We start from the raw sequence: 57,671 nt of genomic DNA on the forward strand, positions 1-57,671 counted from the left end.
ACGCTGCCCGATAAAAATTATACTGATACAGCCAAAGCAACATCCGGCGAACGTAAGGTTTTGTACCTGATTGTTGACGGGGCACGGGGCTCATCAGTAAATAGCGCCAATGTGCCTAATATTAAAGCATTACTGCCCAGTTCAATTTACAGTTGGGTTGCATTGAGCGATCCGGACTCGACCCGCGATGTAAGCAACTGGGCCAATATGCTAACCGGCGTAAAAAAAGAAAAGCACAAGATCTTGTCGGATGATTTTGCCGGCAACAACCTGGCAACTTATCCTGTGTTTTTTGAAAGGATAAAAGAAGAAAGACCAAATGCCAAAATCGTTTCTTTTTCCTCCTCGGCTATTTTTAAAAATAAGTTAACACAGGGTGCTGCCGTAAGCGAGTTGTATAGTACTGATGAGCAAATTAAAACAGCTGTAGTTAATGACCTGAATACCGACACGGCACAATTGATAGTTGGCCATTTTAACGATATTAAAGAAGCAGGTGCCAAATATGGATTCGACAATTCATCGTCGCAATACAAAGCTTCTATCGAAAAATTTGACGGTTACGTAGGTGAGATTATTAATGCCCTGAAAAAAAGGAAAAATTATGCCAATGAAGATTGGCTGGTAGTGATTGCGTCGAGCGGTGGTGGTAAATTCAATATCCCGGTTACCGAGAACGATAATACAGTTTTCAGTAACACCGCCGCCAATACATTTACTATCTATTACAATCCAAAATATAAACAAAGAATAATAGGTAAACCATTTACTGGCAACAGGTATTTGGGGCGCACAGTACGTTTGAAAGATACGGGAGTGAGAGCCGAGATAGATACAGCTGATATCTTTAACATCGATGATACTACCAAGTTCACCATCGAGCTAAAAGTTAAGAAGAATGAGGATAAATTCTTTTGGCCAAGTATTCTCGGAAAAAGAGCGCAATGGTCGGCAGGTCATCCGGGTGTTGGCTGGGTGATTTATCTGGAAGATGCTTACTGGTATTTTGAATACCGGGGGACTAAGGATAACGATTATCATCAATGCCGTGGCGGCGATTTACAAAAGGGCAGATGGCAAAACCTGTCGGTTAAATGTGAAATACGCGCGGGCAGACGATATATCAGAACGTATACCGACGGGGTTTTTAATAATGAGCTGGATGTAACCTCATCAGGAAGTTTTAGTAACAGTAGCCCTTTAAAGTTAGGCTATTTAAATGGTACCGGGCATGGTACACCTGATGTGTATGTAACCGACATCAGATTTTTCAAGGTCGACGTACCCGATGCCGTGATTGGAAATTATGCCTGCGAAACATCCATTAGCGAAGGTCATCCTTATTATACCTTTTTGGCAGCATACTGGCCGGGCACAGATGGCCAGGGCGACAAGATCAGGGATATTGGCCCGCAGGCCCGCGACTTTCAATTAAAAGGCCCTTATCAATGGGAAGATTTTAATGATCTGATTTGCCCGCCGCCGGCAGGGGCACTGGCCATATTTGTTCCGCAAACGGCAGATATTCCAGCACAAATAATAAACTGGTTCAGAATACCTAACAGGCAGGCCTGGGGGCTTGACGGCCGCGTTTGGCTTGATCAGTAAATTTAACCATTACAAACTAAAATATTTGATGATGAAAAAATACAGATATATCTTGTTTATCGGGTTAATTGCCCTGATAGCAGGAGCCTGCAAGCAAAATGATCTTGATGAGCTGAAGCCAATTCAAAATACCGACAGAAACGTTTCCGGCGCAGGAGCCAATACTGGTGATGCAACTGCCGGCAACGAAATAGTTAAAGTTCCATTTAAAATATCCTTATCAGGACCGGCAACCAAAGCATTCCAGGTAGGTATAACATTTAATAATGATACGGTAACTAAACTGATAGCAAACGGTACACTTAAAAATACGGTAGTATTACCTGCGGGTGCAATTGATTATCCCGGCGTAATCAACGTAGCATTTGGGTCTGATACCGCAACTGCCGTTGCCAGCGTCAGGTTATCGGCCATAGAAGCTAACTATGGCAAAAACATAGCTTTTGCATTTAAGCTTACGAATCCGGGTAAAGGCAACCAAATTAAAGGATCGCAATCAAATATCCTGGTGGTGCTTGATACCAAAAAGCTTATTAAAGAGAGTGATATTCATTATGTGTCGCTTTTGAATGGCGGTGGCATTATGGATGTTGACTATCAAAAAAACTACACTACGTCGCCTGCAGGTATCACTATTCCGTTAACTGTAAACCTGGCAGGTGTACCGGCCGGTGCGTTTAATGTTCATGTGAAATTAAACATGGATACCATTACAACTTTGGTAAGTAAAAAAGTGCTGCCTGATAACACTATCGCACTTAACCCCGATCAATTTTCTATTGATACCCTGATTAGGGTAAATTCCAACGCCAGTACAGCGGTGGTGCGCTTATCAATAGGATGGCCTATTTTTGATGCCAATATAGTTGCCAATAAACGTTTTGGTTTTGTGGTGAGTTTGGTTAATCCGTCAAAACATATATTGCATCCAATAAAAAGCAAGTTGATCGTTTTGGTGGAGCCAGAGGTTAACCTTGATAATAACTCTTACATCACCGGCAATGGAACAGGTTTAAAAGCAGAGTACTTTTCAAATAACCAACTGCTTGATTTTGACGGCAGAAAGCCCGATCTGGTACAAATAGAACCCACTATTGATTGGCCTAATGACGGGGTTTGGCAAGCCGCTATACCAAGTATAAGTCATGATAATTTCTCTACCAGGTGGACTGGCGAGTTCCTTGCACCTGTTCGGGGTGAATACGTGTTCTGGCAGAACGAATGGGACGACGGATCAAGATTATATATAGACGGCAAGGCCATTATTAATGATTTCACTACCGAGTGGGATAAGGATAGCCGTACCGCCAAAATATTTCTGGAACGCGGTAAACGCTATAAAATAGAAGCCGATCATCGCGAAAACGTGGGTGGCCAGCGTGCACGTTTAACTTTTGAAGTTCCGTCGGCCGGCATCAACGGTAGAAGAATAGTACCACAAAGCCAATTATTCCCCGCCCCTTAAGCCAGCTACGCTAATTGACCAATGAAAATTAAGGACATGAAAAAAACATTGCATATTATCTCGGTATTTTCAACAGTAGCCCTGTTGTTTGCCGGGTGTAAAAAAGATAAGCCAGCGCCCCAACCCGAACCAGATGAGCCCAAACCCATCGCAGGTTTCACAGTGGCACGAACAGATAGTGTTGATTTTTTAAGCTACCAGTTCACCAGTACATCCATCAATTATAAAGATATCCTGTGGCAATTTGGCGACGATAGCACATCGGCAGAAAAAGCACCGAAGCACAGATATGCCTTTGATGGCTTATATCACGTGACATTAACGGCCAGAAATTCACAGGGATACTCAGCTGCCCGGGAAATAATATTGAACGTTGCCGACCCTAATTTTGACCGCACCAAGGTTGGTGAAAGTTACTTTGCTACCATAGGCGGTACATTGACTGTATCACGCGACAATGGCGGCGGCCCAAATGCAAATGAGGGGTCACTAAAAGTGGTTGACGGCGATCCGAATACCAAGTTTTTCCAATCAGGGTTCTCCGGCGACCTGGTAATGAAATATGAGCTTAAAACTCCCGTTGTTGCAGGAGCATATACCATGACATCGGCAAATGACTCACCTGATCGTGACCCAAAAGGATGGATCCTCCAGGGTTCTGAGGACGGTATACGCTGGATAAACCTGCACAGCAAGAACAACGAAGTTTTTGCCAACCGCTTTCAGCGCATCCTATATCACTTTAATAACAATGTAGCTTATAAATTTTATAGGATAAGCATTAAGACCAATAATGGCAGTCGTGACTTCCAGATGGCTGAGTGGACGGTTAATAAAAAGCAGCCGTAAAATTGGTTGTTTGTAAGAATGATCCATGGAATGTTCGATCTGATGTTACGTAAGTTCATTCGCCCGGTCAACAGTTTTTAAGGAATAAGGCCCGGGAGTGTAGTATCCGGGCTTATTCCTTAGGTATTCGGTCATATAAAGTGTAATAGCATAACTTAATCCGACAATTATCAGCACTTATGCTAAGTTGCTTTCACTAAATTATATCACCAGCCGGTAAATCAATTTAGAAAAAAATCCAGGTGTCGTTCATTGCCAGGAATGTAGCATTTGCCGAAAAAAAGAACTACCTGGTCGATATTTTTTCCTTATAGGTGACTTTTCATGCTATTTGCCTAAAAAAAACATGAAAACCATCATTTGTAATCTCCCGGCATGGCTAAAAGTATTTCTTTATTTTGTTTTGCTTACCGCCGCCAGGTTCGTCGCAGGCACTGTTCCTGCGTTAAATGATCTGTCCTTTTATATGGCCGTTTCATTGCTAATAAGCTGGCTGTTGCTATGGGCAGAAGGGAAAACACTAAAGACGCTAAATTTTATTCCGGTGTGTAGCAGCAATTGGGTTCAGTTACTATGCGGAACCGTGGGCGGCATTTTAATGTTAATCGTCACGGCGATGATAACCGTTTACCTCACCGGCGACAAATGGTATTTCAACTCGTCGCCTGACATCATGTTCCTGCTGATGTGCTTTTTGGCAAACCTGTGGTCGGTGTTTGTGCAGGAATTTGCTTTTCGCGGATATCCTTTCCAGACGCTGAACGGTCACTATGGAGCATGGAAAGCACAGCTCATCATTGCGATACCTTTTGGTTTGATGCACGTAAACAGTACAATGGACATGCAAACTATTTTGATGGCTATGTTGACGACAGGTCTGGGATCGGTTTTGTTTGGGATGGCTTATCTATATACCCGCAACTTAGCTTTGCCAATAGGTTTGCACGTAGGATGGAACTATGCTCAGGTGTTGATCCCCCGAACAGCAGGCGCTGCAGGGAGGACGATTATCACGGTGGATGGTGATCCTAAACATTATAGTTCGCTATACATAATCGGCCCATATTTAGGTGTTGTCTTATGTACAATGGCAGTTTTGTGGTTACTTAAACAAAGAATGAGGATAAGCACGGTACCCTTAACTTCATCTCCTCAATCCATTTAACACCATGAAGGTTATCTTGCAAACTTTACTGTTCTACGTTTTAACAGTATGCGTATTTATCTTATCCGATCTTTGGGCCAAAGGTTTGGGAGAGAAATATGCCTCACATATCGCAATGGCAACCGCCGCGCTTTTTACCTTTTTATTGGTGATCATATTTTGCCGGCTGCGGGCCATACCGCTAACCGAAGCAGGTACTGTTCCTGACAACGGAAGCCCGGGCCGTATAATTACCGGATTTCTCGCCGGGCTGCTGATGTCGTGCCTGCAACCGGGCGTACTGATGATGATAGGTTATGTGAAGCTTCAATTTAACGCCTTTGATCCGCATGTTATCGGTCTGCATATGCTGCTTTTTGCGCTGATCTCCTGCCGCGAAGAACTTGTGTTCCGGTCTTATGCTTTACGTAGTCTTGCTGACCGCTTCGGAGCAGGCTCAGCGCAATTGTTTATTGCCGCCTTGTTTGTTTTTGAGCACATCTAGGGAGGAATGAACTTGTGGATGGCGTTGATCGGTTCAGGAACCGGGGCCTTGCTATTTGGCTATGCGGCTCTTAAAAGTAAAGGAATTGGACTTCCGCTTGGCCTGCATACAGCGTGGAATATGGGACAGTGGTGCTGGGGAGGCAAAGGTGATGCTGCTGGCATCTTTACCCAAAGGATCACGGCGGGCAGGGAAGCGTTATCTGAAGTTATAGGCTTGTCCGTTTTTGTCGGTGCCGCGTTATTTGCCGGTTTGGCCATCGCTTATTATTACAAACGATCGGTTCAATCATGATAGCATAATTGATCTTTTGTTGCCCCACAACCCTGCTCGTTGACTAAAAACACCCCTCTGCCGATTTATGTTGTGTAATTGACAAAGATAAGCCAACTTTAAATAACAATGTTTCAAAGCTTTGCTCTATACACCTCCCGGCCCGGGTACCGCAAAATGGTGCACCTTTTGTTCTGGCTTGTGCTGCTTATAGTTAGGCTATACCTCACGCTGATTACCTTCAACGTTTACAGCGGTTTGTCTTTTAGTATTGTTTTCCTGCTGAACCTAAACAGCACTTTGCTTATCGCGGCTGTATTTTATCTGATGGCAGGTCCGCTATGGAAGCTATTGCAGCGGAGGCAATATTTTCACTTTACTTTCTCCTTTTTTGGTTTGTTATGCGGCTACACATTGATCGAGGCGGTAGCGGAGCAGGCTTTGCTCAGGACCTGTTCCGGCTGCTTGCTCAGTTTGCAGAAAGGTCAGCCGCAATATTTTGCCCTGGTACAATCCGGTCTCATTAACATTGTACTGAAGCGCCTGCTTAGCCTGGGCACCCCATTTGGCCTTTTGCTGACGCTGAGTATTCCGTTATGCCTGAAGCTGGCGGTTAACGCCTGGCGATCGCAACTAAAAGCTTTACAACTTGCAAAAGACAACCTGGAACTGGAATTTAACTTTCTGAAAGCGCAGCTCAATCCCCACTTCTTATTCAATTCGATGAATAACATTTACGGCTTGATACTGCAAGGTAACCAGGAACGGTCTGCCGGATTGGTCGCTCGCTTGTCTGAGATGCTGCGCTATATGCTTTATGAATCCAATGAAGCATTTATGCCTTTGCAAAGCGAGATCAAGCTGATACAAAATTACATAGAGCTGGAAAAAGTGCGCCTGAATGATACCGGGGTCATAGTAGATATCGCTGTGGATTCCATGACATATGAAATACCGCCCCTTTTACTCATGCCGCTGGTTGAAAACGCGTTCAAATTTTCTCCTGATGAACCGGGAGCCCGTATTCATTTCTTTCTGGATGTCACTGACGGCCGTTTGCGTTTTACATCTGACAATGTAGTGGACCGCCGGGAACAGATGCAGCAAAACGGAGGTATAGGGCTGGGCAACCTTAAAAAGCGTTTAGAAATGTATTACCCCGGCAAGTATTGGTACGAAGATAATTTTGCTGACGGTGTTTATAACGCCATCTTATCTATTGAGCTGACATGAAAAAATTGAGTTGCCTCATCGTTGAAGACGAACCCATTGCAAGAAGTATATTGGAAACGTATATCGAACGCCTGCCGGAAATTGCTTTGATAAAAAGCTGCCGCAATGCGAATGAGGCTTACGAGGCGCTTTATGAATATGCTGTCGATCTGATTTTCCTGGACATCAAAATGCCCGTAATTACCGGAATAGAGTTTTTTCGTTCATTACCTAATCCGCCGCTGGTTATTTTTACCACTGCTTATTCCAGTTATGCTGTCGAGGGTTTTGAACTGAATTCTGTGGACTATCTGATGAAGCCGATCACTTTTGAACGGTTTAACCAGGCCGTGCGGCGGGCGCAGGAGCGGTTGGTCTCGCATCAATCTGAATTGGATGCGCCGCCTTATATCTTTCTCAGGCAGGATACCCGCCTGGTAAAAGTGAATTTTGATGAGATCAGTTATGTGCAGGCGGAACGTGACTTTTGCTCAGTTTATCTGTGTAACGGTAAACGGCTACTTGCAGGTATGCATCTGAAAATCCTGGAAGAAAGATTGCCGGCTAAACGATTTATGCGGGTACATCGTTCCTATATCATTAATCTGGACAAGATCACCAGTATTAAAGGTAATGTAATAGAATTCGGCACTACGGAAGTTCCGATAGGGAACAGTTATAGGGAGCTGGTATTTAAAGTATTGCGGTTATCATAAAGCATTTTGGTTATATAAACTTATTCTATAATTAATTGATCATCTGATAGGGGGGGAAATTACAGGATATTTGGAAAGAAAGGTGACCGCTATAATCGTCAAATTGAAGCCTGCCTGTATAAGAACGTTCCTGAAAATGTTTATAAGGAACTGAGATCCTCACGGGTGAAAGGCCGCTATCTGCGCTTTTTCGTAAAGAATAAATATGAGTTTGAGCAAATATCAACGGGCTAAATCACCAAACGAAAGGTGAGGTTTACCCTCGCCTTCATTAACTTGTTAGACTTGGCAATCCGGTGTTCCCAATACTCCTGCAATCCTGATTTCATCATCAGGAATGAACCATGCCCGAGCCTGACGGAGTAATGTTCTTTGTGATTAACTTTATTGCGGATGTCAAAACTGCGCACCTGCCCCAGGCTTACCGAAACAATAATTGGCTGACTGCCCATAATGCTTTCTTTGTCACTATGCCAAGTTACGGAATCATTTCCATCACGATAATAGTTCAGTAATACGCTGTTGAAGGTAATACCCGCTAAAGGTTCTACCATGCCCCGGATAGTTTGCAGTTCCGGTGTCCAGGGGAGTGTTCCTGCGATCCGGTCGGTGTTTCCATACCAGCAGGTAAGCCTTGGTGTCAGGTATTCCTTATCCCAAAGTTTTTGTGTTGTTTGTTTCCAGGGTGTTTCCCTGATCAGTTTTTCTAACAGCCAGTCACCCGTTGCCGGATCAATTAAACCGGGCTGGTATTCCAGCAAATCCTTAGGCAATCCTTTACTTTGCCCGGTTTCGGCAAATAATGTCAATTGTTCCATCACTAAATCCTTTCCACATAAGTCGTTATAAAATGGGCCAATTGTTCCTGTTCTTCTGGTTGCAGTACATCGCCGTCGTAGATCCAGTAACCCTTTGCGTCAAATAAAATACGGCCCATGTAAACGGGCGGCTGATCATAAGCCGTATAGATCTCATAGCATTGTACAGCGTGCTTTTGAGCTGTATCCGGTACAATTTTCACCACTTCCCGTGAACCATCGCGGTATTTAAGCCAGGCTTTAACCTCGCTTTTTAAATACGTTTTGACCAACAATTCCTGCATTTGAAATTTTTTCTCAAAGATATATAAAATACTAATATTTTTAGCATTAAATTTGTACTCCCTATTTGGTACAAACACGATGGAAACGGCAAATGACCGAAAAACACTGATTAACAGCCTGCAAAAGAATATTTTGCAATGGGAGGGCTATAGGCCGCCGCCTGCAGGTACGCAGGGGCTGGTAGGCCTGGGGGCAGTGGAAATGGCTTTCCCCAACGGCGTTTTTCCTTTAGGTACAGTGCATGAACTGGTTTGCAGTACCACCGAACAGGCTACTGCTTCCAGCGGATTGATTAGCGGCCTGCTCTCGGTGTTTATGCAAAATGGCGGGGCTTGTTTATGGATCAGCCTCACCGGAAACATCTTCCCACCGGCGTTAAGCGGCTTTGGTATAGAACCCAGCCGCTTAATCTTTATCCGGGTAACCAAAGACCAGGAAGCCTTATGGGTGATGGAAGAAGCGCTGAAATGCGCAGGGCTTGCCGCGGTTGTGGCAGAAGCGCGGGAACTGGATTTTAAACAATCGCGCAGGCTTCAGCTGGCTGTTGAGCAAAGTCACGTTACCGGGTTTGTGCTGCGTAATGCCGTTAAAAAGATCGGTTCAACGGCTTGCGCTGCCCGGTGGCAGGTGAAATCTTTGCCGAGCGAGCCGGTTGACGATTTGCCTGGTCTTGGTTTTCCGCGCTGGGAGGTAGAACTATTACGTGTCCGTAATGGGCATCCGGGTACCTGGATCATAGAATGGGCAGAAGGTAAATTCAAACAGGTGGAAAAAGAGCAAACAGCTAAACCATTTAAACGGAAAGCGGGGTGAGTTATGCAGCACAGGTATATGGCTATTTGGTTTCGTCACCTGGTGACAGACTGGCTGACACTCCGGCAGCCGGAATTAAAAGATCAGCCCTTTGTGCTGGTTGTGCTCGAACATAACCGTATGATCGTCAGGGCGGCTAATCCCGAAGCCGAAGCACAAGGTGTTCGTGCAGGTATGCCGGCAGCAGATGCCAAAGCGATTACCACTAATTTACAGGTTATTGATTTTCCGTTGGGCCAGGAAAGTAAGCTGCTCCGGCATTTGGGTTTATGGTGCATCCGCTATACGCCGGTTGTGGCTATTGACCTGCCCGATGGTTTGACCCTTGATATTTCCGGCTGTGCACATCTATGGGGTGGTGAAAAAGGATATTTAAAAACCGTTGTACTTAAATTAAGGGGTATGGGCTACGATGCACGGGCCGCTATTGCCGATACTGTTGGCGCAGCCTGGGCTATTGCCCGGTATGGTAAAATCAGGCCCATCATTGAAAGCGGTGGGCAAGCGGAAGCCATTGCCGGCCTTTCTCCGGCTGCCCTCCGGTTGGAACCGGAAATATTGGACAAACTGTATAAACTCGGCTTCCGGTATGTTAAAAGTTTTATGACCATGCCGCGTACCGTGCTGCGCAGGCGTTTTGGTGAAGGCTTTTTGTTAAGGCTTGCCCAGGCTTTGGGTACTACTGATGAATACCTGGCCCCGATTATCCCGCCCTTGCCTTATGTTGAGCGGCTACCCTGCCTGGAGCCGGTACGAACGGATAAAGCCATAGAAATTGGCATTGAAAAACTATTGCAAGGCCTATGTAGCCGCTTGCAAGCTGAAGGAAAAGGTGTGCGTAAGGCCGTGCTGAAATGTTTCCGGATTGATGGCAAAATGGTACAAGCGGGGATAACGACCACGCGCGGCTCACATAGTGTTTCCCATTTATTCAAGCTCTTTGGTTTACAGATCAGCAAGATTGAACCTGCTTTGGGTATTGAGCTGTTTCTGCTGGAAGCACAAAAAGTAGAAGATATCGACCCCTTGCAGGAAAAGCTATGGCTGGGGGATCCGGGCTTGCAGGATACCGCACTGGCCGAGCTGCTTGACCGGATTGCCGGAAAGATCGGCCCCGAAAGAATTATGCGCTACCTGCCTGCCGAGCATTACTGGCCCGAACGTTCCATCCGGCCCGCTCTTTCACTCAAAGATATCTCGCTGGCCGGCTGGCGGGCTGACAAGCCAAGACCAATACGCTTGCTCAGCAAACCGGAAGCCATTGAAGTTATGGCTTTATTGCCGGATTATCCGCCAAAAATATTTATCTATAAGGGTAAGCGCCATGTTGTGGACAAAGCAGACGGCCCGGAACGTATTGAACGGGAATGGTGGCTGGACAAAGGTGAGCACCGCGACTATTATATGGTGGAGGATGAGCATGGGGGCCGTTATTGGCTGTTCCGTTCGGGGCATTATGATAGCGGAGGTGCCCAATGGTATTTACACGGATTTTTTGCCTGATGATGAAATACGCGGAATTATATTGTACCTCCAATTTCAGCTTCCTGCGCGGTGGATCTCACCCGGAGGAACTGGTTGAGCAGGCTGTGGTTCATGGTTATACGGCCATAGCGGTTACCGACCGGAATAGCCTGGCCGGTATTGTCCGGGCGCATATTGCCGCAAAAAAACTACCTGTACAATTTATTCCCGCTTGTCGCCTGGACTTGCTGGATGGGCCGGGCCTGCTGGCTTATCCTACTGACATTGCTGCTTACGGCCGACTTTCGGCCTTGCTCACCAGGGGTAATCTGCGTGCTGAAAAAGGTGAATGCCATTTATATAAAGCAGATGTGTATGAACACCGGGAAGGCATCCTGTTTATCATCATTCCGCCCGATGAGCTCAACGCGCGGTTTGATTTTGCAGATGAGTTTAAAACAGCAGTAGCAGAATATAAACAAGCTTTCGGGAATGCCTTATACATGGCTGCCTTACGCTCTTACAGCGGCGATGATGCCAAGCGGCTGCACAGGTTAGCCGGCATGGGTATAGCTTTGGTTGCTGCCGGTGATGTGCATTATCATGAACCGAACAGGAGGGAACTACAGGATGTATTGACCTGTATCCGGGAGAAATGCACTATCAACAACGCAGGGTACCGGCTGCATCAGAATGCGGAACGCTACCTGAAACCTATTGAAGAAATACACCGGATCTTCAGGCAATATCCGGAAGCAATTGAAAATGCGCTTGCTATTGCCGAAGCCTGTACTTTTTCGCTGGACGAATTAAAATACATCGAGCCTGAAGAAAAGATCTTTGACGGATTAACGCCACAGGAAAGGTTAAAAAAATACACGTGGGAAGGTGCACATGAACGTTATGGTGAGCATATACCGCCTAAGATAGGTAAGCAGATAGATTTTGAACTGGCCTTTATTGAAAAGCGCAGGCTGGCGCCTTATTTTCTCCGCGTATATAAATACACCCGGAAAGCAGAAGAACTCGAAATCTTGCACCAGGGCAGGGGTTCTGCGGCCAACTCAACGGTATGTTATTGTTTGCGCATTACGGCGGTCGACCCGATGAAGTCACGTTTGCTTTTTTCCCGTTTCATGTCAGATGCACGTGAGGAATGGCCTGACATCGATGTGGATTTCGAGCATGAACGCCGCGAGGAAATCATCCAGTATATTTATGAGGATTATGGCCGGGAACACGCGGCTATTGTAGCTACCGTTACGCAGGAGCGGCATAAAGGAGCAATTCGTGATGTGGGCAAAGCGATGGGCTTATCTGAAGATACAATTAAACGTATCGGTGGTACGATATGGGATTTCAGTGAAGAAGGTTTTGATGAAAAGCGTTTGCAGGAACAGGGGCTTAACCCGGGCGATCCGTTGATATACAAAGTACTGGAATTGACGACACTGCTGATGGGTTTCCCGCGGCAATTGGGTCAGCATACCGGCGGCTTTGTTATTACCGATAACAAACTATCCGACCTGTGCCCTGTGCTCAATGCCCGCATGGAGAACCGTACCCAACTGGAATGGAACAAAGATGACCTGGAAGCGTTGGGCATTTTGAAAGTGGATGTTTTAGGATTGGGTATGCTGACCATGATCCGCAAAGCATTTGACCTGATAAAACAACATTATGGCCGAAAGCTTACCTTAGCCAATATCCCGCAGGACGACCCCAAAGTTTATGAAATGATAGGTCGTGCGGATACACTTGGGGTATTCCAGATTGAGAGCCGGGCGCAAATGTCTATGCTGCCAAGACTGAGGCCCCAATGTTTTTATGACCTCGTGATCGAGGTGGCTATCGTGCGGCCCGGTCCAATACAGGGTGATATGGTGCATCCTTACCTGCGCAGGCGTAATGGCGAAGAACAGGTAGTGTATCCATCCACGGAACTGGAAGATATTTTAGGCCGGACTTTAGGTGTTCCGCTTTTTCAGGAACAAGCGATGGAGATCGCTATTGTTGCCGCAGGCTTTACACCGGCCGAGGCTGATGAGCTGCGCCGGAGCATGGCGACTTTTAAAGCGAATGGCAAGTTATACCTGTACGAAAAGAAACTGGTGGAGGGTATGGTGGCGCGTGGTTATGAGGAAGATTTTTCGAGGCGGGTGTTTAAGCAGTTACAAGGTTTTGAGGGGTATGGTTTCCCCGAGAGCCATGCCGCTTCTTTTGCGCTGCTGGTTTATATATCTTCCTGGCTGAAGTATTATTATCCGGATGCTTTTGCTGCTGCTTTGCTCAATAGCCAGCCGATGGGCTTTTATCAGCCCGCTGAGATCGTGGACGATGCGCGCGGGCATGGCGTTTTTGTTCGTGGCGTGGATATTAACTACTCGGCCTGGGATCATTCGCTGGAAGAACAGGCCGGAAAATATAAGATATTACGCTTAGGTTTCCGGTTGGTGAAAGGGCTAAAAGAAGAAGAAATGAATATCCTGGTTGAGAATGCACCTTATCAACATATTATCGATTTGTCAAATGTCGGGATTTCGCAGGCAGCTTTGGAGAAACTGGCTGATGCGGATGCATTCCGCTCTATCGGCCTCGACCGGAGGCAGGCGCTTTGGGAAGTAGCCGCTTTAGGTGACCGCCCCGTAGCATTGCTGGAAAGCTTGCCTTCGGCCAGCGCAGGTGAGCAAATTGAATTACCGCTAATGACCGCGGGGGAGCACGTGGTACAGGATTTCGCTTCCACCGGTTTATCCATTAAAGCGCACCCGGTAAGTTTTGTGCGGGAAGATTTGAACCGGCTGCAGGTTATGCCACTCAACCGGATCCAATCGTTGAAGAATGGCGAAAAAATTCGTGTTGCCGGGATGATCACCGTGCGGCAGCGGCCGGGGACGGCCAAAGGCGTGGTATTCGTAACCATCAAAGATGAAACCGGCTTTGCCAATCTTGTGGTTTGGGGTAAGTTTTTTGACAAATACCGCAAAGAGATCGTTCAGTCGCAACTGCTCCTGGTAGATGGGCATTTACAGGTTGAGGGCGAAGTGATCCATGTGGTGGTACGCCGCTGTTATAATCTCAATTCTTTATTGGGTAAACTAACGGCTGTACCTGATGAACAGCCTTCTTTGCTGAGCTTGTCCAGGGGGGATGAAACCTCAATGCCTTCACCTGATCCGCGAAATATCCCCAATAAGAGTGCTTTTCATAAGGGCAGGAATTTTCATTGATGAAGAGCGTATCATTAATAAGGCTTTTAATAAACTCGAAAGGTAGTTTATAATTGTCTTACTATGCCTGTAAAAGGGATATGGTAAGGTTTATCCGATCAAAGGAATTGCAATACCAATTGCTCCCATTCCTCTTCCAAAGAAAGGTTGGGGCGTACTTGCCGCGCTTTGCTATACCAGTAATCAGCATTTCCAATATCACCTTCTTTACGGTGCAAATAGGCATGTACCCAAGCCGATGCCTGATCTGTCAGATGATCAACCTGTGCATGTGCCTGATGCCAGTCACCTTTACCATCAAACCAAAGGCTTTTTAGCTGTGCAGAGAGCCCGTTAACAGGCTGTTTTAAATTTAATGATGCTTTAAATTCTGTTAAAGTTGTCATTGGTATTAGTTTTTTACAATAAACGTAATTGGTACATCGGACTTTTATCAATACATAGTTCGATCCGTTACCGGCATTAATTATTGCGTAGTAGTAAAGATCCTAAATTAATCGGAAAATTAATGGGGATGTATTATTTATCAAAGATAGGCCGGTTTACAATTTCTGATGTAAAAGTATAAACAATGTATTACGGTGTTGTGAAATACCGCAATACATTGTTTTAGCAGAAAAAAGAAAAACAGTGCAACTAAAACCTTAATGCCGGCGTCTTATGATTATTAAAGCCTGATCATATGTTAAAAAACTACTTAAAGATTACCTGGCGCAACCTCTTACGTCAAAAAACATTCTCCCTGATCAATATCCTTGGATTGACCATAGGCATGGCCAGCGCAGCGCTGATTTTGTTGTGGATCCAGAATGAGGTTAGCTATGATCAGTTCCATGAAAAACGGGAACGTCTTTACTCTGTATATAACCGCTCTAAATTTGACGGTAAATTATGGAGCTGGGAAACCACGCCTAAAATCATGGGTAAGGTGATGAAAGCGGAGTTGCCTCAACTGGAAAAAGTAGCCAGGGTAACTGATGCCAGTTTTTTGTTTAGCATTGGCGATAAACGTTTGACTGCAACAGGCGATTTTACTGATCCGGATTTCCTTTCCATGTTTAGTTTTCCATTAATCAATGGAGACCCCAAAACCGCTTTGAACGATCTTCATAGCATTGTTATCACTGAAAAGTTTTCAAAGAAACTTTTCGGAGAGGAAAATGCGCTCGGCAAAACAGTTAAAATAGATAGTAACGCTTATTTTAAGGTTACGGGTGTGATGAAAGACCTCCCGAATAATACCCGGTTTGATTTTGAATACCTTATTCCCTGGTCATATCTAAAAAAGATAGGGCAGGATGATGAATACTGGGGCAATAACTCCATCCAAACGTTTGTTCTTTTAAAACCCGGCGTAACGGAAGCTCATGCTGATGCCGCTGTATTGAACTTTACCAGGAACCATTCCGATACCAAGGATATTCAGCAGTTTTTGCACCCCGCAACCAAATGGCACCTGTATTCGCAGTTTAAGGATGGGGTGATAGTTGGTGGGAGAATTGAACGTGTCAGGGTATTTTCACTGATCGCTGTACTGATCCTCGTTATTGCTTGTATAAATTTCATGAATTTAAGTACAGCCAGGAGCGAGACGCGTGCAAGGGAGGTAGGCATCCGTAAAACTGTAGGCGCATTAAGGGGCTCGTTAATCTGGCAGTTTTTAGGCGAATCTGTTTTGATTGCACTTATTGCCGGGATTTTTGCCATCGTCATTGTACAAATCAGTATGTCGGGTTTCAACCAGCTTACCCAAAAGCAATTGTATGTACCATATAGTAATCCCTATTTTTGGCTCACCGCAATTGGATTTATACTGGTTACCGGTGTTATTTCGGGAAGTTATCCCGCATTGTACCTGTCGTCATTCAAGCCTGTAGCTGTACTGAAAGGTACTTTTAAGGCGGCAAATGCTTTGGTTACACCGCGTAAATTGCTGGTGGTCATTCAGTTTACTTTTGCGGTGGTATTGATCATTTGTACCATCATTATCCGCCAGCAATTACAATACGCCCAGGACAGGGATACGGGGTATAAGAAAGATAACCTTGTTTACACATTTATGTCCGGCGAGATCTCGAAGCACTATCAATCCATCAGAAATGAATTGCTTTCCAGTGGTGCTGCAACTTCTGTGTCCAGAACAAATTCGCCCATAACCCAGCGATACAGTGATAGCTGGGGTTTTAACTGGCCAGGTTCACAGCCCAAGAACAAGGTTGATTTTATTATTTACACTTCGGACGGAAACCTTATTAAAACCATGGGCCTTAAGCTTGTTGCAGGCAGGGATATCGACCCGGTAAACTACCCGACAGATTCAACCGCCATGCTGGTGAATGAGGCTTCGGTGAAGATCATGAACCTGAAAGACCCGGTTGGTAAATTAGTTACCCAGGGCGAGGGTAAAGACATCAAAACATGGCATATTGTTGGAGTTATCAAAGACTTTATTATAAGCTCGCCTTATGAACCTGTACAACATATGTTGATTGAAGGCCCCAGTTCCTGGTTCAATATCATTCACTACAAGCTTAATAACGCTAATTCGACAAAAGAAAACCTGCGCCGAGCTGAAGCTATATTTAAGAAATACAATCCGGATTACCCGTTTGAATATAGTTTTGTTGACCAGGAGTACGCCAAGAAGTTTGGCGATGAGCAGCGTATCGGGACTTTGGCCAGCCTGTTTGCCGGATTGACAATCGTTATATCCTGTCTCGGACTTTTTGGCCTGGCGGCTTACATGGCGCAAAACCGTATCAAAGAAATCGGCATCAGAAAAGTGCTTGGCGCATCTGTTGCCAGCGTGACCACATTGCTTTCCAGGGATTTTCTGAAGCTCGTCATAATCTCATTTTGCATCGCTGCGCCAATAGCGTGGTATTTAATGTTCCAATGGTTGAAAGGATACAGTTACCGGATTTCCATTAATATCTGGGTATTTGTAATCGCCGCCGCGCTGACATTGCTGATCTCTGTTTTGACAGTAAGCTACCAGGCAATCAAGGCTGCATTAACAAATCCGGTGAAAAGTTTGAAAGGGGAATAACACCTTCATGACGGGTGCTGCATTCTCATTACCATAAAAGACAATAGTAACTGCCCGGTGAAGGGCCTGTTTTAAATTTACTGCCCCCAAAAAGTTAGGTGCTATTTGGGGGCGTTTTTATGCATAAAACAGAAGTGATCGCTTCTGCTAAGTCCAAAATGTTAGTTGGATTCTGAACTTCATCAGCAATCCCAATCAAGAACGAGATCTACACAGCCAAGCCAGTACGATGGGTAGTTACAAGGTCGGTTTACGGGTTTGGTTAACCAAGCCTGGCGAATGCCAGCCTTAATTACCGCTTCGGCAAGCTGAAAGAAGCGGTTAAGAAAAACAAACGGGGTATCAGTAATGACGATGTTCAGGGAGCGCCTTCGGGGAACTAAGAGCATTTAACGAATAACAAACAGGCGGAGGGGACCGCCTGTTTGTTATTAACCTTTTTCGATATTCCAGGCGCGGTTAGTTATCTAATAACCTGCGCAGATCGCCCGCACTGATCTTCTGTACCGGCTGGAATATATTTCCGGCCGCATAATGTAACAAGCTGTATCGGAGCTGCCTTGCCGCTGCCCGTTCCGTTAATTGACTATGAAGATCCATTGTACAAAGAATTAAGCTCCCCGAACCAACCTTGAATTCAACCAGCGTTGCCAGGTTACGGTTCCTGAAAAAGTTATCGATCACCCGGACTATCGGCGTTGCAGGAGCTCCCAATTTATCAAGTATCAGCGACCGGGAACGGGTCACCAGGTCCCACCATTGCCAATCCGTATAAAAGTCTGTAGGGAAATCAGCCAGGGCGTTACTTTTCTTGTCGATGAGCAGGCCCATACTGCCTGGTTGATCGGGGAAGTGGACCGGGCTCCAGAAAACAGGAGCGAAACGGCCGTCGATACCTTTAACGTTGGCGGTATCCGGATTAAGCAATACTTTTCGCCCCGCTTGCAGATAACTAAGAGCACTGTCGATGGATGTAGTAAAGATAACGTTACTAAAAGATTCCGGCTTTTTATCTGGGTAAACCCAAATTTTCCAGTAATTAGTATAACCGGTATTGGCTATGCTCACAGTGATCTGTAATTCACAAGCCCGGTCGATTTTGCTGAGATCTATCGAGAAACTTCCCGCAGAAGCGTTGCCAATGGCAATAGACTGCCGGCCAAGCGAACCACGGAGATTAAGGTGCTTATCTGATGAAATTGCTGACCAGAGAACTTCGCCATTTATTTGCCGGTCGCTATAGTTGGCGATTTCGGCAGCGGCATTAAAATGCTCGTTATTGCTGTAAGCCGCCTTTTCAAAACGGATCAATGGCACCACCGGCCCACAGAATTTGCTAAAATCAGCCGGCGAAACCAATCCTTTACTATCCCAGAAAGCATTTAAAATCCCAACGAGTGCTGTTCCCTGTCCCGGAAAATCATGAAGGTCAAGCAATTGAAACCCGCCAACACCCTTGGTTTTCAACGCGCGTTCAATTTCTTCTTTGTAAAGCTGAACAGCCAGTGTTCCGCTGGCTTTAAGATAATCGGGGGCTAATCCAAGCATTCCTTTTTTGCGGAGGTTGTTCCGTACCGCCTCAAAGTTAGATGGCCGCAGAACCCCTGTATACTTTTTTATTTCTTCAAGATCCGGATAAACAGAATACTGGCCCACTTCGTGAATAATAAGAGGAACTGTTGTCCCTTTCAGCGCTTTACTGTAATCTGTCTTAAAATCGGGCGGGTTGGTGTTAAAAATACCCTGTCCCCGTACCCATCCTTTTTCCGTGTACTGGGTAATAAAATAATCATCGGCAGGATCCGGATTTTTGCCATGCCCTTTTTGAAAACTGAAGGTGGTTGTGGTGTATAAATGCCGGTTGTCTTCCTGCTTTAACTTACGCACCAGTTTCTCCAGCCATCCAAAATCCCCCTCCAGTTCATTACCCATGCTCCAAAAACAAAATGACGGGTGGTTGCCATAATTCCGGATAATATTTTCGGCTTCCTGTTCCAGGTAAGTCAATGTTTTCGGGTCTTTGCCCACAGTTAGTGCCCATAGCGGCAGCTCAACATGCAGGTAAAAACCCAGCGAGTCGGCCACCTGAAATGCTGCTTCGGGCGGGCACCATGAATGAAAGCGAAGATGGTTCAGCCCGTAAGCTTTAGCGGTCTTAAACACTTTCAGCCAGCCGGCTGCATTCATTGGTGGATGGCCTTCCAGCGGAAAAATATTGCATTCAAGCGTACCGCGCAGAAAAAGCGGACGACCATTGATACGAAGCTCGTTCCCGGTAGCGTTAATATCCCTGAAGCCAAAACTTTGAGTCCTGGCATCCAAAACTCGTCCCTTGCTGTCAATTACTTCCGTGCGAAGGCTGTATAGCTGCGGATGGAATTCGTCCCATAATTGCGCCTCCGGAACCTGGAGGTTAATTTCCTCCTGATTATGTTGAATAACAGTTGGGCTGGTTTGTTTAACGATCTTTTTTCCGGAAAGGAGGGAAGCCCGCAGATAAGTATCGCCACTATGGGAACCGCCCAGGCTGATAGCCGCCTTTACGCTGTGATTGGCCAGCGAGGAGTATACCTGTACCTGGTTAATAACTTGTTTGCCTATGTCGATCAGCTGCATCTTTCCGATAACGCCGTTCCAAATGATCTGTGTACCGTCGGTGTAGGCATGGGCAAAGTCATTTACGCTGATGTCATGCTGCTTGCGATTGTCTACGCGAATGGTGATCACATGTTTGCCTGCTGCCAGAGGGCCTAATTTGAAAACTTGTGGTGCAATCAGGCTTTCCTGTGTCCCGGCTGGTTTGCCATCTATCCAACAATCGGTTTTCCAGATCACCCTTTCAAGCGACAGCAGGGCGTTGGCCATCCGGCTGGTTAGATTTATGCTGCGCTGATACCAAACGGCACCGGTGTACCTGTGTTTTCTGGACAGATGCAGCATGATGTCCTTGCTCAGCACAGTTGTATCCACCTTTACAGGCGCTCCGATACCGGCGTCATCTAAGGTGCCAGGCAGCCATATGCTATTAGTAAATTGCTGTTGCTGCCATTTCTGATCCAAACCTTTGTCAAGCGAATCGAGTCTGTACAGCCATTTGCCGGCAACCGGTATTGGTTTAACCTGCGCCGAAATGGTAGAACTTGCTACCAGTGCCGCGAGCAAGAAAAATGTTTTTTTTAAAGAATACTGCATCATTGATAGTGAGCGGTTAAAGTAGTAACAGAACGGGACTCAAGTGTTATTGTCCCGACGGGAGTTGTTGATTTTTTAAGATTTTTGAGAGCTGTTGTGGTGTACATATCAAATGTATTTCCGGCCAATTGTGAACCACCCGGATCAACCGTGTATTGTTTGCTTTCGGTACTCATATTTATCAGCACAATAACCAATTGTTTTGAAGCGGGATCTTTGTATGCGGAAACCATTTGTGTTCCTGTTGCCAGCACGGGATCGTTAACATCACTTAATGCTGCATTTACGCGGATCATCCCCGGCCTGATAAACCGTGAATAATTTCCCAAACACCACAATTGTTTTGAATCACTAACCAGGCCATTGGTTTTCATGCTGTTCAGGTCATATCCACCAGATGGGTCGTTAATGTATACAAGCCCGTCACTATAATTATAAGTATCAACGGCAAGCCACCACTGCCATGAAGTTACATTGGCCACCGTAAGGTCATGATGAATAACTTTGGCCACATACAAGCCGTAATCAATACCGGTATTTTTCGGGTAACCATTTAACTGACCACAAATATCGCCTAATATACCAAACTCTGACTGCCAAAGATGAAGACTTGGGTCAACAGCCTTTTGCTTATCTGCTGCGTGTTGCCGGTAACTGATCAAATCGGCGCCCGGACAGGTAGTAAAATAACTGTGTGCTGATAGTAAGTGCTCCATCGAGGGGACATCGCCTATATAATTAGCGGAGCTTTTGTTAAAGAACTGGTTGAGCTGATCGCCGCGACCATCGCTGTTGTTAGCATCCAGCGAATTCCATTGATTGGCTTCACCAAGACATATCGTAGTTGCTAAGCCGGCAGCTTTCATCTTCGGGCCCAACAGGTTTATAAAGTCTGCAATTTCAGCATTGGTAGCACCAGTGCCTTCCTGCGATGGATTTTCTCCCCAATTCCACTGAGGTTCATTAAAGGGGCTGAGATAATTAAAAGGGGTACTGCTTGATTCAAAATGCTTTAAAACGCTAACCAGAAAATCTGCAAAAGCATTTTTCTTGCTTTCTGTCAGGTTCAGATGACTGTTAGCCAAACCATAAGCTTTATTATTTTGCGTGAACTGTACCGGTGGCGAAACAGAAAATGCCAGGAAGTTTTTTACACCACGTGCTTTCGCCGCCGACAGGAACCATTGCTGGCCTGCTTGTTTGTTCCAGTTATAATTATTATTTGCATCCAGAAAGCATTCTTCCCGGCGAAACTCATCCGGTATTCCGCTATCCGCACCTTGTTCATAGCTCCCGGCGCCGATGTTGAAGCGCCAAAGTGTAAGGCCAATACCTTTGGGATTGCCCTGTTGATCGGCTTCCATGCTGAACAGGTAATCAGCAATCTGATTCTTTTTGGTAACATCATTCCACTTTCCGATGAATTTGGTTGTCCAGCAATCAGAGGCACCAAAGCTTTGCATCGTTTGCTGCTCATTTCCCAAATTGATAGTGATGCGGGCCGGGCCGGTATTGCATATATTAACGCCATTAACGATGCAACCGTCGTCTCCTTTTTTAATTCCTGTTTTTTTAGCGCAGCTGAATGAGTTTGATACCCCCAGCATTACCATGAACAGCAGTGCTGATCGCAAATTTATTTTCATAATAGTTATTTAAAGCCGCCGGCATGCCGGCGGCTATCTGCTAATATCCCGGGTTTTGTGTGATCTTTCCGTTCGAGGCAATAATTTCCTTTGATGGGATAGGCCATAGATTATGTGTTCCTGCAATAAAATTAGCACCCTTATTTTGAGGCTCGTTCAGGTTCTTAGTTTCATATGGGTCTTTGCTTTGTTGTGTATTGTATTTAACAAAACTTCCGTTCGGTCCTAAAATGCTGTTGATCACTGGTTGTCCGCTTTGATCTTTCCATCGCCTGATGTCATACAAACGATCTCCTTCCAGGGCCATTTCGAGCCTGCGCTCCAATCGCACAGCGTTGATGAGGTTCCAGCCGGTAAGTGTCATATCGGTAGTGAGGCCGACGCGGTTCCTAACCGCACGCATTGACTGTAAAGCCTGGGCCGACTGCTGCTGCATAGCGGCAGCTTCAGCATTCATCAGGTAAACGTCTGCCAGCCTCAGGTAAATATGATCTTTTGAAAAGCGGCCGTTCGGTGTTCTTTCACCGCGAGGTACATACACTTTTCGGTTGTACCTGGCAGATTTACATTGTGCAGGATTGGCATTGAATGAGGTATTGGCCGGATCGCCGGCAACCGGGAAGCCCTGGCGCATGATCGTCCAGTTTAACCTTACACTGTCTGCCTGAGATTTAAAGGCATTTTCAAGATCGCTGGTTGGCGTAAAATATCCCCATCCGCCTTCGGTCCCAGGCATGGAGGTTGTAGGAAAAATGTTGCCCAGGTTTGGATATTGGGTAGAATACTGGTACTGTATTTCAAAAATAGACTCAGGTCCGTTATGATTAGTTGTTTGCCATATATTACCAAAAAACGTTTCCAGGTTGTATTCACCAGAGCTGATGATCTGGCTGGTCAGATTTTGAGCTCCTGCCCAATCTTCGGTATACAAGTCGATTTTGGCCAGCAGTGCTTGCGCTGCTCCCTTTGATACGCGGAACTTATCTGTGGCGCTATACTGTGATTTATTCGGTAAAATGCCAATAGCACTATTAAGATCTTGTTTAATGAAATTGTACACATCGGCGGCGCTGGTCCTGCTGTAGGTATTTTCCTGAGGGCCCAGTGTCTTAGTGATCAGCGGAACCCCGCCCCAGTTTCTTACCAGCTCAAAATATTGGAAAGCCCGCAGAAACTTGATCTCAGCGATAAGCTTCAGTTTGGTAGCGTCATCAATCTGCGATTTCTGAATGCCTTCAATCGTAGCATTGAAAATATAAATGCTTTTGTAGATCTCGATCCAGTGTGCCTCAATACGATCATTTTCGGCATTTAATGTGTAATGCGCAGCCTGTACTGCCGTGCCTTGCCCACCGTTGATACCGATCCACTCATTGTCGGAGGCGGCCTCGCCGCCTACTTGCTTCCACCATTGCGTCTGCCACCAGTCGTCAAAGTCAATGTATTTGTAGCATGCAATCGTTGCGCCACTGGCTTCATCAACTGTATTATAAAAAGTATTGGCCTGTATAGCGTTACCATAAGGTTCCTGATCCAGGAAAGTTTTTTTGCAAGCGCTCATGCCGGCAATAACCAGTACGAGCAATATATATTTCAAGTGTTTCATTGTTGTTTACTGCTAAGTCTTAAAAATTCGCGTTAAATCCGATATTGAAGAATTTGGGGATCGGGTTCTGTCCGTTGTCAATGCCATACCTCAGTACACCCGCAAATGGTACTTCAGGGTTTAATCCGTCATATTTCGTAATGGTGAAGAGGTTTTGAGCAGATACGTAAATCCGGACCTTGGCCCGGCCGCCCAAGGCTTTTTCAGGCACGGTGTAACCCAGTTGCAATAACTTATTGCGTACATAGGTGCCATTTTTGATAAAGAAACTGGAGTTTTTAGAGAAATTGCCGTTTGGATCACTCAAACTCAGCACAGGATAACTGTTTGTGCTGCCCGGACCGGTCCAAAATTTATTTTCTTTACCGCTGATGAAGTTATACCCGTAGATGGGGTTCATCCTTACCAGGTAATCATCAGCTACCTTATTGCCAAAGGACCCATAAAATTCCATACGGAAATCAAAACCATGGTAAGAAGCCTGAAGGTTTAAGCCCGATGATAATTTAGGATATGGATTTCCGATCGACGTCCGGTCATTTAAGTCAATGGTATTATCGCCGTTAACGTTCGCGTACATAAAATCGCCGGGCCTTGCATTAGGTTGCAATACAGCGCCGTTAGGGCTTTTATAATTCTGTACGTCCTGGGCTGTTTGGAAAACACCGAGTACCTTATAACCGTAATAGCCGCCTAAAATATCACCGGCAGCGGTTTTGGTTCTCCGGGTAGACTGAAATACGTCGTTTGATATTTCGTCATACAGGATCTGTCCCTTCAAGTCAACCGCTTTGGAAATGAAATGCTGTACTGTAAGACCAACACCGAAAGAAACACCACCGATTTTGTCTTTATAATTAATGGCTGCTTCCCAACCGCTGGTACGCATGGTACCCACGTTAGTGTAAACTGTTGGGATATATCCCTGCGGATAGCCCAGCGAGGGTTGTACCGGGAGGTAAAGCAACATATCTTTAGGCGAGCGCCAGTATTTATCAGCAGTTATGGATAATTTATTATTGAAGAAGTCCGCATCAAAGCCGATGGTCACGTCCTGTGTTGTTTCCCATTTGATATTTGGGTCTGGTACATTAGAGGGAACATAGCCATAAACCCGGCTGTTTGCGCCATTGATATAATCTGATAAGCCCAGAGTACTTTCGTATGCGCCTGGCGAGCCTGGTAAATTGCCTCCCACACGGCCAAATGATCCGCGCAATTTGAGGTAGTTCAGCCATTTGATGTTCTTCATAAATGACTCGTTTGAAATTACATAAGCACCCGAAACGGTTGGGAAATAACCCCAGCGATTGGCGGGTGATAACATTGATGAACCATCTGCCCGGAAAGAGCCGGCAATAAAATAGGTTTCATTAAAATCATAAGATACGCGGGCAAAGTAAGAGCTCATTTTACCGAAGGGGCCCGCGCCGGGTTGATGAGAGCCGGATCCGTCGGCAAGCGTTGCGCCGGCAGAAATATAGTGATAAGGCTCCGCATCATAAGGAATATCCTGGCGGTACACGTAAGTGTTATTATATGTGTAATTGTCGGCAGACTGGCCTATCAAAACATTGTAATGATGCTTGTTGATACTACCAATGTAATTGATCGTATTATCCAATTGCCAGCGGTAGTTGATCACCGAGTTTTGGGATGCGCCTGATATATCACTGCGGTCTTGCGGATCGATGTAGTATTTAGGTTGGTAATTAGTCTGGTTTATCGAGTTATAAAAGCCGGAAATACTGCTTCTTAACGTCAGGCCTTTAATTGGTTTGATTTCAAGATAGGAGGAACCCTGTGTGCCGAATAATCGTGATTGGTTAAAATCACGGGCCATGGCAGCCAGGGGATTATTGATATTATTAAAATTGGAACGCGTAAACTGGCTGTAAACCGGGTTATAGGCAGTGAAGCTCCAGCTGGGATTGGTTGCTGCATAAGCGTTAACAGCCGTTTGCGTCTCGGCAGCAGATCTGGTTGCCGCTACGTTGGGTGCAATAGACATGATGTTGAACAGGCTTGTGCCGCCACCGTCACCATATCGCTCCATACGCGGTGCAAGGCTAACACCAAATTTGAATACTTTTGAAATTTCGTAATCGATGTTAAACCTGGTAGTGATTTTTTGATAGTCAGCAGTAACACGCTGTGCGGCAAAGTTGCTGGTTTGATCAAAATACCCCGCGCTTCCATAAAAGGTGAGCCCGTTTTTTGATCCGGATGCGCTGACATTATAGTTATGTGTGTAAGCTTTTTTGGTTGCCTCATTCCACCAATCAGTATTAACACCTGTCACCGCTCCATTAGTCGGAAGGGTCTGGTTGTTATTGGCATAGATCTGGCGGTAATGGCTTACAAACTCGTCTGTTTGTGCAAGTTTCGGGTTCACCCAATAGTTCATGCCCGAAGTTCCGTTAAAATTGATCTGCGTTTTCTCTTTCCCTCTTTTTGTGGTAACCAACAAAACACCGGCTCCGCCACGGGAACCATAAATAGCAGTAGCTGCCGCATCTTTCAGCACGTCGATCTTATTAATATCTGACGGGTTGATGTCATTAAGGCCGCCGAATGAGGTGATCACGCCGTCAACAACAATGAGCGGATCGCTGGACCCTGTGATTGTGGAGAAGCCCCTGATCAGCAGCTTCGGTTGCGCGCCGGGATTGCCGCCCCCCTGAAATACCTGCAGGCCGGGTACTTTACCTTGAATAGCATCTGCAACATTACTGGTGGTGGTAGGGGCAATGTCTTTAGTCCCGACAGAGGACACCGCTGTAGTTACGCTTTTGCGGGTAATGGTTTGGTATCCAATTACCACAGCCTCATTAAGCTGATTGTCGGCAGGGTTAAGTGTTACCTCATAAGTTTCTCTGTCATCCACCGGAACCTCTTTGGCCTGGAAACCAAGGTAAGAGAATACCAGTATATCACCTTTGCTTGCTCTGATCTGGAACTGACCGGCTGCGTCGGTTACAGAACCGGTTTTTGTGCCCTTAAGCAAAATGCTTACGCCAATAAGCGTTTGATGCGTGTTATCTGTTACACGTCCTTTTACGGCTTTGGTTTGGGCGAAAACCAGACTGCAAAGTGGTAACAATAACACTAATGTTAGTGTAAATTTTGTTCTCATAATTGGGTTATTTTGGGTTATTAAGGATGACAAATCTAATGGCAATCGGATCGTTGAGTATAGACGATATGATGTAATATATGGACAATATTCTGATTGTTATTGTATTTAGCTGTTTTGCTGCTTATTGGATAATAAAAACCTATGCCTTTTTTATGCCATTTGGAGCCATATGGTGTTATTTTATTCTTTTAGTTAAAAAACGAAAGGCGGGCATTCATGAGTTTGGTTGTTCTATATGGATAATTTTACTATTTAATTATAGGGTATGTCGGGGCCTTTCGAATGTGACATTACTGATTAAAATGAATGCGTAGTGGCGCATTAAATTATAGGAAGGAGAAAATTGAAGGGAATGAAACAAATGTTAAATGATTTTCGGTTCGTCCTGTTTGATAATAAGCACAAAAGTTTGCCATAAATAGCCTAATCAGAGGTACTCATCAGGCTTGTTTCTTATAAAAGCCTGACCTTATTTTCGCAATGAACGTAAAGTGTTTTAGCGTTCCGGCGATAGTTATATAGTCCATGTTTTTAATTTTTTCATCTATATAGAATGCCCTGTTATTAAATATTTTTGTGAATATCAATGTTGACCGACTAACAATTACAGATTGAAATCAATGAATATCAAACCCTGTCCATATCCTAAAAAATGGGGTAGGGCAGTATTTTAAAAGATAATAATTTAATGGATTTATGAAATTCAGCCGTTCAGAAATTTTACTTTTAATGTCAGTATCCGGCATTGATAACGGCTGTGGCAAACAGTATCTATTCGCCTTTTAACACAGCATGTCTGCATTCGCAAACATGCGTAACCCGCGATAGGATTTAAATAAATCAAATGAATACATATTCAGCAAGTTACAAAAAAGATGGTTTTGAAGGTCAGCGAGCGATCGTGATACCCAAAACTATATTACAGCGGTTTTGTGAGGGAAATGCGGCTATACAAGGAGCATTTATAACGGATATTGGATACTATCCCAAGGCAAAATTCCATCGCAGGGAGCGATATACAGGTGCGGGGCAAAATATCCTGATTTATTGCGTTGACGGAAAAGGGATGGTTAAGATAGGCACTCATACTTATGAGATCAAGCCCGGCGACTTTTTTGTTATTCCTCATGGTGTTAAGCATTTTTATGAAACAAATGAAACCAGCCCCTGGACAATTTACTGGTGCCACTTCAAAGGCCCGCAAGCGGATGCTATAACAGAGCAAATTTATGTAAGGGATCAGAGTTTCCGGTACAGCATCGAATTTGACGGTGATCGGATCGCCCTTTTTGACAAGCTTTACGCATTTTTAGAACAGGGGTACAGTACAGAAAATCTTACTTACGTCAATTTACTGTTGCTGCAGTATTTAAGTTCTTTTTTGTTTAGGGACAAATATTATAAAACGAACTTAAACACACACTCCCAGCCGCAGGACAGATCTATTTTATTCATGCAGAAGAATCTGGGTAAGACCTTAAGTTTAGCTGAGCTCGCGGCCTCGGTAAACCTATCGGTGAGTCATTATTCTGCATTATTTAAGAAAACCACAGGATTTTCTCCTATAGATTATTTTAATCATCTTAAAATACAAAAAGCCTGTCAGTACTTGCAGTTCACGGAATTGAGGATACGTGAAATAGCTTTTCGCATTGGCATTGATGACCCTCTTTATTTTTCAAGATTGTTTAACAGAACTATGGGATACGGTCCCAAAGAATACCGTAAAAGCCGATCTCCTTCCATTAAATAAGTACGTTTACCCGCTTTGAGCTAAATGTTTAAAAAATTATGCTTTCTTAACAAACTCTGATTTTAATGCCATAGCGCCAAACCCATCAATTTTACAATCGATGTTATGATCGCTGTCAACCAAACGGATGTTTTTAACCTTGGTCCCGGCTTTTATACTTTGAGAGGAACCACGTACCGGCAGGTTCTTTATGGTAACAACAGTATCTCCGTTCTGGAGAATATTTCCATTGCTATCCTTCACCACAAACAGATCTGAACTTACAGGATTATCTTGCGGGTTCCATTCGTGGCCGCATTCCGGACATATGAGCAGGTTATCCATTTCATAAGCATAGGGAGATTTACATATTGGGCAGGGGGCAAGTTCACTCATCTTTTGTAGTATTTGATTTTCATCGGCAAAGATAAAATTTTAAAAGATTTGCATTCGGCCATGTCGTATACATTTTTTCAGGCAAAACAATTGAAATAAGGAATGTACCATTACACTTTATTACTACCTGTTTTTTGGAGATTAAACCTAATTCATTTTTAATGCTCCATAAAAGCTTTCTGAATTGAAAAGGTATATCCTGAAACAGAAACAACCACATAAACGGAGCAATGCTTTTTATGTGGTTGTTAAATCGGTTGAGCTAATGGGATGTAAATAGCCCGTGCTGATGAAAATTAGAAATACCGTGGAGGCAAAGTGCAGTTTTTAATTACGGACCATTGCCGATTCTTTAACAACCTGATATATACGCCTTCAGAAATCGAGCTTCGCCAACTTACGCGGCTTAAAAAAATGATTCAGAGGCCCGGATCCCTCGCCGGTTTTTACATTCTGCCCTTCTTTGATGGCTATGTTAACGTAAACCCCGGCCGAAGCAATGGCTTCGGTTATGGATTGCCCTCGTGCTATATAAGCTGCGATAGCTGAAGCCAGTGTGCAACCTGTTCCGTGTGTGTTTAAGGAGTTTATAAAAGGGTAAGCGAAAGTTTTTCTTACACCTTGCCGATCAGCATATACGTTGTAGAGTTCAAGCCCATCTAAGTGGCCGCCTTTTACAAGAACGGCCTGGCTACCTAAATCTAACAATGCTTCTGCCGCGTTTATCATATCATCAACATTGCCGGCATGTTTGCCCGTTAGTTGAGTTGTTTCATTCAGGTTTGGCGTGAGCAGGGTTACCATTGGAAAAAGTAGCTCCTTCATGGCAAGCAATGCTTCGTTATCTGCCAGTTGTTTTCCGCTGCTTGAGCTGATAACTGGGTCGAGGATGATGGGTAGCGGTTCGTGTTTTTTTAAAACATCGGTTACCGCCTGCACAGTTTCCGCATTTGGCAGCATCCCGATTTTCACTGCCAAAGGCCGGATATCGCTCATTACTGCGCTGATCTGATTTTGCACCATTGCCGGTGGAATAATGTGAATATCAGTTACCCCCAGGGTATTTTGCGCGGTAATGGCAGTAATGGCTGAAGTGCCGTAACAACCCAGGGCGGCAAAGGTCTTCAGGTCTGCCTGAATGCCCGCACCTCCGCCGCTATCGGAGCCGGCGATGGTTAATACCGAACAATATTGATAATACTGCATCATTTCGTTTTAAAAATTAAAGGCGTTAATGCCCCCTTTTAAACTGAAGGCTGCTATCCCCGAAAAAGACCTGGTTTGCTGAGCCGCTATTTTACTGCGTTGCCCGGTTTGGCAGATAAATACCAGCTTTTTACCGCTTGGAAAAATATTAGCGTGTTCTTCCAATTCATAAAGCGGGATATTTATTCCTCCTATATTTTCATCGTCAAATTCATATGTTTCACGCACATCAACCAGGTAAATTCCATCGGGTGTTTCCGCGTGCCATTTTTTGAAGGTGTCGGCGTCGATTTCATTTATAACTTTATCACTTTCAATCGGCTGAGAAATGTTAACCGGGAGTGAAGGCGTTGCGGCAAAAATTTTGAAAACATTGATGCTGTTGTCAAGCGCATTTAGGGTTAACAGTTTGCCTGATAATAGCTCCCCAATGCCGCAAATCAATTTAATGGCTTCGTTGGCCATATAAGTACCTATTATACCGGGTAACACGCCAATAACACCAATTTCGGCACAGTTGGGCACTTCATTTTCGAGTGGCGCTTCAGGAAATAGGTCACGATAGCCGGGACCGCCCTGATGATTAAACACCGATACCTGCCCCTCAAATTTAAATATCGATCCAAATACCAGCGGTTTTTTGAGCGCTGCACAAGTATCATTCACCAGGTAGCGAGTGGTAAAGTTATCAGAGCCATCTATCACCACGTCAAAATTGCTTATCAGTTGGTGCGCATTGACAGCAATAATCCTTTCGGTATAAGCTATCAGCTCCACAAAGGGGTTAAGCTGGTTTAGTTTTTGTTTGGCTATCAAAGCCTTTGGCTGGTCAATATCAGCGGGAGCATATAATATTTGCCGGTGCAGGTTGCTGATATCAACCACGTCATCATCCACAATACCAATGGTGCCCACGCCGGCTGCAACCAGGTATTGCAAAACCGGGCAACCTAAGCCGCCGGCACCTATCATCAACACCCGGGCGGCTTTTAGTTTTTCTTGTCCGTGCAGGCCCAGCTCGGGCAATATCATTTGCCGGTTATACCGTTTCAGTTCTTCGCGTTCCAGCATATCCTTAGGTTAAACAGTTATCCCAATCTTTCCAAACCGCCTCGTAACCCTGTTGGGCAATGATCTCTGCAATTTCGGCAGGACTGCGCTCGTCTGAAATTTCGAACTGCTCCAGCGACTCAGGCTCTACCGCGTACCCGCCCGGATTGGTTTTTGAACCGGCGCTTATAGAGGTAATACCCAACTTGATGATATTATTACGAAAGTTAGCCGATTCGCGCGTAGATATCGAAAGTTCAACCTCTTCGTTAAACAAACGATAAGCGCAGATCAGTTGTACCAGTTCGCGGTCATTCATCTCAACTTTAGGTTCAAGCCCGCCGCTAAAAGGCCTTAACCTTGGGAACGAAAGGCTGTATTTAGTTTGCCAGTATTTTTTCTCAAGGTAATTAAGGTGCATCGCGGTGAAAAAACAATCAGTGCGCCAGTCTTCCAAACCAATTAAAACACCCAGCCCCATTTTATGGATCCCGGCCTGGCCCAACCTGTCGGGCGTTTCCACCCGGTATTTAAAGTTAGATTTTTTGCCTTTGGGGTGGTGTTTTTTGTAATCCTCTTTATGATAAGTTTCTTGATATACCAGCACGGTATTGAGGCCATAAGGCGTTAGCTGCTGATAATCTTCCAGATCCATCGGTTGCACCTCCATCGAGATATGTGCAAAATGCGGCCTGATCAATTCGAGCACTTTTTTAAAATAATCAACATGCACATTCACATTGTCTTCGCCTGTTACCAGTAAAACATGCTCGTAGCCCATCTCTTTAATAACGGCCACTTCCTGCATAATTTCCATTGGCGAAAGGGTTTTACGTTTCACCTTGTTATCATAACTAAAGCCGCAATAAGTACAGATGTTACTGCATTCGTTGGATAGATAAAGCGGCACGTACATCTGCAGCACCTTGCCAAAACGTTTCAGGGTCAGGCGCTGACTGATCTGCGCCATTTGCTCCAGGTAGGGCGCTGCAGCAGGTGATACCAGGGCCTTAAAATCCTCCAATGTTCGTTTATCTGCTGCCAGGGCGCGTTCAACATCCGCGCTGGTTTTAGCGTAGATGCTGGCCTTGGTATCATCCCAGTTATAGGTTTCAAAAATGTCGTTAAAACTACTCATCTAAAAAAGAAGTTAGTGGACTACTTGCCATAGCATGTGATACCGGTTGTGCCAGTTTTGCTTCAAAAGCCATCCGGCCGGCTTCAACGGCCAGTTTAAATGCTTCGGCCATTTGTACAGGATTGCTTGATACCGCTATGGCTGTATTTACCAGTACGGCGTCGGCGCCTATTTCAAGCGCTTTGGCGGCATCAGACGGAGCTCCTATACCCGCATCAACAATAACGGGTACACTGCTTTGGCTGATGATGATCTCTAAAAAATCGATGGTTTTAAGTCCCTTATTGCTACCTATGGGCGAGCCTAAAGGCATCACAGCCGCAGTACCGGCTTCTTCAAGCCTTTTGCATAATACGGGGTCGGCATGGATATAGGGCAATACTGTAAAACCCAGTTTCGCCAGTTCTTCGGTAGCTTTTAGGGTTTCTATAGGGTCGGGCATCAGGTATTTGGAATCGGGATGGATCTCCAGTTTTATCCAGTTGGTTTCCAGCGCCTCGCGGGCAAGCTGGGCAGCAAACACAGCCTCCTTAGCGTTCCGTACACCTGAGGTATTAGGCAGCAGGTTAATATGCGGATATTTTAAACGCAGCAACAGATCGTCGTTGTCGTTGTTTTTTACATCAACACGTTTCAGGGCTACGGTTACGAGTTCAGAGGCTGAGGCCAGCAAAGCCTCCTCCATCATGGCAGGCGAGTTAAATTTGCCGGTGCCTGTAAATAGGCGCGACTGAAAAGTTTTATCAGCGATGGTTAACATAGATGTTATTTTTAAGCTTCGTTAAACGAAGGTTGATTTAAATGATGGTATAATTCCGAAACCACTTGCCTGGCGTTGGTAGCGTGGGTGATGGCGCCGGACAGCGCAACACCATATACGCCGCTTTGTATGATCAGCGGTATATCGGCCGGCACAATACCGCCTATAGCTATTACCGGGATACTCATATTTGCAAGACGCATCTGATCCATAATATCCCGATAACCGTCCAGTCCCAAAATAGGGCTCAGCTTTTGTTTGGTAGTTGTAAAACGGTAGGGGCCAAGGCCGATATAGTCGGCGCCCTCGGCAACGCGCTGTTTTACATGCGCAAATGTATTGGCCGTACCACCTATGATCATATCAGGGCCAACAATCTGACGGGCCTGTTGTATGGGCATATCCTGTAAACCCAGGTGCAGCCCATGGGCACCCGCCTTTTTTGCAATTTCAGGATGGTCGTTCACTATTAATCTGGCGCCGTACCCGTCACAAAGTTTAACGGCCTCGATGGCATAATGCAGAATGATATCTTCCGGTTGATCTTTAACCCTTAGCTGTACCCATTTACAACCGGCATCCAAAGCGGCTTTGATAGCGCCGGCATGTGTACCGTTTTGCGGCTGTTGAGAGATATAATGCAGTTTATCAATCATGGATTTAATTGTTCGGTTTGTTTTTTAATGCTTATGAAATTGGAAACAGCCTGCTTGGGATCTTGCCAGATAGCACCCAAAACCGCTGCCCCATCAAAATTCATTTTTTTTAGCGGGTTTAGATTGGATGCATCCACGCCGCCAAGCGCTATTACTTTTGGTCCGGGCTTATTACTGTCTAAACAAAAACCGGCAGGCAGCATGCTTTGATAACCTGGCTTGGATATGCTATTGAACACCGGGCTTAAAAACGTGTATTCAAAATGTTTTAGTGAGGATGTGGCGCTAACATCATGTATCGAAGTACTCAATCGGTAGCCCTCATTAAGCTGAATATTTAATTTCAGGTTGTCGCTTTTGATACGATCCTTTTCGGGATAATGTAAATAGTGCATCTCAAAAACTTTGGCCAGCCTATGATGCTGATGACAAACTATAGCATGATGATAGGCTTGGTCAATCTGAGTAATCAGATTGGTACATCGATCGATATCCCAACCTGGTTTGCGCAGGTGGAAACGCTGTAAACCGGCCCCGAACAAGCGGTTGATTATTTGTGCTTCATCTGTCACAGCATCCGGGGCCGATATCACGATCAATTCCATTACAGGTATATTTCGCTGCCTTTTTCGGCAAACTCTTTCGATTTTTGTTCCATGCCACGGGTTAGCGCGTCGGCTTCTTCAACACCGTTCTCTTTAGCAAAATCGCGCACATCCTGGGTTATTTTCATCGAGCAGAAGTTTGGTCCGCACATCGAGCAAAAGTGTGCGATCTTGGCTCCTTCGGCAGGCAGGGTTTCATCATGAAATTCTTTAGCCGTATCCGGATCTAACGATAGGTTAAACTGATCTTCCCACCTGAACTCGAATCGTGCTTTGCTTAACGCATTGTCGCGATATTGCGCACCGGGATGACCTTTGGCCAGGTCGGCCGCGTGCGCTGCTATCTTATAGGTGATCACGCCATCTTTAACATCTTTTTTATTGGGCAAACCCAGGTGTTCTTTAGGGGTTACATAGCACAGCATAGCCGTGCCGAACCAACCGATCATAGCAGCGCCAATGGCCGAAGTAATGTGATCATAACCCGGAGCGATATCGGTAGTTAATGGCCCTAAAGTGTAAAAAGGAGCTTCAGAACAATGTTTCAGTTGTTTCTCCATGTTCTCTTTAATGAGGTGCATGGGTACGTGGCCGGGGCCTTCAATAATGGTTTGTACGTCGTGCTTCCACGCTATTTTGGTCAGTTCGCCCAGGGTTTCCAGCTCGCCAAACTGCGCGGCATCGTTGGCATCGGCAATACAGCCGGGGCGCAAGCCATCGCCCAACGAGAAAGCGACATCATACGCTTTCATGATCTCGCAGATCTCTTCAAAATGCGTATATAAGAAATTCTCTTTATGATGGGCCAGGCACCATTTGGCCATGATAGAACCACCGCGCGATACAATGCCGGTAATACGTTTGGCCGTTAAAGGCACATAGCGCAGTAAAACACCCGCATGGATAGTGAAATAATCAACACCCTGCTCGGCCTGTTCTATCAGCGTATCCCTGAACAGTTCCCAGGTAAGGTCTTCGGCTTTGCCGTTCACTTTTTCGAGTGCCTGGTAAATAGGCACGGTACCTATGGGTACAGGTGTGTTGCGGATGATCCATTCGCGGGTTTCGTGAATGTTTTTACCTGTCGACAGGTCCATAATGGTATCGGCGCCCCAGCGGCATGCCCAAACGGCTTTTTCTACTTCTTCTTCAATACTCGAGGTAACTGCTGAGTTGCCAATGTTGGCATTGATCTTAACCAAAAAATTACGGCCAATGATCATCGGTTCACTTTCGGGGTGATTGATATTTGATGGGATAACAGCCCGACCGGCGGCTACCTCTTGTCGTACAAATTCGGGCGTAATGTAACCTTTAGGTGTGTTGGCACCAAAGCTATGGCCCTGGTGCTGTTGGCTCATTACATCGTATTGCCCGTTCAACTGTTGTTTCAGTAAATCGATGCGTTGGTTTTCGCGTATGGCAATATATTCCATTTCAGGTGTGATAATGCCCTTTTTGGCGTAATGCAGTTGCGATACATTCATGCCTGCTTTGGCGCGGAAGGGTTTACTTTGGTAGCCAAAACGTAAATGATCAAGCTCTTTACTGTTTAAACGTTCGCGGCCATATGCTGATGATACGCTATCCAGCAGCTCAACATCACCGCGCGAAGTGATCCATTTTTCGCGCAGGCGGGGTAAACCTTTTTTAACATCGATGGCTATGTTGGGATCCGTGTAAGGGCCGCTGGTATCGTAAACAGTTACCGGGGCGTTGGGCTCGGTTTCGCCAAAACGGCCATGTAGTTTGGTGTCGTTCAGGCTTATTTCGCGCATGGCCACGTCAATGTCGTGCAATTGCCCTTTAACGTAAATCTTACGCGACGCCGGAAACGGTGTTTGCGTGATGGCTTGTGCTGTAGGTGTTTTTTCTGTTTTCATAAAAGGCTATTGGGTGTTTATCCTCCCTGGGTGGCTTTAATAATGATGACCTTATCGCCCTGATTGAGCTTATGGTTTTCCCATTGGGTTTTGGGAACAATAGCTTCGTTGATGGCAATAGCCAGCCCTCGGTCAGGGTGCTGCAGGACATCAGCGAGTAAAGCCTGCACATTGCAGTTATCAGGCACAATAAAATCTTGTTGATTAACGGTTACTTCCATTACGTTGCATTAAAATTTCAACTGTAGGAATGTCCCCGTATTAGGAAAGAAAAAACAACACCAATAGTGTTATCGTCACTTTTCCCTTCGCCAGCATTACCCGGATCAGGTTCAAAGGGTATTATCTCAGTCCGTCAGGACACCCCTAAAGTTGCAGTAAAGCTAAAGGAATAAAATTGATTAATCCAAATCAATTTTATGTTAAGACTATCTGGTTACTACTGATGGTAATTTGTTTTAACGTGTAAGTGTGTTGAATACCAAACGATTGAATGGTATTAATACTGGCGAAAATAATTTGAAAGCATCAGGTAAATTATCGTCAGCTTAACCCAAAATCCATGAAATAATAGACCACTCTCAACCTGATGTCAAATAATTGTTAATCGGAAAAATCGGCCCGTTCAATAAAAATAAGTGTCTTATCTTAGCTGTAACTGAAGTATGAACACATTAGTTGATTTAGTACAAACCTATGGGCTCTGGCTGGTATTTTTGATCACTCTTTTACAGAGTGTTGGATTACCGCTGCCTGCATTTGCAGTATTGATTGTAACTACTGCTGTAACGCCTGCAACCGAAGCTAATATCATCATACTCATTTTAACCGGATCTCTGGGTACCTTAGCTGGCGACCTTATATTATATTTTGCCGGGAAGAGATACGGAACGGGAATCCTCGGGAAATTATGTAAAATTTCTATGTCACCGGATACCTGTGTTCGCAGTACCGGCGATATTTTTGAACGCTACGGCGCCCCTGCGCTAACCATTGTGAAATTTATTCCGGGGCTGTCAACACTGGCACCTGTTGTTGCCGGGGTTTATGCAATGCGGGTGACATTATTTGTGTTTTTTTCATCCATAGCAGCACTTATCTATCTCGGCGCGGCAGTGACGTTGGGTGCAGTTTTTCGGCACCAGGTTGATGGTTTGATCTCCGCATTAAGTCATTATGGCACGATGGGCGGTTTATTTGTCGTCGTGCTGTTCGGTTTATACCTTTTGTTCAAATGGCTTCGGCGGTATCGCCTTATCAGGCAGTTTGAAACGGACAGGTTAACTGTGAATGATTTGATAGAACTGATTGACGGGGAATCGAACCCTGTGATACTTGATGCACGCCCGATAGATCAGCGCACAAGAAATGGATTTATACCGGGCTCAGTCCCCATAGACGAAAGTAGTTTTAATGATATTGCTGACCGATATGCCGGGCATAAGGAGATTGTTATTTACTGTTCGTGCCCGAATGAAATAACCGCTGCAAGATATGCCGAGAAATTGCGTAAAGTTGGCCTGAAGCGCATCCGGCCTTTAGTAGGAGGGATTGATGCATGGGCCGAATCAGGCCAGCAGGTTACATTTCTTTAAAGCCAGTTCAAATTCAATTGTTTAATGTAGAGACGCATCACATGCGTCTTCCGTATACAGATTCCTGATGTTCATGAACTGCAAAGCAGCTTGACCTATGGGAGACGCATGTGATGCGTCTCTACATAAAAGCAACATCAGCGCTTGTTGCAAACGACCGCAAGATTAAAGCAATAAGCCCCCGCTAAATCTCCCCCGGAAGGGGAGACTTTTTGATGTGCATTTTTTTAAGCCCTCCCTTCCGGGGAGGGTTTGGGTGGGGCTTTACCCATTCCCTACACGCTGCATTTCATCGGCCGCGCCGTTGTCGCGCTTGGCCGTTTTGAAGGTTTTGCCGAAACGATAGGTGAACGCGAGCACCACTACGCGGCTATCGCGCTTAATCTTAAAATACTCGGTGGCGTTGGGGAACTGCGTTAAGCCTTCCATGGCATTGGTATAGAATATATCGCGCATGCTCAACTTCAGGGTGGCCTTCTTTTTAAGTACCGACATGCCCAGTCCTGCCGAGAGCTGCCCGGTAGGGTATAGCCGTTCCTGCACATCGTTGCGGGCACGGGTGGTATAAAAGCCCGATAGCTCGCCCGTAAAACGTTTGCCTATGGTAAACTGGTTGCTGGCGTTGAGGTTAAGCTGGTTAATATCTGATGTGTAATGATTGCCGTTAAAACCGCTCAGTTTTTTGTAATTGTACAACGCCTGTGCTGTTAGGGTCCACCAGTTGGTGGGGGAGGCCGTGATAGCTTCGGATACGCCGATGATATACGTGCGCCCCACGTTGCCCTGTGTATACAGCAAAATACCCGCAAGGGTAGGGTCGCTCAAAAAGATCTGCGAAAAGTAGTTGTTGATATTACTGTAAGATAGGGTGGTGGTGAGCAGGTTTTTGTATTGATGGCTCAGCTCCAGGTTCCAGCTGTATTGTGGCAAAATATAAGGGTTGCCGGTTTGATAGGTGTACTTGTTAATGATAAAATAGAAGGGATTAAGCGTTTGGTAGACCGGGCGGTCAATGCGGCGGCTTACCGTTAAAGTAAAACTATTGGCAGTATCGGCCTGGTAACTGAAATAGCCGCTAGGGAAAAAGCTGCCATAGTTGCGTGAAAAGGCCGAATCTTTTTGCAGCACATTACCCAGTTGATGGGCGTGATAATCGGTATGCTCATAACGCAAACCTAACTGGTAGGAAATAGCCTTATGCTTGCGCTCCCATTGCGTGTAAACCGCGTGGATGTTCTCGCTGTAAAGGAAATGGTTACTGCGGGTCAGGTCGTCAGTCCATTGGCCCGCATTGAGGTTTTGATAACCGGCAGAATTATCGGTACTGCTGTGTGCCGATTTCCAGCCCGCCTGAAATTGGCCATCGCTGTCGGTTTTAAGCGTATAGTCGGCTTTGCCAGTGAATATGTTGATGCTGGTGGGGATGTTGGCACGCGTAGATTCGTTATAACCGCCGGTGGTTTGCAGGCGGTTGTTGAAATTCTGGTCGCTGGTAATGTTGTAGTGCAGCCAGTCGGCATCAGCGCTGATGTCCTGGGTTTTGCTGATGGCATGGCGGAGGCTCAGGCTCACCTGGCCGTTTTTAAACCGGCTGTTATTGGCGTTATCGGTAGCGATGACAGAATCTGCCACACCACTGGAGTTGAGCCAGCGTGCCGAAGCCGTATTGTTACCCTCGCGGTGGATCATGGTTCCGCCAAGCACAATGCCAACCGTTGTTTTAGGCGAAACTTCATAGTCCAGCCCCGCTTTGGCCGTATTGTTCAGCAACGTGCCGGTGAAATGCGATGGCTGGTCCAGCGTTGCGGTGGTCGCTCCGTCGGAGCTGGTGTATTTACGCAGCGCGTACAGGTTGGTAAGGTATTTTTGCCGGCTGATATTGTAATTAAAGAAAGTGCTGACGCGCCCGGCGCGGTAATTGAGCGTGAGCGTGTTATTGGTTTTGAAGTAAACACCCTGCGCCGCCGTGGCCGTAACCGCCCCGTTGAAACCCTTTTGCCGGTTCTTTTTGGTTTTTATGTTGATGATCCCCGCATTTCCGCTGGCATCATACCGGGCCGTAGGGTTGGCAATCAGCTCAATCTGCGCTACCTGGGTGGAGCTCATGCTGCTGAGCAGGTTGTTCAGATCGGCACCGGAGAGGTAAGTGGGTTTGCCATCTATCATCACCAGCACCCCGGGCTTGCCTTGTAAAGAAATACCGCCATTACGGTCGACCATTACGCCCGGCGATTTCTCCAATACCTCCAGTACCGTAGTGCCTACGTTGGTAACCGAGGCATCAACGTTGACGATCACCTTTCCCTGCTTCATTTCTACCGGCGGCGTTTTGGCGGTGACGTTCACTTCTTTCAGTACGGTACTAAGAGGTTGTATGCGGATGGTATCCTGTTTTATATTCTCCGCAATGGTATAGCTGCGGGTGGTTAGGGACTGATATCCCATATAAGTTACCGAGAAGCTGAATGTTCCCTGTGGGATGTTCTGAAACCGGGCCTGGCCGCGGGCGTTACTCATAATCATGCTGACCTGCCGGTTAGCCTGGATCAGTTTAACAGTGGCACCATCAGCGGGTTGGGCATTTTCTTTAACAACTATCAGCGTAAACTGCTGCGCAAAGACGCCCAGGGGTAACAGGGCCAGTAGAAATAGTAAAAGTGTACGGGTCATTCAGTCAATCCTAATAATTCCGTAAGATAATCAGGCTGAGGTAGATGTTTGCAATTTAAGATGCGAAAATATGGGTGAAAATCACTTTTTTACTTTGAAAGTCACTGGCATGCCGCATCTCAACCCAACCCTGCATACCCGCGCCAGGTTGGGAAACTATCAACATTAACGCCTTACGCGGTTTAAATTAAAGGCAACCAGGTATTCGTACACCGGCTCGGGGGCGAAACGATCTGACGGTATCACTGTTTGTGCCTTCATCACCTGGTTCAATTGCGTTTTTACCAGGGCAAAAGTCGCTTTTAACAGTTCGGGCAGTACGCTTGTCGCTACTGTGGGATAGTACTGTTTCTCAAAAGCTTTTTTCTCAGCGGCGGTAGCCATTTGTACCTCCCAATGCTCGTCGGGTTTAAAACCATTCTCCAAAGCGGTATTACCCAGGTCATAAATATATTCACTGGCTTTGTAGTGTGCTGTTTGTTTGTCGGTCATCTGATATTTATTGTATGAGGATTTATCTTGTTTATTGTTGCAATGGTTAATTAAGCCTTAGCTCGCTTTAGCAACTTTGACTGCGGTAGGCCCCTTTTGTCCCTGTTCTATTTCAAAGGTAACTTTGTCATTTTCTTTGATGGCAAAAGAAGCCGCGTTGACATGAACAAAAATGCTTTCCTGGGTTTGCAGGTCTTTGATGAAACCGAACCCTTTAGATTCATTAAAGAATGTTACTGTGCCTTTTCTTACAATTTCTACTTCAACTTCCTCCTGTTTTGGCGTGCCAATGAGGATGTCCTGCGCTAATACCTTTTTTCGGTTACCGGGGTCCTGGGGCACGGAGGTAATGTTGCCGTTTGCGTCAACATAGGCCAGCATATCTTCAAAACCCTGTCCTTTAACAGCGTTGGCTTTGCGATCTTCGGCCTTTTCTTTTTTGTCCTGTTGTTTTTTGAGCTTTTTCTTTTCGCGCTCTTTCTTGTTAAATGTTTCGGTGGATCTACCCATGTTTTTGATTAAGTGTAACAAAAAAGCATCCCCCCGGGTGGGAGGATGCTTTTAAAATGATGATATAGTGATTAAGCTATTTTTACATTTACTGCATTCGGACCTTTACGGCCTTCTTCAACGTCATAACTAACGGCGCTGTTCTCACGAACATTGTCAATCAGACCTGTTGAATGAACGAAGATTTCGCTGCCACCATTATTAGGTGTGATAAATCCGAAACCTTTGGCTTCATTAAAAAATTTTACTGTTCCTTGTTGCATTATATTGTTATTAATAAGTGTGCAATATAACTATAATTATTGATGTATTTTACTTTTCGTAAAATTATTTAACATTTATTTAATTGGCCGGTGCGAAAAAAGGCCCGGAGCGCCGGTTAAAGGGTGTTTTCGGAGTATCTTCGATTTTTAAAAAACCTTGTTGTGCATTTTGATAAATGGTGTGCATAGCCGGCATGCTGATCGTTTTGCTCTGCATTTGGTGTTACCTTAATGAATATTCGTTAACTTTATGCTTATGAATACTAAACCGGTTCAGGGTGTTTTTGCTGTTATTGATAGTTTTGCGATAAAAAGCAGAAACGAATTTTATTTGATAGGCGAATTAACCTCGGGTGAAATAAAACCAATGTGGTTTGTTAATATTCTCCTAAATAAATCTTTGAGCATTACCGTAAGAATTAAAACTGTTGAAGATATTGAGTTTACACATGAGAAAGGCCGATACAAATTAATTATTGTAGATAGTGACTCACAGTCGACAGAATTACTCCTCGGGCTTAACATTGGGAGTGAAAGCGTTGATATTACAATTGAGGGGGAGGATTAAAAGGATATAAGTAAATTGGACTTATGTTTGGTTTATAGTTGAACATTTGGTGGACTGAACATCAAAAAAAATATTTAACGAAATAGTACTTGAGAGTCACGAGTACGCCGAGCCCTTTCCCTGCGCTGCATACTCGCGCCAGTGGGGGGGGACTGGGTTGGTGAGGGTGCTTGCTTCGAGGACGCAATGGTTCAACGCCTGCCGAATTCTTTATTGAAAGCCTCGATTACGCTTCGTTCTTTGTCGGCGCAACATACTTACTCAAGTTGAGGTAATTAAAACATTTCACTTTTCGGCACTGGCACCATTTTGCTACCAGTTTTCAATTCTTCTTCCCATTCTTGCTTTTTTAAAGCCGGCAGTTCAAACAGGATATATTCGATATAATCATTAAATGCTAGAACGAATTCTTTCTCACATTTTTCTCTGATTAATGTGATCAATTGTTTTATATGCACTGTTTTTAGGGAAAGTTTCTCTATTGCAATGGCATATAAAAACTCTAATAGAGCCTCTCCTTGTTCTTGATGATTATATTTTACTAGTGTTTCAAGAGTGCCAAATATTTCCTGCGACATATCATCATCTATTCTATAGATCAGTTCTTCGGAACAAGCAGAGCGTAAGAGACAAGCTTGTATAACCCCATCATTGAATCGATCAAAGTTACCAGGATCAAGAAGATTACGGACGAAAGCGGATTGTTGTAATGTATTTACAGGTTTTCCGTCTTTTCCGGTGTAAAGTTCGCGATTGCGAAGACTGTTTATCATGTTATTGATTGTAAAATATACGTCGGCTTGACTTACGTTGTCGACATAGCCGTCAAACTTGAAAAAAGCAAAGTTTTTTCGCAGCGCAAGTTCTGGATATTTATCAGTAACAATACTTGGGTAAAACAATCCATTAGAAAGCCCCTTCATTTCATTACCCTGGCTAGATAATAAAAGTTTTTCCCGTTTTTCCAAATAAACAATGATGGCAACATAAGTTGGTTTCCTTTGCTTAATAAATGGAATAAACTTTCTGATGAAGTTTAGCTCTTCCAACCACGAAGTATTTTTCGATGCATTATTACAATAAATAGTCTGAACTTCATGAAAGCTATTAGTCTCTGCCCCATATCGGCCTTGTTTGAGATCATTTTTTAAACGACTAAGATATTTGATGTTCTTTGTTCTTGAAATGCCAATAAAATAAACAATTTTCAGTTTGTCATGCTTACGAAGTGCCCTACTGATATACAATAAATTCTTTCCGTTTGAAATGCAAGAGCCTACGATCACTACACTTCCTTCAATTTCCGGTTCTAACATATCGAGATCATCTTGCAAGAGCAATTTAGGGACCTTTTCTCCGTAATTATTCGCTATACGGTCAAATATATATTTCCCTAAATCAATTGAACCATCATCATTTAAAGTGACTATATATCGTGTGTTACTTGGGATATACTGATTAATGTAATCATGAAGTTTGGTGCGGAATTCTTTATAACGGTCGTGGATGTTCAAACCTTTTAATATGACAGTGAAATCAATATAAATTTCATATTTAAAACCGGAGGTCTCTTTGAAGTTAACTTTTAAGACGTTTTCCCCACCTTCGGAAGATAAAAATTGCTTGACAAAATCTGACAGATATCCTTCAGGATCCCTTGTTGTAAGTAGTATGCGGTTAATGTGTGGCTTTTCTAATAAAAATACATCGCCTGAAACTTTGACAGGATAAGAACCTTTTTTACATAAAGTACAATTATCTTCTTTGTATGTCTTATATACCTGCAGACCATTTAGGTTATCATCAGTAAAGTTAAGGTTGCAGATTAGTTGATCTTTTAGACTGTGAAGATTGGTATCCTCACCTAAAAAGTAAAGAATGATGATATTATCCCTGTCAATCATTTTATGTAAGTCCAAGATATATCCGATAATATTAGCAGAGGTTGATGCCGAGATTAAAAGCAATGCGTTTGTGGAATAAGGCACTGGGTTTTTATATAAACCATCATAAGAACTAAAACTTTCAATTGGAACATGTTTTCTCTCCTTTTCGTTGAGAAAGCGATTCTTCAAATCGATCAATGCAAAAGCTATTGAATTAATCGATGAAGTATCACAATAAATTTGTGTATGTACTTCTTCGTTAAAATGTTTAAGTAGGGCGAAAGCAATAAAGTATATCTCTGTACTAAATAATAGGATGTTTCCGGTTCGCAGGAACTTGTCGCAATGTTTACCCGACGGAAAAACGAAGTGATGGGCACCCTGAGCGGTCACTAATCCACCTCTTTTGATAAAAATATGTTGCAATCCTTCGTTTAAGTAAAGCTTTACAAAATTTTCTGGCAAATTTTTATCACAAGATAGTTTTCCCGTTTTATCAAAATTTATTATATGAAGGCTTTCACTAAGTAAGGTCTCATGTCTTTTAGGGATTCCCTTGAAAGTTGAGTCAAGTTTTTTAATGAAAACGTCCTCAAGCTTATTTTTCATGAACTCGGGCCCAATGACGAAGATTTTGTCCGTCTGGTAGTGCTCTTCGTAGAAACGCCTGATCTCCGCCTGTAAATTGTCCTCGTTGATATCCTCTCGATCACAAAAGATTACAGTTGCGGAAACAATTTTTTGCCGCTCTTTAAATTCGAATTTATAGAGGTAGAAATTATTCACGACAGATTTATGGCTAAAGGATAAATAATTGTTAGCACCGCGCCTTCAGCGCGTTTATAAGTTGTGTACGTCTCTGAGCTCTTGGTTTTCCAATCATATAACAGCATTTTTTGAGCGTCCTGTTCATCAAGATAGCCGTCGGCTATAAGGTCACGATAAACACACAAGTCACCTGTTTTAATACGAAGAAATCCTTTTCCATCGAGTACGCGAAGCATACGGTCAAGGCCAATGCCTTTATCATCTTTTTCAAGAGCCCTTGAGGAAGTTTGATGCTTAATTAGACACAATTTTAAGATGTCAATTTCACTTAACTCTTCAGCGTCTTTCCTTTTACTGCGAAATTTACGAGCAAACCCAATCCCACCATCAAATATCGAAATTTCAACGAAGTACAATTCACCCATCGGATTTTCCTTATGATGTGGATCTGCAAAATATCTTGAAAGGCCTTTGTGATTTGCGAAATCTCTTATTAGACTTTTTCTAGGCCTTTTTAAAAATTTAAAAAGCACCCCCCTAATATTGGTGTCCAAAGGCACATTATTTTCGTCTTCTTTTCCCCATTCAAATGTATTTTTCATCAATTCGTAGATGATTGCTATAACACTGGGATATATATTGACAAATTCGGGAATTAACTGCATGTGATAAAAAACCTCCTGCATACCACTTTGTAAGTTTTTAAGCAAGCTATATTGGTTACCAATAAATTCGTATCGTGTTCCGAAGCAAGGTAACTGAAATTCATCGGCCAAATGATCGAAGTTAATCAACATCAGTTTATGGGTAATTGATCTACCGGCGAGCATGGTCGAAATAAACTCTCTGTTCTTGAAATTTAAAAAACCTTTTAGAGAGATACCATCTTTTGTGAATACTCCTCCAATATTCCAATTTAACAGCACAGCGGGAAATATAAGCTCATTTTTGTATAGGTATTCGATAGTTGCCTTTTCTGTATTTTCAATGTCTATAAGCAAGCGTCCAGCGTTTCCAATGCGAATCCAAGTTACAATGAATTGAAGCATAGCTGGTACAATACCTGGATAGCTTTTTTGAAAAGATACAGGTAGCAGTATTTCGACATTCGTACCAAGTGCTTGCGCCTGATACAATCGATCGTAATAGCCTTCAATGTGCTCAAACGTTGTGTTTTTACCTATGTCAATGATATATGCAGGCATGAATTTTAATCCTCTCGCGATGTTACCTAAAAATGTGAATATTTTAAGGATTTACTTGTGAATTGGAGCTATAAATTTTCTGTTTAGTATTTGTCTTGTCCTAAGATATTTTACAGATTAAAACTTACAAGTACGCCGGTCCCTTTGCTGGCGCGCATACTTGCGCCAGTTATAAGGCAGTTGTGAAGTCATTTCCCTTAACATCCAATATGAACTACGTGAACGGATATACGGCAAAATCCGCACATGCTATGCCAAAGCAACTTAGCACGAAGCGACTGTGCTAATCCAATCTAAAACCTACAACACCAACCCAAAACTCACTTCCCTCCAATCCCGCTAATAATCAACTCAATCTGGTTCAGCTGTTCCTTGCTCAGCTGTTTCAGGTTTTCCTGGCTTAATATGGTGTTGTTTATTTGCAGGTAGTTGTTTTGCTCGTTGATAACCGTATTGGGCCGGCGTTTATTTATAGCGCCAACCGTTTCAAAATAAAGCCGGGCAGCCTTTACATCGCCGTTGCAGGCAAGCTTACAAACGTTGGCCAGTATTTTAGGGACCATATATTTAAACTGCTCCATTTCGGCAAGGTATTGCGGATGTGTTTTATAGCCTGTAAGGTGTTTGGCAACAGTTTGCCGGCTCAGGCCGCATTCCCGGGCTATTACAAATTTAGGGGGCATGGAGCCATTTTGGGCAATCAGCTTTTCGATGGCCCGGCCAATCAATAAGTGGTTTTGTTCCCAGATCTGCTCATTGGTGCATGGCAGCATGATCTCCGCTATTTTATCTATAAACTTGTCCCGGTCTTCATCCGTTAAGCGGTGCAGCATTTCGGTACTAAATTCGGCAATGTAATTGCGTTCAGCATCGTTCAAATCTTCAATATCTGCTAAGGTGATCTTCTGCAGGCCCAATACACGGTCGAGCTTCTCTTTTGAAGGCGTTAAATTTGATAAGGTATTTTCAGGTTCCATCAGGTTTGGCAATCTTTTAAATAAAGATCGGGAATTTAGTGTGAATATGCTAATATTTTTAGCAAAAAATACTGTGTTAACCCCGTTGTTTTATGTATAATTCTGATTATCAGTGTATTATCTGAAAAATCACTTCCTGATTGAAAAATAGTGTAACCCCGATTGATTTTATTTAATTGATTATCAGTTGTTTGTAAGCTGATTTTTGAAATTGTGTTAACCCTGTTAACCCCCCTCTGATGCAATGGATATACAAGGTAAACTCCCCCTTATGCCATCGCGGGCAAATTAACTATTGGTTCAGGCCAGCTGAGGAGGGCAAGCCCATTCGCCCGAAACCTTAAATTAAATACAAAAAGCCGGGAGGCCGGCTTTTCGCATTTGATAATATATTTGAATTGAACTTCAGCTCAATGACCTATTTACGCTTCGACAGCTTGATCACGTTGACAGAGTAAGGTTGGAAAGTGTGTTTGAATGACCGGCCAAGTCCCGTTATGGTCGACGTAACCGGGACGATTTTTGTTGGCTCATCAATGGTATTGGTATCTTCCGGCTTATCGCCCTTTAGTACTACCAGGGTGCCATTTGCAGCTACATCTCCGCCTTTTAGATTGACAGTGATTTCCCGGGCCATATCATCGGTATTCACCACCTTCAGGTATATGTTTTTGGCATCCTGGGTACAAACAAAAAATAACGCCGGACGCTCGGCCTTAGGGCGCCGCGCGTTTGCCGGCCAATGGCTTATGCCGGCGGTGTCTTTAACGGCCGGTTTGCGTAAGGGGGCATTTTCGGCTGTTATTGGCGCCACCTTGATACCAAGGTAGCTGCCGAACATCTTTTGTACATAATAAGATGGTGAGCCATAACTTTTAAGGGCTGTATAACCAATCAGATCAGAATCCCATTGCCAGGCTTTAGGCTGGCCATTGCCTGCCTGGTTTACGTTCACAAATAAGGGTGCATAGCATGACCGCTCCACCAGGTCGCTGTTGCGTTCCATCCCGGTCATCCAGGCGGCGTCTCCGAGGGCGGCATTTAGGTTAGTGGTAGGCGCGCCCTCGCGGGTGGCCCATTCGCCCACAAATATTTTAGGGCTGGTTGTACGGTTATAGCTATCGTACTTCGCCGCGTCTTCTTCCATCTGCCAGGCCGATTGGTAATAATGCTCGTCAACCATTTCGGGTTTAACGCTGGTTACCTTATCGGGCTTATAGCTTTCAATGGTTGAGATACAGCGTAACTGGGGGTATTTGGCTTTTATAGCAGCCTGAAATTGTTTAAAGCGCCCATCGTAGCTATGCGACCTGTCGAACCAGTCCTCATTGCCTATCTCTATATCTGTCAGTTTAAAGGGAGCGGGATGACCGTCGGCAGCCCGTTTTGCACCCCAGTAAGTTTTGGTATCGCCAATACAATATTCAATTTCATCCAGCGCGTCTTTAACATACGGCTCCAATAAAGGCCCCGCATCTATGTGGTCACCACGTAACGAGTAACCGGCAAAAACTGCTAAAAGCGGTTCCATTTTTAAATCTTCACACCACTCTAAAAATTCCAGCAGTCCCATACCGTCGCTTGCACGGTAACCCCAGCTGCCTGTATGGCCGGGGCGCTGTTCCAGCGGGCCTAAGGTTGTTTTCCATGGGAAGGCATCACCCAGGTATGGGCCCTCTAAAAAGTTGCCGCCCGGAAAGCGTAGAAAGGTAGGTTTCATATCGGCCATCATCTGCATTAAATCAATGCGATTGCCATTAGGCCTGTTTTTATACGTTGGGGGAAATAAGGAAACGAGGTTAAAATAGTAAGTGCCTGTCCGGTTAGATGAAATCACAAAACGCGCGTCGGCAGTAGGTTTAATATTTGCAGCGGTTGTGATGGTTAACTCATGCTTTTTCCAGTAAGTGCTTTTTTCGAGGTTGATTGTACCCCTTGCGTAGGTTGTTTTGCCATCGGTGCTTTCCAAACTAATGTTGATAATACCGGGGCCATCTTCTGTAACTGCTGTTGCAGGCGGCGTAGCATCAGGCCTGTTACCCCTCGGAAAATTGACAGTGCCGGTTTTGATATAAAATGAGCAGCGATAAGTAGTTGACGGTGTAACCGGAATACCCCAAAAGCCACTGTTGGCAATGCCCGCGCGGTTACCGTTTGCCTGGCTAACCGTAAGCTTAAGGCAGGTTGTAAGTGCCGCGTTAATAGCATTGCGCCCCTGATCAAAAGGCACATTGGCCGGATCGGCACCAATTAGCTGTATCGATGCCTTGCTATCGCCATCCTGAACAACGCTCCAGCCATCGGGCTGGTTTGGGTTATCCTTGAAAACCCGGTTACGGATCAGCTCGGCATATAAACCTCCGTCATACGAATGATTGATCTCCTCGGTCATGAGCCCGTAAAGCTTCGGACTTACGTTCACACCTTTGGTAAGATCCAGGTTGAGGCGGGTTTGCGCCTGTAAACCGCTGAATGCACTTAAACATAAAGCAGATAAGAATAATAGCTTTTTTGTCATTGTTGGTATTCCTTAATTATTCTGAAATGGTGACCAGGTTGCTGCATCATTGTTTTATTGTGCATTGCTGATGTGGAAAAAATCAAAATCAACATAACCGCCCGATTGCGTGGTTGCATAGTTAAACAGGCCAAAGCGATATCCCATAAAATGGGGGAGCGTATAAACCATTTGCAGCGGTGTGCCAATAGGTTCCCATTTGCGCCCGTCGAGACTATAAAAAAAGTAGGCTTTATCTGCCCGGTTAGTAAAATCGCAGCTTGCTTTAAGGTAAATGGTTGTTTGCTTTAGAGGTATACTGGCCGCTTCAATAGCCGATCCGGATTGCGCGCTGATCATAACTATTTGTTTAGAGCCATGATCTGATTTTACACCAACGAAGCCGTACTTTTTTTGCAGTAAAACCAGCCCTGCAAAATCTCCATCCTTCATGTTGGAAACATCAATTAAAGTTATTCCTGAACATTGGGGGCCAATAGTGCGCTGCGTTAAGGTGTTACGTGCCGATAGTACCGTGCTGTCCAGTCGCCCGGTGGTTAATCTCAGGTAGCCGGCCCGCTTTTTTAACGACCATAACTGATCATCCGGATTATGGTTCCATTGCCATACCAAAGGCAGTATGGGCTCCCCGTTTTTACGGCTAAATTCATCCGGGGATACAACACCCGGTATTAAGCTTTTATTCGCGGGTAAATCCAGCGTATCTGGTGCTTTGTGATCAACACCCAATACAGGCCATCCATCTGTCCAGGTAACCGGTACCAGGTACGGCACCCTGCCAACGGCACCAAAATCACGGAATAAATAGGCAAACCAATCGCCTTTCGGGGTATTGATAAGCCCGCCCTGGGCTACACCTTTATCCTGAAGCCCTACCTGGCCTTCGTAAGGGCCGGTCAACTTGTCGGCCCGGTGGATTAAAACGGTACGCATTCCGCCCTTGGGCCAGCTGATATTGAAAAGGTAATATTTCCCCTTAATTTTGAACAGTTGTGAGCCTTCGGCAGGCAAACCAATATTGGGACCGGCAGCAGCGCTTGCATTCTCGATCAGGATTTGCGGTTTTTTATCAGGATTGACGCCAGACAGGTCATCATTCAGTTCGGCCAGCATGATCTTGCCGCTCCCATAGATCATATAAGCTTTGCCGTCATCATCAAAAAAAAGTGAGTGGTCATGTAATGCCGGTTTAAAGGACATTTCTTTCCATGGGCCTTTTTCAATGTTTTTTGTGCTGTAGATATAGGTTTTATTGGTAGTACCCGAAAATGTAGAAACGTAAAAAGTACCGTTATGATAACGCAAGCTGCTTGCCCATGAGCCCCTGCCATATGCGTTTGCTCCGTTTGCCAGGTTAAGGGCATCTCCATCATCAAGCGTATTATACGCGTAACTTACGATACGCCAGTTCACCAAATCTTTTGATTTCATAATTGGCAGCCCGGGACTAAGATGCATTGTGGTGCTGCTCGCATAATAAGTATCGCCAACCCTGATCATCGATACATCCGGAACGTCTGCATATATGATAGGATTTTGTGCTGTTTGCGCGTTTAAAGGCATAATTGCCAGTCGCCATAAAAGGCAGGTAACTGCCAGTTTAAGAAATGCGATATTTTTTGTTTTCATTCATTTTACGTTAAAAGTTAACCACTTCCCAATATGCCTTTTTTCGCTGAAGTTTTTCATCAAACAACAACGGGTAGGCTTTGATAACTTTGCGAGTTGTGCCCTCGGTCGCAGCCGCGCCGCCGGCAATACCGCCACCACGGAAATCAAGCCAGCTGTACCGGTCTGATACGTTCCAAAAAGTAACCCCGGTTATTACCTTTTTGTATTTCCTGAATATTTCAAAAATGGCCTTATACCTTTCGGTTTGCTGAGCAGCCATAGTTTCCGTATAAGCGGAATCCGTTAGCGTTTGATCGCCTGCTTTACGCGGTGGGCCAGTACGTACCGTAACATCCAGCTCCGTGATCTGCAGCTTTAATCCAAGTGCTGCATACTTATCCATAGCTTCAGTTATTTGTTGCAAACTGGGGTCACTTAATTTCCAGTGGCCCTGCAAACCTACTCCGGTTACAGGCACCCCGGCGTCTTTAAGGTTCCTGAGCAATTTACAAATCTTATCCCGTTTGGATGGAACCTCACTGTTGTAATCGTTGTAAAAAAGCTGGGCCTCCGGGTCGGCTTCATGGGCGTATTCAAACGCCTTGGCAATAAAATCCTCGCCGCAGATCTGGTACCATAATGAGTTACGCAGATAGTTGTCGGGTTTATCATCAATGGCTTCGTTAACTACGTCCCACGCGTATATTTTACCCTTAAAATGATTGACTACCGTGGTAATATGATCCTTAAGCCGCTTCAGTAACACATCCTTACTTACCTGTTTGCCCGTGCTGTCTTTAAACATCCACGCAGGTGCCTGGGCATGCCAAAGCAAATTATGGCCCCTGATTTTCATGTGGTGCTCTTGCGCGAATGCTACTATAGCGTCGGCGTTTTTCCAGTTATATTCATTTTCGCGCGGATGAATGGGTCCCATTTTCATATCGTTTTCCGGCGTAACACTGTTAAACTCCTTTGCAATCAGTTCTGCTTCAGGTCCGTTTATCGCGGCCATGTTAACAGCTACGCCAATAGGAAAATACTTTCGGTAATAATCTTTCAAACCTTTATCAGCCTTATGTGATGAGACTGCAGTCCGGCCATAATCTGTATTATGATGTAGTGTTTGTCGGTTCGTAAAGGATACCAGAGCGGCAAATCCCGTTAGTAACAGCGGAAATTTTAATGTTGTAATCGTTATAAATTTCATGTTGGATCAGTTGCAGGTGTGATTTTAATTTATTTGAAACTTATCCAGTCGATATTAACGCCGGTGCCGCTTTTTAATACTATTACCAGGTTGGCGGTTTTAGATGGGAGAGAAGCGAGGCGGGTTTGTATAACTTGCCAATCGTTCCCTTCGGCAATGTTTGCCGAAGCCAATATACGTCCATTGGGATCGCCAAGCCGCACTTCTATAGTTGCTTTACTTGCTGCATTTGCCAGGATCTGCAATTCTTTAAACTTTTTGCTTTCGAAGTCAACACGATTGTAACGGATCCAACTACCTGCATTGTTGAACGTAGTTTTCCAGCCGTCAAATCTTTTTGCGGTATCAAGAAAGGAGATTTTAACGGTACTGCCCTTATCGCTGTACCTGTCTATCTGTATTTTTTCTGAGGCTTTGGTGATTCCCACGCCACGCAGGGTCGGGATAACTTTTTTGATCGTCCCGTCGGCGTTAAAAAACAGGCTGTCGCACCTTATCGATCTGTTTTTGTCGAAATTCGGCGATAGGTCGTCGTTGTGATAAAACAAGTACCACTGATTTTTAAACTGGATGATTGACTGGTGATTGGTCCAGCAGCCGGAAGCCGACTCATCCATGATCACGCCTGCAAATTTAAAAGGCCCCATCGGGTTATTGCCGGTAGCATATTCCAATCGCTCAATCTTATTGGCCACATGCGGATAGGTGAGGTAATAAATGCCATTGCGTTCAAACAGGTAAGGGCCTTCTTTCAGCCCTTTATCAGGCAGTTGGGCTAAAATTATTGGTTCTGAAGCAAGTTCCAGCATATTTTCATTAAGTTTTGCAGCATACAGGTTACCCTGTGCCCAATACAAGTAGGCTTGTCCGTCTTTATCAATAAATACATTAGGATCGATGCCATGCACCCCTTTTATAGGTTCCGGCTGTGGGATAAACGGTCCATAAGGTTTATCGGCCACGGCAACACCAATGGTAAAGCCGCGACCGTTTTCGCTGCCTTTCATGGTAGTAGGGAAGTACATATAATATTTGCCGTTGCGGAAAATGCAGTCGGGAGCCCACATGCTGTACGAAGCAGGGTCGGCCCAGGGCACTGTTGTTTGACTGATGATCATGCCATGATCAGTCCAGTCGGTGAGGTTTGCTGATGAAAAAACGTGGTAATCTTCCATGCAAAACCAACCAGGGCGGCCATGGCCGGGTGTTGCCTTAATATCATGCGAGGGATAAACATATACCCTGTCGCCAAAAACGCGGGCTGAGGGATCGGCCGTAAACTGGTCCCTGATCAATGGATTTTGCGCCATGGATCGCCCGGTGAAGCCCAGTACTGATCCGAATAGCAATAGCCAGAACTTAATATTTTTCATGAACGGAATGTCTTTGATCTGATTTTTTTGATCATTAATTATTTAAACAGGATGGGGGCAAATTTGTAAAGATCATTTCGCCAAACAGGCCAGGTATGGCCGCCAGGGTACTCGTAATAACTATGTTTTATCTTCATCTCGTCCAGCTTGCCCAGCATAACCTGGCAGTTTTTATACGCGATATCCTCCTTGCCGCCCATGGCAATCCAGAATGCTTTTAGGTTGCTGTTGATTTTGGTTGTATTTTTCGTCATAAAATCATACTGTGCATCAGCGATGCTGTTTTGTGCGGGTAAAATCCACCCCGAGCTGAATACACCAAGGTAATTGAATGTATCAGTATTGTAGATGCCTGTATATAGCGTGTTGAGACCGCCCATAGAAAGCCCGGCCAGGGCACGGCCCTGCGCGGTACGGTTAACCCGGTAATTCTTTTCTATAAAGGGAATAATGCATTGTTTTATTTCACTTGCAAAGGTTTTGAGGCCGGCTTCACCAAAACCTCCGCCGAAATTGGCATCGGGCATTACCACTAACATGGGTTTCGCTTGCCCGGCCGCAATCAGGTTATCCATGATCATATCGGTTTTGCCCTGGGTTGCCCAGCCGGTTTCGTCCTCGCCGCCGCCATGTAATATATATAATGCAGGATACTTAACCTGGCTTGCATCATAACCGGGCGGAGTGTAAATGAACAATCTTCGCCATGATTTGGTGACGGTTGAAAAATAAGTTTTGATGCGGATATCGCCATGCGGAACATTTTTAATCGCATAATAATCGCCGCCGTCAAAAGGTACTTCAATGCCGCTGGCCATGCGCCCCATGCCATAAAAGGTTTGACTGGAGGGATCGGTTGTAGCAACGCCATCTATAATCAACGAATAATAATGGAAGCCTTCACCAATTGAATCTGTTGTAGCTGTCCAATAACCGGCCGTGTCTTTTACCATGTCATATTTCTTGCCCAGGTCAACCTGAACTTTTTGAGCATCCGGCGCCTTGACACGGAAAAGCACCCGGTGGTCGGGCTGGATAAAAGGATATTTTGAGCCTCTGATATTGGTAGATGCAGGGCCGCCCGAGATCATCATGTTATATTTATCGATATCCACAGGTTTGAACAGGAACTGCGAGAACAGGTAAAGATCATTTTTCCAAACTTTAAAGTCGTGGATTCCCGGCTCGACATTGAAGATATGCGGTACATTTTTTTGCTCGAGGTAGTCATGTGTACGTTTACTGAACGACATTAACCCGTCATGATCGCCGCAGGAGATCCAAAGCAGCTTAAGTTTGCTTTTGGCTGCATCGGGATCAGGTAACAGCTCTTCTGGTTTTTTAGTGTTGGGTGCCGACGAAAAGCCTCCAACCCAGGCAAATTTATCCAGGTTGCCCAGCCCAAAATTAAGTGACTGACCACCGCCCATTGATAATCCGGCCAGTGCCCGATGCTCGCGGTCGGTATAAACTGGATATTTTTTTTGAATAAATGGGATCAGGTCATCCAGCAAGTCATGCTCAAAAATTGCAAACGCGGCAACTTTATCCGGGGCCATTATATTGCCGGTGGCACGGTCGTCTTTCATGGCGCGGCCGTTGGGCAACACAACGATCATTGGTTCCAGTTTTTTATCGGCATACAAGTTATCCAATATCACCTGGGGCGTGCCCTGGTTAAGCCATTCAAATTCATCGCCGCCAATACCATGCAGCAGGTACAAAACAGGATATGTTTTTTTAGCGGTATAGCCAGGCGGCAGGTAAACTACCGCGCGCCGTTTGGAATCAACTGTTTTTGAGTTGTAGGTAACGGTGTCTAATTTTCCGTGTGCTATACCAGCGCGATAAGTGTCGAAACCGGCCGGTGAATGTTTAAGAGCTGGCTGTGAAAGGGCCAGCAAGGCAGGCAAAATGCCGATGACGGTGAGGTAGGCTATCTTCTTCATAATTTTGTTGTCAGTTAATCCGCTAAACTGATTGCCTTTCGGATTAAGGACGCTAAAGCGGGTTAAATTGTGTTAGTTTTTGCTCATTTGAGGAATACCCGAAAGTAGGGCAAGCACTTTGCCGCGGTTAACACAAATCATGATAATGATAGCACGAATGTTTAAGACCTGAAAAATGAACCGTCAACCCGGTTTGTGTAAGTGGATAGGAAGCCGGAAAATACGCCCGCTATTCTTTTTTTTGAATAGTTAATTGTATTGATGGCCAGTTTGTTTTGGATATCTGGAATGCTTGCGGCGGCGGTTGGTTGCGGCTGATTGTAACAATCATATAGCATTTTTTGGAACGAAGCCATGCAGATACATTCGTGGTATCAAAATATTGGATTGTGGTAGCAAACCATTTTCTGTACGGATACTTTCGTACGGTCCGTAATCGGTATTCCGATTAATAAACTTCTTTAATAAATCTTATAAACCATGCAATTGAAAATTTACTTACCGAAGCCGGTCATGATGGTGATGGCATTAATTTTTTGCCTGTCATCCCTCCGGGGCACGGCTCAAAAACTAAAACTAAACAAGTTGGGTTATTTCGAAACGCCCGGCGTAAATGTCCTCGTATTCAGTAACCAGTATAACGGGATCTTTCAGGACGAAAAAACAGCAGGTGTTGAGCTGATACACCACGGCGTGCGTACAATTACAGGCGGCGCGGTACGGCTGCAAAATACACCCGAGCAATGGGATCTGGTGCCCACACTGGTTAACCGTAAGGTTGATAGCATCAACCATCAAATTGATGTTACCATGCGTTACGCCGATTATGATTTTGATTCCAGGATCACCGTTATGCCGAAAGGCAATGGCGTTGAATTGAACTTGTTCCTTGATAAACCGGTACCGGAAAAGTTAGCAGGCAGGGCAGGTTTCAACCTGGAAATTATACCATCTGCTTACTTTGAGAAAACATTTTTGATTGATGGAAAACCGGGCGAGTTTCCGCTGTACCCGGCAGGTTTAACAAAAATGCTTCCTTCAAGCCAAAAAATCCCGCAGTTTGCCGGCCACAGCACATTTGACGATCGTGGCCGCAACGAATTTATCGAGCCCGCGCCATTGGCTACCGGTAAAACACTGGTGATGGCGCCCGAAGATCCTGAGCGTACCATTAAGATTCAATCGTTTGATACCGACCTTAAGTTGTTTGATGGCCGAAGCCTTGCGCAAAACGGATGGTTTATCGTACGCAGTTTGTTGCCGGCAGGAAAAACGGGCAAAGTATTAACCTGGTATATTGAGCCAAATGCCGTACCTGGTTGGAAGCGAGCGCCCGTAATTGAGTTTTCGCAGGTAGGTTACCGCCCGGAGCAGCAAAAGACTGCGGTAATAGAACTGGATAAAAATGACACGCCATTACAAACCGCCACACTTTTTGAGGTAACTCCCGATGGGAAATACGTTGAGCGGCTTAAAGCAGCGGTACAGCACTGGGGGCAATTTACCCGTTATAATTATTTGAAATTTGATTTCAGCAGTGTGAAAAAGGCTGGGTTATATGTGATAGCCTACGGCGACCAAAAAACTAATGCCTTCCCCATCAATGCAAATGTTTATGAAAATATAGGGCATCCTA

46 protein-coding genes and 1 riboswitch (2 of these 47 running past the window's edge) are annotated in these 57,671 nt (G+C 44.8%); of the genes, 17 read left to right on the forward strand and 29 right to left on the reverse strand.

What is annotated here, in order from left to right; genetic code table 11:
* The 9 genes from J3L18_RS07100 to J3L18_RS31075 form a co-directional block, all read left to right on the forward strand.
* A protein-coding gene (locus J3L18_RS07100; protein WP_129570951.1) for an alkaline phosphatase family protein crosses the window boundary here: on the forward strand, positions 1-1,608 show its 3' portion. It extends 93 nt beyond the left edge of the window; only the last 1,608 of its 1,701 coding nucleotides appear in the window; its start codon lies off the left edge, out of view; it ends in the stop codon at positions 1,606-1,608.
* 31 nt (positions 1,609-1,639) lie between these two features.
* On the forward strand, positions 1,640-3,073 hold the full coding sequence (locus J3L18_RS07105) for a PA14 domain-containing protein (RefSeq protein ID WP_189549391.1): 1,434 nt from the start codon (positions 1,640-1,642) through the stop codon (positions 3,071-3,073).
* A 36-nt stretch (positions 3,074-3,109) separates the two neighbouring features.
* On the forward strand, positions 3,110-3,922 hold the full coding sequence (locus J3L18_RS07110; protein ID WP_167516114.1) for a PKD domain-containing protein: 813 nt from the start codon (positions 3,110-3,112) through the stop codon (positions 3,920-3,922).
* A gap of 346 nt (positions 3,923-4,268) precedes the next feature.
* Positions 4,269-5,087, forward strand: coding sequence for a CPBP family intramembrane glutamic endopeptidase (locus tag J3L18_RS07115; protein ID WP_129570953.1), 819 nt, complete (start codon positions 4,269-4,271; stop codon positions 5,085-5,087).
* A 4-nt stretch (positions 5,088-5,091) separates the two neighbouring features.
* Positions 5,092-5,571: a hypothetical protein gene (locus J3L18_RS07120; RefSeq protein ID WP_129570954.1), complete on the forward strand. Its 480-nt coding sequence runs from the start codon at positions 5,092-5,094 to the stop codon at positions 5,569-5,571.
* A gap of 6 nt (positions 5,572-5,577) precedes the next feature.
* Positions 5,578-5,865: a hypothetical protein gene (locus J3L18_RS07125; RefSeq protein WP_129570955.1), complete on the forward strand. Its 288-nt coding sequence runs from the start codon at positions 5,578-5,580 to the stop codon at positions 5,863-5,865.
* A gap of 108 nt (positions 5,866-5,973) precedes the next feature.
* A complete protein-coding gene (locus J3L18_RS07130; protein WP_129570956.1) occupies positions 5,974-7,077 on the forward strand; it encodes a sensor histidine kinase in 1,104 nt (367 codons plus the stop codon).
* A complete protein-coding gene (locus J3L18_RS07135) occupies positions 7,074-7,772 on the forward strand; it encodes a LytR/AlgR family response regulator transcription factor (RefSeq protein ID WP_129570957.1) in 699 nt (232 codons plus the stop codon). The genes J3L18_RS07130 and J3L18_RS07135 overlap by 4 nt, the downstream gene beginning before the upstream one ends.
* A 114-nt stretch (positions 7,773-7,886) precedes the next feature.
* On the forward strand, positions 7,887-8,006 hold the full coding sequence (locus J3L18_RS31075) for a KTSC domain-containing protein (RefSeq protein ID WP_223266255.1): 120 nt from the start codon (positions 7,887-7,889) through the stop codon (positions 8,004-8,006).
* Here the strand turns inward: J3L18_RS31075 and J3L18_RS07140 are convergent.
* Complete coding sequence (locus tag J3L18_RS07140) at positions 8,003-8,590, reverse strand: alpha-ketoglutarate-dependent dioxygenase AlkB family protein (protein ID WP_129570958.1); 588 nt, start codon at positions 8,588-8,590, stop codon at positions 8,003-8,005. The genes J3L18_RS31075 and J3L18_RS07140 overlap by 4 nt on opposite strands.
* Before the next feature lie 2 nt (positions 8,591-8,592).
* Positions 8,593-8,874: a hypothetical protein gene (locus J3L18_RS07145; RefSeq protein WP_129570959.1), complete on the reverse strand. Its 282-nt coding sequence runs from the start codon at positions 8,872-8,874 to the stop codon at positions 8,593-8,595.
* A 79-nt stretch (positions 8,875-8,953) separates the two neighbouring features.
* Between J3L18_RS07145 and J3L18_RS07150 the strand changes: the two genes are divergently transcribed.
* The 3 genes from J3L18_RS07150 to J3L18_RS07160 are packed head-to-tail and all read left to right on the forward strand — an operon-like array spanning position 8,954 to position 14,382.
* Positions 8,954-9,688 carry an ImuA family protein gene (locus tag J3L18_RS07150; RefSeq protein ID WP_129570960.1) on the forward strand — a complete coding sequence of 245 codons (735 nt, stop codon included), beginning with the start codon at positions 8,954-8,956 and terminating at the stop codon, positions 9,686-9,688.
* A gap of 3 nt (positions 9,689-9,691) precedes the next feature.
* Positions 9,692-11,191, forward strand: coding sequence for a Y-family DNA polymerase (locus J3L18_RS07155; protein ID WP_129570961.1), 1,500 nt, complete (start codon positions 9,692-9,694; stop codon positions 11,189-11,191).
* Positions 11,191-14,382, forward strand: a complete 3,192-nt coding sequence (locus J3L18_RS07160) for an error-prone DNA polymerase (protein ID WP_311085672.1) — start codon at positions 11,191-11,193, stop codon at positions 14,380-14,382. The genes J3L18_RS07155 and J3L18_RS07160 overlap by 1 nt, the downstream gene beginning before the upstream one ends.
* Positions 14,383-14,480: 98 nt before the next feature.
* On the opposite strand, the gene J3L18_RS07165 is transcribed toward J3L18_RS07160, so the two are convergent.
* A complete protein-coding gene (locus J3L18_RS07165; protein WP_091163992.1) occupies positions 14,481-14,768 on the reverse strand; it encodes a hypothetical protein in 288 nt (95 codons plus the stop codon).
* A gap of 296 nt (positions 14,769-15,064) precedes the next feature.
* Between J3L18_RS07165 and J3L18_RS07170 the strand changes: the two genes are divergently transcribed.
* On the forward strand, positions 15,065-17,431 hold the full coding sequence (locus tag J3L18_RS07170; RefSeq protein WP_129570962.1) for an ABC transporter permease: 2,367 nt from the start codon (positions 15,065-15,067) through the stop codon (positions 17,429-17,431).
* A gap of 459 nt (positions 17,432-17,890) precedes the next feature.
* Here J3L18_RS07170 and J3L18_RS07175 read toward each other — a convergent pair whose 3' ends face one another.
* Genes J3L18_RS07175 through J3L18_RS07190 form a run of 4 tightly spaced genes read right to left on the reverse strand, consistent with a single transcriptional unit; the run spans position 17,891 to position 27,011 of the window.
* Entirely contained in the window at positions 17,891-20,626 is a 2,736-nt protein-coding gene (locus J3L18_RS07175) for a DUF8487 domain-containing protein (RefSeq protein ID WP_223266241.1), read from the reverse strand.
* Positions 20,623-22,269 (reverse strand): glycoside hydrolase, encoded by a 1,647-nt coding sequence (locus tag J3L18_RS07180; protein ID WP_223266242.1) that lies wholly within the window; start codon positions 22,267-22,269, stop codon positions 20,623-20,625. Before J3L18_RS07180 ends, J3L18_RS07175 begins: the two co-directional genes overlap by 4 nt.
* Before the next feature lie 40 nt (positions 22,270-22,309).
* Positions 22,310-23,875 (reverse strand): RagB/SusD family nutrient uptake outer membrane protein, encoded by a 1,566-nt coding sequence (locus J3L18_RS07185; protein WP_129570833.1) that lies wholly within the window; start codon positions 23,873-23,875, stop codon positions 22,310-22,312.
* 19 nt (positions 23,876-23,894) lie between these two features.
* On the reverse strand, positions 23,895-27,011 hold the full coding sequence (locus tag J3L18_RS07190) for a SusC/RagA family TonB-linked outer membrane protein (protein WP_129570834.1): 3,117 nt from the start codon (positions 27,009-27,011) through the stop codon (positions 23,895-23,897).
* An 847-nt stretch (positions 27,012-27,858) separates the two neighbouring features.
* On the opposite strand from J3L18_RS07190, the gene J3L18_RS07195 reads away from it, so the two are divergent.
* A complete protein-coding gene (locus J3L18_RS07195) occupies positions 27,859-28,767 on the forward strand; it encodes an AraC family transcriptional regulator (protein WP_129570835.1) in 909 nt (302 codons plus the stop codon).
* A gap of 36 nt (positions 28,768-28,803) precedes the next feature.
* Here J3L18_RS07195 and J3L18_RS07200 read toward each other — a convergent pair whose 3' ends face one another.
* From J3L18_RS07200 to thiS, 9 genes are all read right to left on the reverse strand, one after another.
* Positions 28,804-29,142: a zinc ribbon domain-containing protein YjdM gene (locus J3L18_RS07200; RefSeq protein WP_090527498.1), complete on the reverse strand. Its 339-nt coding sequence runs from the start codon at positions 29,140-29,142 to the stop codon at positions 28,804-28,806.
* 375 nt (positions 29,143-29,517) lie between these two features.
* Complete coding sequence (thiD, locus tag J3L18_RS07205) at positions 29,518-30,351, reverse strand: bifunctional hydroxymethylpyrimidine kinase/phosphomethylpyrimidine kinase (RefSeq protein ID WP_223266243.1); 834 nt, start codon at positions 30,349-30,351, stop codon at positions 29,518-29,520.
* A gap of 6 nt (positions 30,352-30,357) precedes the next feature.
* Complete coding sequence (gene moeB, locus J3L18_RS07210) at positions 30,358-31,419, reverse strand: HesA/MoeB/ThiF family protein (protein WP_129570836.1); 1,062 nt, start codon at positions 31,417-31,419, stop codon at positions 30,358-30,360.
* A gap of 4 nt (positions 31,420-31,423) precedes the next feature.
* Complete coding sequence (gene thiH, locus J3L18_RS07215; protein WP_129570837.1) at positions 31,424-32,536, reverse strand: 2-iminoacetate synthase ThiH; 1,113 nt, start codon at positions 32,534-32,536, stop codon at positions 31,424-31,426.
* Positions 32,529-33,296 carry a thiazole synthase gene (locus J3L18_RS07220; protein ID WP_129570838.1) on the reverse strand — a complete coding sequence of 256 codons (768 nt, stop codon included), beginning with the start codon at positions 33,294-33,296 and terminating at the stop codon, positions 32,529-32,531. Before J3L18_RS07220 ends, thiH begins: the two co-directional genes overlap by 8 nt.
* A gap of 11 nt (positions 33,297-33,307) precedes the next feature.
* Positions 33,308-33,952 (reverse strand): thiamine phosphate synthase, encoded by a 645-nt coding sequence (locus J3L18_RS07225; RefSeq protein WP_129570839.1) that lies wholly within the window; start codon positions 33,950-33,952, stop codon positions 33,308-33,310.
* On the reverse strand, positions 33,949-34,557 hold the full coding sequence (locus tag J3L18_RS07230) for a thiamine phosphate synthase (RefSeq protein WP_129570840.1): 609 nt from the start codon (positions 34,555-34,557) through the stop codon (positions 33,949-33,951). The genes J3L18_RS07225 and J3L18_RS07230 overlap by 4 nt, the downstream gene beginning before the upstream one ends.
* Positions 34,557-36,440 (reverse strand): phosphomethylpyrimidine synthase ThiC, encoded by a 1,884-nt coding sequence (thiC, locus tag J3L18_RS07235; RefSeq protein WP_129570841.1) that lies wholly within the window; start codon positions 36,438-36,440, stop codon positions 34,557-34,559. The genes J3L18_RS07230 and thiC overlap by 1 nt, the downstream gene beginning before the upstream one ends.
* 17 nt (positions 36,441-36,457) lie before the next feature.
* Positions 36,458-36,661, reverse strand: a complete 204-nt coding sequence (thiS, locus tag J3L18_RS07240; RefSeq protein WP_129570842.1) for a sulfur carrier protein ThiS — start codon at positions 36,659-36,661, stop codon at positions 36,458-36,460.
* 65 nt (positions 36,662-36,726) lie between these two features.
* Positions 36,727-36,818: riboswitch (TPP riboswitch) on the reverse strand.
* A 287-nt stretch (positions 36,819-37,105) separates the two neighbouring features.
* Between thiS and J3L18_RS07245 the strand changes: the two genes are divergently transcribed.
* Positions 37,106-38,035, forward strand: a complete 930-nt coding sequence (locus J3L18_RS07245) for a DedA family protein/thiosulfate sulfurtransferase GlpE (protein ID WP_129570843.1) — start codon at positions 37,106-37,108, stop codon at positions 38,033-38,035.
* Between the two features lie 264 nt (positions 38,036-38,299).
* On the opposite strand, the gene J3L18_RS07250 is transcribed toward J3L18_RS07245, so the two are convergent.
* The 4 genes from J3L18_RS07250 to J3L18_RS07265 all read right to left on the reverse strand — a co-directional run bounded on the left by J3L18_RS07250 (position 38,300) and on the right by J3L18_RS07265 (position 41,970).
* A complete protein-coding gene (locus J3L18_RS07250; RefSeq protein WP_129570844.1) occupies positions 38,300-40,705 on the reverse strand; it encodes a TonB-dependent receptor in 2,406 nt (801 codons plus the stop codon).
* 165 nt (positions 40,706-40,870) lie between these two features.
* Positions 40,871-41,197 carry a hypothetical protein gene (locus tag J3L18_RS07255; protein ID WP_090527538.1) on the reverse strand — a complete coding sequence of 109 codons (327 nt, stop codon included), beginning with the start codon at positions 41,195-41,197 and terminating at the stop codon, positions 40,871-40,873.
* A gap of 57 nt (positions 41,198-41,254) precedes the next feature.
* Entirely contained in the window at positions 41,255-41,707 is a 453-nt protein-coding gene (locus J3L18_RS07260) for a cold-shock protein (protein ID WP_090527541.1), read from the reverse strand.
* Positions 41,708-41,778: 71 nt separating this feature from the next.
* Positions 41,779-41,970, reverse strand: coding sequence for a cold-shock protein (locus tag J3L18_RS07265; protein WP_090527544.1), 192 nt, complete (start codon positions 41,968-41,970; stop codon positions 41,779-41,781).
* 256 nt (positions 41,971-42,226) lie between these two features.
* Between J3L18_RS07265 and J3L18_RS07270 the strand changes: the two genes are divergently transcribed.
* Positions 42,227-42,538 (forward strand): hypothetical protein, encoded by a 312-nt coding sequence (locus J3L18_RS07270; protein ID WP_129570845.1) that lies wholly within the window; start codon positions 42,227-42,229, stop codon positions 42,536-42,538.
* 275 nt (positions 42,539-42,813) lie between these two features.
* On the opposite strand, the gene J3L18_RS07275 is transcribed toward J3L18_RS07270, so the two are convergent.
* The 9 genes from J3L18_RS07275 to J3L18_RS07315 form a co-directional block, all read right to left on the reverse strand.
* Positions 42,814-45,210, reverse strand: coding sequence for a hypothetical protein (locus J3L18_RS07275; protein ID WP_129570846.1), 2,397 nt, complete (start codon positions 45,208-45,210; stop codon positions 42,814-42,816).
* On the reverse strand, positions 45,207-46,397 hold the full coding sequence (locus J3L18_RS07280) for a hypothetical protein (protein WP_129570847.1): 1,191 nt from the start codon (positions 46,395-46,397) through the stop codon (positions 45,207-45,209). Before J3L18_RS07280 ends, J3L18_RS07275 begins: the two co-directional genes overlap by 4 nt.
* A gap of 320 nt (positions 46,398-46,717) precedes the next feature.
* Entirely contained in the window at positions 46,718-47,374 is a 657-nt protein-coding gene (locus tag J3L18_RS07285; protein ID WP_129570848.1) for a helix-turn-helix transcriptional regulator, read from the reverse strand.
* A 418-nt stretch (positions 47,375-47,792) separates the two neighbouring features.
* Entirely contained in the window at positions 47,793-49,892 is a 2,100-nt protein-coding gene (locus J3L18_RS07290) for an alpha-L-arabinofuranosidase family protein (protein WP_129570849.1), read from the reverse strand.
* A 54-nt stretch (positions 49,893-49,946) separates the two neighbouring features.
* The gene (locus J3L18_RS07295; protein WP_129570850.1) at positions 49,947-51,521 is read right to left on the reverse strand and encodes a glycoside hydrolase family 43 protein; all 1,575 of its coding nucleotides are present in this window, start codon (positions 51,519-51,521) and stop codon (positions 49,947-49,949) included.
* Positions 51,522-51,531: 10 nt separating this feature from the next.
* Positions 51,532-52,713: an endo-1,4-beta-xylanase gene (locus J3L18_RS07300; protein WP_189549374.1), complete on the reverse strand. Its 1,182-nt coding sequence runs from the start codon at positions 52,711-52,713 to the stop codon at positions 51,532-51,534.
* Positions 52,714-52,742: 29 nt separating this feature from the next.
* On the reverse strand, positions 52,743-54,086 hold the full coding sequence (locus J3L18_RS07305; protein WP_129570851.1) for a family 43 glycosylhydrolase: 1,344 nt from the start codon (positions 54,084-54,086) through the stop codon (positions 52,743-52,745).
* A 38-nt stretch (positions 54,087-54,124) separates the two neighbouring features.
* A complete protein-coding gene (locus J3L18_RS07310; RefSeq protein ID WP_129570852.1) occupies positions 54,125-56,035 on the reverse strand; it encodes an alpha/beta hydrolase-fold protein in 1,911 nt (636 codons plus the stop codon).
* Between the two features lie 161 nt (positions 56,036-56,196).
* Positions 56,197-56,391, reverse strand: a complete 195-nt coding sequence (locus J3L18_RS07315) for a hypothetical protein (protein ID WP_208102488.1) — start codon at positions 56,389-56,391, stop codon at positions 56,197-56,199.
* A 124-nt stretch (positions 56,392-56,515) separates the two neighbouring features.
* On the opposite strand from J3L18_RS07315, the gene J3L18_RS07320 reads away from it, so the two are divergent.
* Positions 56,516-57,671 carry the 5' portion of a glycoside hydrolase family 9 protein gene (locus J3L18_RS07320; RefSeq protein WP_208102487.1) on the forward strand. The gene runs 1,397 nt beyond the window's last position, so the window shows 1,156 of its 2,553 coding nt (coding positions 1-1,156); its start codon is at positions 56,516-56,518; the stop codon falls past the right edge of the window.

Source organism: Mucilaginibacter gossypii (genome assembly GCF_017569325.2).
Classification (GTDB): Bacteria; Bacteroidota; Bacteroidia; order Sphingobacteriales; family Sphingobacteriaceae; genus Mucilaginibacter; species Mucilaginibacter gossypii.

Bases quoted from the DNA above. Each gene is read 5' to 3' on its own strand.
- J3L18_RS07145 (WP_129570959.1), bottom strand. From the start codon at position 8,874: ATGCAGGAATTGTTGGTCAAAACGTATTTAAAAAGCGAGGTTAAAGCC.
- J3L18_RS07185 (WP_129570833.1), bottom strand. From the start codon at position 23,875: ATGAAACACTTGAAATATATATTGCTCGTACTGGTTATTGCCGGCATG.
- J3L18_RS07255 (WP_090527538.1), bottom strand. From the start codon at position 41,197: ATGACCGACAAACAAACAGCACACTACAAAGCCAGTGAATATATTTAT.
- J3L18_RS07310 (WP_129570852.1), bottom strand. From the start codon at position 56,035: ATGAAGAAGATAGCCTACCTCACCGTCATCGGCATTTTGCCTGCCTTG.
- thiC (WP_129570841.1), bottom strand. From the start codon at position 36,440: ATGAAAACAGAAAAAACACCTACAGCACAAGCCATCACGCAAACACCG.
- J3L18_RS07265 (WP_090527544.1), bottom strand. From the start codon at position 41,970: ATGCAACAAGGAACAGTAAAATTTTTTAATGAAGCCAAAGGTTTCGGA.
- J3L18_RS07125 (WP_129570955.1), top strand. From the start codon at position 5,578: ATGAACTTGTGGATGGCGTTGATCGGTTCAGGAACCGGGGCCTTGCTA.
- thiS (WP_129570842.1), bottom strand. From the start codon at position 36,661: ATGGAAGTAACCGTTAATCAACAAGATTTTATTGTGCCTGATAACTGC.
- J3L18_RS07195 (WP_129570835.1), top strand. From the start codon at position 27,859: ATGAATACATATTCAGCAAGTTACAAAAAAGATGGTTTTGAAGGTCAG.
- J3L18_RS07220 (WP_129570838.1), bottom strand. From the start codon at position 33,296: ATGTTAACCATCGCTGATAAAACTTTTCAGTCGCGCCTATTTACAGGC.
- J3L18_RS07135 (WP_129570957.1), top strand. From the start codon at position 7,074: ATGAAAAAATTGAGTTGCCTCATCGTTGAAGACGAACCCATTGCAAGA.
- J3L18_RS07130 (WP_129570956.1), top strand. From the start codon at position 5,974: ATGTTTCAAAGCTTTGCTCTATACACCTCCCGGCCCGGGTACCGCAAA.
- J3L18_RS07200 (WP_090527498.1), bottom strand. From the start codon at position 29,142: ATGAGTGAACTTGCCCCCTGCCCAATATGTAAATCTCCCTATGCTTAT.
- J3L18_RS07285 (WP_129570848.1), bottom strand. From the start codon at position 47,374: ATGGAACCTGAAAATACCTTATCAAATTTAACGCCTTCAAAAGAGAAG.
- J3L18_RS07290 (WP_129570849.1), bottom strand. From the start codon at position 49,892: ATGACAAAAAAGCTATTATTCTTATCTGCTTTATGTTTAAGTGCATTC.
- J3L18_RS07170 (WP_129570962.1), top strand. From the start codon at position 15,065: ATGTTAAAAAACTACTTAAAGATTACCTGGCGCAACCTCTTACGTCAA.
- J3L18_RS07150 (WP_129570960.1), top strand. From the start codon at position 8,954: ATGGAAACGGCAAATGACCGAAAAACACTGATTAACAGCCTGCAAAAG.
- J3L18_RS07110 (WP_167516114.1), top strand. From the start codon at position 3,110: ATGAAAAAAACATTGCATATTATCTCGGTATTTTCAACAGTAGCCCTG.
- J3L18_RS07120 (WP_129570954.1), top strand. From the start codon at position 5,092: ATGAAGGTTATCTTGCAAACTTTACTGTTCTACGTTTTAACAGTATGC.
- J3L18_RS07230 (WP_129570840.1), bottom strand. From the start codon at position 34,557: ATGGAATTGATCGTGATATCGGCCCCGGATGCTGTGACAGATGAAGCA.
- J3L18_RS07175 (WP_223266241.1), bottom strand. From the start codon at position 20,626: ATGATGCAGTATTCTTTAAAAAAAACATTTTTCTTGCTCGCGGCACTG.
- thiD (WP_223266243.1), bottom strand. From the start codon at position 30,351: ATGATGCAGTATTATCAATATTGTTCGGTATTAACCATCGCCGGCTCC.
- J3L18_RS07300 (WP_189549374.1), bottom strand. From the start codon at position 52,713: ATGAAATTTATAACGATTACAACATTAAAATTTCCGCTGTTACTAACG.
- thiH (WP_129570837.1), bottom strand. From the start codon at position 32,536: ATGAGTAGTTTTAACGACATTTTTGAAACCTATAACTGGGATGATACC.
- moeB (WP_129570836.1), bottom strand. From the start codon at position 31,419: ATGCTGGAACGCGAAGAACTGAAACGGTATAACCGGCAAATGATATTG.
- J3L18_RS07315 (WP_208102488.1), bottom strand. From the start codon at position 56,391: ATGGCTTCGTTCCAAAAAATGCTATATGATTGTTACAATCAGCCGCAA.
- J3L18_RS07140 (WP_129570958.1), bottom strand. From the start codon at position 8,590: ATGGAACAATTGACATTATTTGCCGAAACCGGGCAAAGTAAAGGATTG.
- J3L18_RS07250 (WP_129570844.1), bottom strand. From the start codon at position 40,705: ATGACCCGTACACTTTTACTATTTCTACTGGCCCTGTTACCCCTGGGC.
- J3L18_RS07225 (WP_129570839.1), bottom strand. From the start codon at position 33,952: ATGATTGATAAACTGCATTATATCTCTCAACAGCCGCAAAACGGTACA.
- J3L18_RS07155 (WP_129570961.1), top strand. From the start codon at position 9,692: ATGCAGCACAGGTATATGGCTATTTGGTTTCGTCACCTGGTGACAGAC.
- J3L18_RS07270 (WP_129570845.1), top strand. From the start codon at position 42,227: ATGAATACTAAACCGGTTCAGGGTGTTTTTGCTGTTATTGATAGTTTT.
- J3L18_RS07165 (WP_091163992.1), bottom strand. From the start codon at position 14,768: ATGACAACTTTAACAGAATTTAAAGCATCATTAAATTTAAAACAGCCT.
- J3L18_RS07115 (WP_129570953.1), top strand. From the start codon at position 4,269: ATGAAAACCATCATTTGTAATCTCCCGGCATGGCTAAAAGTATTTCTT.
- J3L18_RS07295 (WP_129570850.1), bottom strand. From the start codon at position 51,521: ATGAAAACAAAAAATATCGCATTTCTTAAACTGGCAGTTACCTGCCTT.
- J3L18_RS07160 (WP_311085672.1), top strand. From the start codon at position 11,191: ATGATGAAATACGCGGAATTATATTGTACCTCCAATTTCAGCTTCCTG.
- J3L18_RS07260 (WP_090527541.1), bottom strand. From the start codon at position 41,707: ATGGGTAGATCCACCGAAACATTTAACAAGAAAGAGCGCGAAAAGAAA.
- J3L18_RS07105 (WP_189549391.1), top strand. From the start codon at position 1,640: ATGAAAAAATACAGATATATCTTGTTTATCGGGTTAATTGCCCTGATA.
- J3L18_RS07245 (WP_129570843.1), top strand. From the start codon at position 37,106: ATGAACACATTAGTTGATTTAGTACAAACCTATGGGCTCTGGCTGGTA.
- J3L18_RS07305 (WP_129570851.1), bottom strand. From the start codon at position 54,086: ATGAAAAATATTAAGTTCTGGCTATTGCTATTCGGATCAGTACTGGGC.
- J3L18_RS07180 (WP_223266242.1), bottom strand. From the start codon at position 22,269: ATGAAAATAAATTTGCGATCAGCACTGCTGTTCATGGTAATGCTGGGG.
- J3L18_RS07190 (WP_129570834.1), bottom strand. From the start codon at position 27,011: ATGAGAACAAAATTTACACTAACATTAGTGTTATTGTTACCACTTTGC.
- J3L18_RS07280 (WP_129570847.1), bottom strand. From the start codon at position 46,397: ATGCCTGCATATATCATTGACATAGGTAAAAACACAACGTTTGAGCAC.